Below are 53,876 nucleotides of genomic sequence, written 5' to 3' on the forward strand. Positions count from 1 at the left end.
GTCTGTTTTCACCATGGGCGACGAACTCTATCGCGTCGCACTCGTGTGGCTTGCGATCGAGCTTGTCGGCCGCCAAGCGGGCTATCTGGGCGCCGTGCAATCGGGCTGCATGCTGGCGGGCGCCATGTTCGGCGGGGCGGTCGCAAGCGCCATCGATCCGCGCCGTGCGATGTCGATCCTGCTCGCGGCAGGCGCCGTCGCAGCCCTCGTGCCGGCGCTTGCGTGGGATTTCGGCGCGCCGAGCATACTTGCGCTTGCGATCCCGGCCGTCGGCATCTCTTTGATGCGCGCGCAGCTCGAGCCCGCGATCCAAGGCCATCTGCCGCAGCTCGTCGCCGACCGCGACGTGCTTTTTGCGGCCAACAGCCTCATCGACGGCGTGCGGCGCATGGCGCGCCTGTCGGGCCCGGCTTTGGCGGCGGGGCTGGCACTGCTGATGCCGGTGCACGAACTTTTCTACGTCTATGCGCTCGCACTCGTACTTTCGGCCTATCTGCTGCTGCGCGTGGGCGACGCATTGCCGAGCCGCGAAAAAAGCGGTAGCAGCAGCTTTCTCGTCGGCTGGAAGATCGTGCGCGCCGCCCCGGTTTTGCGCCGCCTGCTGGCGCTCAAATTTTTCACCGACGGCAGCTGGGGCCTTGTGATCGGCTACGGGCTGCCTTTGATCGTCGAGCAGCGCAACGCGACTTGGGGCCCGCTTGTCGGCATCGGCGCCTACGGGGGCGGGCTTGCGACCTACGGCGTGTGCAACCTCGCCGCCTCGATCGTCGTCGGCTCGATGAAACCCTCGCTCGGCCTCAACCGCATGCTGGCGGGATTGACGCTGACCGGGCTTGGCTTGGCCGTAACCGGTGCTGCGGCCATCTACGCACCCGATGCGTGGCTGCTGCCCGGCCTCTATCTGGGACTTGGCCTCACCGCGTTGGGGCCGCCGTTCTTCGAAGTGCCGCTCACCTTGCGCGTCCAGCTCGCCGGTTCCGCACAGTCGCAAGCGGCGGCGGCGAGCGTGCATCGCGTGCGCATCGTTGCCGTGTTCGGCGGCATCATGATGGCGGGCCTCTTGTCGCCGACCTTGTTCGGCCTGTTCGGCACAGCCGTCGCCATGACTGCGGCCGGGGCTGCGAGTGCGCTTGCGACCCTCGCCGTGTGGTACTGGCTGCCGCCCGAAAAGCTTGCCGCCGACTGATTTGCCGTTAAAATCCAAGCCCTGCGACATCACCGGAAAGAAAAGAGAAAACAATGAAGCTCGCCAGCATTCGCGTCGGAAAAAAAGAAACCTACGGAGCCGTGGTGGCGGGCGGGATCGTCGATCTCGGCAAGAAATTCGGCAAAAAATGGCCCACGCTGCGCTTGGCTCTGCTGGGTGCGGGTCTGCCGACGCTGAAGGCCTACGCCAAGGGCCGCAAGCCCGACATCAAGGACGGCAAATTCGCTTGGGCGCCGGTCATTCCCGACGCCACGCGCATTTTTTGCGCGGGCGTGAACTACCGCGAGCACCGCGCCGAAACCGGCCGCCCCGACACGCAGCACCCGACGATCTTCACGCGCTTTGCCTACACGCAGATGGGCCACGAGCAGCCGATGCTGAAGCCCCTTGAGAGCGAGCGGCTCGACTGGGAAGGCGAGCTTGCGATCGTGATCGGCAAGAAGGGCCGGCGCATTGCGCGCGAGAAGGCGATGAGCCATGTGGCGGGCTACGCCTGCTACAACGACGGCTCTGTGCGCGACTACCAGCGCCACACCTCGCAATTCACGCCCGGCAAGAACTTCGTCGCCACCGGCGGCTTCGGCCCGTGGATGGTGACGTCGGACGAGATGAAAAACATCACGGCCCAGACGCTGACCACGCGCGTGAACGGCGTGGTGAAGCAGCAGGCCACGGTCGACATGCTGATCCACGACATCCCGCAGCTGATCGCCTACATCTCGACCTTCTGCCCGCTCGAACCCGGCGACGTGATCGTGACCGGCACGCCCGGCGGCGTGGGTGCGGCACGCACCCCGCCCGAATTCATGTTCCCGGGCGACACGGTCGAGATCGAAATCACCGGCGTGGGCCTGCTGCGCAACACGATCAAAGCGGGCTAAACCGCACTCGACACGCAAGGATGCGCGGCAATCTCACACATTGCCGCGCATTTCGCGCCACAGGCCGAGTTTTTCCTGGGCCGGGCGATCCGAAAAAGCGAACAGCACACAGTCGCTCGTCGCCTCGAAGCGGCGCCATTGCCACGACGGCACCACGAAGATATCGCGCGGGCCGAATTCGAAGCTTTCGAGCTTGCCGCCCGGTGCGAACACGTAGACGCGGCCCGCACCTTCGACGCAACTGAAAACGGTTGCGTCCGTCGCCCGGTAGGGTGCCCCCGAAAAATCCTTGGGCAGCAGATGTAGCCACGTGCCGATGGTCGGCATCGCCCAGCCGCCGTCGAGCGGGTTGGCGTAGCGCATCGCAAGCCCGTGGCACGCATCGAGCGGGCCGTTGCGATGCAGTTTTTCGAGCGCTTCGCGCGACCGCGCATAGGGATAGTTGAAGACCGGGCTTGCCGCGTTCGAGCGTGCGTAGCCCAGCGGCAGCAAACCTTCGCCGAAGCGCGCTTGCGAGTCTCCCACCGGTTTGGCTTGCGTCTGCAATTCGGACTCGAACCCTTCGGCGAATGAGGCTTCGAAGAACCCGACGATCGGGATGTCGAGCCCGTCGAGCCACACCATCGGCTCTTGGCTGTCGTTGCCGTGGTCGTGCCACGCCCAGGACGGCGTAATCACGAAATCGCCGGGGCGCATTATGGTGCGCTCGCCGTCGACGGCCGTGTAGGCCCCGCTGCCTTCGACCACGAAGCGCAAGGCCGATTGGGTGTGGCGGTGCGCGCGCGCGACTTCGCCCGGCAGGATCAGTTGCAGGCCCGCATAAAGCGAGTTCGTGATGCGCGACTGGCCGGGGAGGCCCGGATTTTCGAGGATCAGCACGCGCCGCTCGGCCTCCGCCGCGGAAATCACGGACCCGGCTTCGAGCACGAAGGGCCGCACATCCGCCCAGCGCCAGCAATGGGCGACAGCGGCCGATTTGGGCTCTTTGGCGACGAGACTTTTCATGACCTCCCACAGCGGCGTCAGCGACGACGTCGCGATGCGGTCGTAGAAAGCTTGGCGGGCCGGATCTGGGCTGGGATTGGGGCTGGGGTCGGACATGAACAAAGTCTAGCGCCGCGCTTGCAGTTACGCCATGCCGCGCGCGACGCAATTGGACTATGATCGGCATTATGCAGGCTGGTTCCGCAAGTCCCGGTTTCGTCGATCTGTTTACGCCCAAGCTGTTGACGGTGCTGCGCGAGGGCTACGGCTTCGCCCAGTTGCGTGCCGATGCGCTCGCCGGCCTCACGGTCGCCATCGTGGCGTTGCCGCTGTCGATGGCGATCGCGATCGCCTCGGGTGCCACACCCGCGCAAGGGCTCTACACGGCGATCGTCGGCGGCTTTCTTGTGTCGGCCCTTGGCGGCAGCCGCTTCCAGATCGGCGGACCTGCGGGGGCTTTCATCGTGCTCGTCGCCGCCACCGTCGCCGTCCACGGCATGGACGGGCTCATCCTGGCCACGATCCTGTCGGGGCTGATCCTCGCGGCGATGGGGTTCTTGCGCGTCGGTACCTACGTGAAATTCGTGCCCTATCCGGTCACGGTCGGGTTCACGGCCGGCATCGCGGTCATCATCTTCGCCAGCCAAATCAAAGAAATCTTCGGCCTCACGCTGGCAGTGCCCGAGCCCGGCGCTTTGGTCGCCAAGCTTGCGGTGCTGTGGCATGCGCTGCCGAGCGTCAATGCGGCGGCCGCGTGCGTTGCAGCCGCGACGATCGCGACGATCCTCGGGCTTCGGCGCTGGCGCCCGCATTGGCCGGGCTTGCTGATTGCGGTCGCAGGCTCCGCCGTCGCGACCTTTGCGTTCGGCTTGCCGGTCGAAACGATCGGCACGCGCTTTGGCGGCATCCCGGCGGGCTTCCCAATGCCGGCCCTGCCCGAATTGAGCTGGGCCAAGATCGTGGTGGTGCTGCCGAGTGCCGTCTCGTTTGCGATGTTGGGAGCCATCGAATCGCTGCTATCGGCCGTGGTGGCCGACGGCATGACCGGGCGGCGCCATCGCTCGAACTGCGAATTGGTCGCTCAAGGGATCGCCAATGTGGGCTCCGGCCTGTTCGGCGGCATGTGCGTGACGGGCACCATTGCGCGCACGGCAACGAATGTGCGCAGCGGCGCGCACGGCCCCGTGGCTGGCATGCTGCATGCGCTTTTCTTGCTGCTGTTCGTGCTGCTTGCTGCATCGGCCGCCGACCACATCCCGCTGGCAGCACTTGCGGGCGTGCTTGCCGTGGTCGCGTGGAACATGGTCGAGCGCCAGGCGGTCGCGACGTTGCTGCGCGTCTCGCGCGGCGACGCGGCCGTCTTGGCGACGACATTCTTCCTCACGATCTTCCGCGATCTTACCGAGGCGATCGTCGTCGGCTTCGCGATGGGGGCGATGCTGTTCATCCACCGCATGTCGACGAGCGTTGCGGTGAGCGGCGAGCGCGGCCTCGGGCTCGAAGACCGTGCCGACACGCATGGCGAAGACCGCATCCCCTATCGCGACGAATCCGCCGGTGACCGCGACATTGCGGTCTACCGCATCAGCGGTGCTTTCTTTTTCGGAGCTGCCGCTTCGATCGGCTCGGTGCTCGAGGATATCGGCGAGGCGCCCAAGGCGCTGGTCGTGGATTTTGCGGCTGTCCCGCTGCTCGATTCGACGGCCGCGCACATCATCGAGGGTCTCGCGCACAAATGCGCGCGCGATGGCGTGCGCCTATGCCTGACGGGGACAAACCACGACATGCGCCAGACGCTGTTCGCGCTCGGCGTCAAACCGCCGCTGGCGCGGTATGAAAAGTCGGTCGAAAAAGCGGTGGCCGACTTGCGCCGGCCATCCGAAGCAAGTTAGCGCGCGGCTGCGACCGACATCATGTCGGGGTTGGTCACAAGCAGCGAGTCGCTGGCGGAATCGTGGGCCAGAGCCAACGCCGTCACCACTGCAACCATCGCCGCCAAAGCCAAAAACGCAAACATTTGTATCTCCAAAGCCGACGGTCATGTCCGTCGTGCGAAGACACTATGCAGCGGTACCGTCGGAAGTTTCATTGCTAAGGCGACAGTCAAGCTATGCACTTTACTCATGTATCGATACATGATTTCGGCGTTTTTCACATATCTGAGCACCAAAATTCACTGTTTGGCCATAAAGCGGCCCGAATAAAGCCTTGGAAGCCTCGTTATATGGGTAGATCGACGGAAGCGTTTTTGCGATCGCGCACGCGAAGGATCCGTTGGACGGCCGCACGAGGGACACCCGGACTCCACCCTTGCTGCGGCAACTTGCGCGAAGGCGGGTGCGAGCCCGGATGTACGGTTCGCATCCGCCCTTTTTTTTTCGCTAAGCTCCTTTCCATGATGGGCGAATCGGCAGCAGGCCTCTCGGGGCGCGAATTGGCGTGCATGCGCGGCGGCAGAACCGTGTTCGCCAAGCTCGATTTCGGCTTCGCCCCCGGCGATCTCGTGGTGCTGCGCGGTCCCAACGGGGCCGGCAAATCGAGCCTGCTGCGCGTGCTGGCGGGGCTTGTGGCCCCAGCCGCCGGCACGCTTGCCTGGCACGGGGCCGACATCGCCGACGATCCGGCCGGCCATCGCGCGCGCCTGCAATATGTCGGGCACCTCGACGCGCTCAAAGCCAACCTCACCGCGCGCGAACATCTGCGCTTCCACGCCGCCTTGCGCGAAGTGGGCGGGCGCGACGTCGAAGGCCACCACATTGCGCATGCGCTCGATGTTTTCGGCCTTGCCAAACTCGCCGACCGCCCGGCGCGTTTTTTGAGCCAGGGCCAAAAGCGGCGCGTGGCGTTGGCGCGCCTGTGCGTGGCCCCCGCCGCTTTGTGGCTGCTCGACGAACCCACCAACGGGCTCGATGTCGAAGGCGTTGCGTGCCTCGCATCCGCCATCGCCGACAAGCGCGAGGGCGGCGGCATTGTGATCGCGGCCACGCATCTCGATTTTCCGGGCAGCCAAGCGCGCACGCTGACGCTGCGTGCGGCCCAATGAGCGCTGCTTTTGCCCTGCTGCGGCGCGATCTGTCGCTCGGCCTACGCAATGTCGGCGAAACGCTGACCGTGCTCGCATTCTTCGTGATCGCCGCCACGCTGTTTCCGTTTGGCATCGGGCCCGAGCCGCAGATCCTCGCACGCGTTGCGACCGGCATCGTGTGGGTCGTGGCGTTGCTCGCAAGCCTGTTGCCGCTCGAGCGACTGTTCCAGGCGGAGGCCGACGAAGGCGGGCTCGACCAGCTCTTGCTCGCCCCCGCCCCACTCGAAGCGCTTGTGCTGGCCAAATGTGCCGCGCTATGGCTCGGCAGTGCCGTGCCGTTGATCGCCGTGTCGCCGATCGTGGCCGCGATGCTGCAACTGCCGAGCGAGGCTTTCGGCACGTTGCTCGCCTCGCTGCTGCTCGGCACGCCGAGCCTTGCCCTGCTTGGCGGCATTGGGGCAGCCCTCGCCGTGGGGGCGCGCAAAGGCTCGGCCTTGCTCGCCTTGATCGTGCTGCCGCTCGCAATTCCGGTGCTGATTTTCGCGGTCGCGGCTGTAGAAGCGCAGATCGCCGGCCTCAGCGTGCGGCCGCATTTGTTCTTGCTGGCGGGGTTTGCGGTGTTCTGGCTCACGGTTGCCCCGTTCGCCATGGCAGCCGCCTTGCGCCAAGCGGCGTCTTAACGCCATATTCCCGCCGCGAATGGGTTGGAAATTGACGCCGATCCGACCATTATATCTGCCAGGGGAAACGACAACGCCGATGGGACCGCCGAGGGGACTGTCTTGAACTGGCAAGCTCTTGCAAATCCGGCGCGCTTCAAGCGTCTGTCGAACCTGCTGCTGCCGTGGTTTGCGGGCGGTGCTGCCGTCTGCCTCGCCGTCGGACTCTATCTCGGGCTCGTGGCCTCGCCGCCGGACTACCAGCAAGGCGACAGCGTGCGCATCATGTATGTGCATGTGCCCGCCGCGTGGATGGCGATGTTCGTCTACGCCAATCTCGCGATTGCGGCCGCCGCCTCGCTCGTGTGGCGCCATCCGTTGGCCGACGTTGCGGGCCGAGCCATGGCGCCCATCGGGGCGGCCTTCACCTTCCTGTGCCTTGCCACCGGCTCGCTGTGGGGCAAGCCGATGTGGGGCACATGGTGGGTGTGGGATGCGCGCCTCACCTCGGTGCTGATTCTGTTTTTCGTCTATATCGCCTACATGGCGCTCAACTCGGCCTTCGACGACGACACGCGCGGGGCGCGCAGCTCGGCGATCCTTGCCCTCGTGGGTGCGATCAATCTGCCGATCATCAAATTCTCGGTCGATTGGTGGAACACGCTGCACCAGCCCGCCTCCGTGTCGCGCCTCGACGGGCCCAGCATCCACGCTTCGATGCTCACACCGCTGCTGCTGATGGCGGTCGGGTTCACGCTGCTCTTCTTTGCACTCGCCCTAGTGCGCATGCGCGCAGGCCTCATCGAGCGGCGGCTTGCCGCCCTCTCCTATTCGCGCAGCGCCGAAGCGGGCGTGGCGAGTTTCCGCTGATGGCAGAATTTTTCGCGATGGGCGGCTACGCCGATTTTGTGTGGGCAGCCTACGGCCTCACAGCCGCCGTGCTGACCGTGCTGGTCGTGGCGAGCGTGCGGCGCCTCAAAACGCTCGAGCGCGATTTGGCCGCCGCCGACGGGGACGAGCAAAGCCCATGAAACTGCCCAAAGCCCGTACGGCGCGCCGCCGCCGTCTTGCCGTGTTGCTGCTGGCAGGCCTCGGCCTCGGCACGGCCGCCGCCCTCACGCTGACGGCATTCGACGACCATCTCGTGTTCTTCCACACGCCCACCGACGTCGCCGACAAAAAAGTGCCGCTCGACCGGCAAATGCGCATCGGCGGCCTCGTCGAAGTGGGCTCGCTCGAGCGCGTGCAGGGTACGGCCGAAGTGCGCTTCCGCGTGACCGACCTCGAACATGCCGTCCCTGTTGCCTATGTGGGCGTGCTGCCCGACCTGTTCCGCGAGGGCCAAGGCGTGGTCGCCAACGGCAAGCTTGCCGCCGACGGCACATTCCGCGCGCGCGAAGTGCTGGCCCGCCACGACGAAAACTACATGCCGCCGGAAGCGGCCGAAGCGCTGAAACGCTCGGGCCGATGGAACGAAACGATGGGTGCCGGTACGGCTCCCCCCCCTGCCCCCGCAGCACAGAGGTAGCCCCGACCATGACCGCCGAAATCGGCCATTACGCGCTTGTGCTGGCGCTGTGCGTCGCCCTCGTGCAGGCAAGCCTGCCGCTTGTGGGCGCCCAGAAAAACGACGCCGCCCTGATGGCGCTTGCCAAGCCCTCCGCGTTTGCGCAGTTCGGGCTCGTGACGCTTTCGTTCGGCTGCCTCGTCTACGCGTTCATCGTTTCGGATTTCACCGTCAGCAACGTCGTCGCCAACTCGCATTCCGACAAGCCGATGCTCTACAAAATCTCGGGCTCGTGGGGCAACCACGAAGGCTCGATGGTGCTGTGGGCCTTGATTCTGGCGCTTTTCGGCGCGCTGGTGGCGGGCTTCGGGCGTAACCTGCCCGACGGGCTGAAGGCGCGCACGCTTGCCGTGCAGGGCATGGTGTGCGTCGCGTTCCTCGCCTTCATCGTCTTCACCTCGAACCCGTTTTTGCGCGTGCTTCCCCCGCCGCTCGACGGCAACGGCCTCAACCCGCTGCTTCAGGACCCCGGCCTCGCCTTCCATCCGCCGCTGCTTTACGTTGGCTATGTCGGCTTCTCGATCGTGTTCGCGTTTGCGATGGCCGCCCTCATCGAAGGCCGCGTGGATGCCGCGTGGGCGCGCTGGGTGCGGCCCTGGACTCTGGCCGCGTGGTCGGCTCTCACGCTCGGCATCGCACTCGGCTCGTGGTGGGCCTATTACGAACTCGGCTGGGGCGGCTGGTGGTTTTGGGACCCGGTCGAAAATGCGAGCTTCATGCCGTGGCTTGTGGGTACGGCGTTGCTGCATTCGGCTATCGTCGCCGAAAAGCGCGACGCGCTGAAGACCTGGACCATTCTGCTCGCGATCCTTGCTTTTGCACTCTCGCTGCTCGGCACGTTCCTGGTGCGCTCGGGCGTGCTTACTTCCGTGCACGCCTTTGCGGTCGATCCGGCGCGCGGCGTGTTCATCTTGGCGATCCTCGTGATCGCGGTTGGCGGCTCGCTCGCGATGTATGCGTGGCGGGCGCCCATGCTGCGCGGCGGCGGCCTCTTCCAGCCGATCAGCCGCGAAGGCGGGCTCGTTCTCAACAACGTGCTGCTCGCAACCTCGGCCGCAACGGTGCTGATCGGCACACTCTATCCGCTGTTCCTTGAAGCGGTCGGCGGCGCCAAGGTTTCGGTGGGCCCGCCCTTCTTCAACGCGACCTTCGTGCCGCTGATGGTGCCGCTTCTGCTCGCGGTCAGCTTCGGCCCGTTGCTGGGCTGGAAGCGCGGCGATTTGGCCGCCGCCGCCCAGCGCCTGTCGTTCGCGATCGCGGCTTCGATCGCCGTGATCGTCGTCGTCTATTGGGCCGATGCAGGGCGCAAGATTTTCGCGGCCCTGGCGATGGGTTTGGCCGCGTGGCTCATCGCGGGGGCTGCCGTCGAATGGAGCGAACGCGTGGCGTTGTTCCGCGCACCGGCCGGCACCGTGTGGTCGCGCATGCGCAATCTGCCGCGCGCGAGCTGGGGCATGACGATCGCGCATGCGGGCGTGGGCCTCATGGTGATGGGCATTGCGGGTGTGACCGCCTGGCAGACCGAAGTGATCCGCCTCGTGCGCGCGGGCGATGCGTTCGACGTGGCGGGCTATCGCTTTGTGTTCAAGGGTGTCACGCAGCGCGAGGGGCCGAATTTCTTTGCCACGCAAGCCACGTTCGAGGTCTACGAAAACGACCGGCTCTATGCCGTGCTGATGCCCGCCCGCCGCTTCTTCCCCGTGGCCGGCACCTCGACGACCGAAACCGCGATCAAAACGAACCTGCTGGCCGATCTCTACGCCACGATCGGCGATCCGGAATTGGGCACGCCCGCACTCAACATGCCGGCCTTCCTTGCCCCCACCGACGCCAACACGCAATGGACCGCGCGCATCTACCACAATCCGCTCGTCCCCTGGATCTGGATCGGCGCATGCGTGATGGCGTTCGGCGGCATTGTGTCGCTGACCGACCGGCGCCATCGCGTGGGTGCCCCTCGGCGTGCGGCCGTCCCGCTCGGTGCTGCACAGGCGGCCGAATGAAGCGCCTGCTGTTTCTGGTTCCGCTCGCGGCGTTTCTGGTTCTGGCGGGCTATCTCGGTTTCGGGCTCACGCGCGATCCGCAGAAAGTTCCGAGTGCCCTTATCGACCGCCCGGCTCCTGCCTTCGATCTGCCGGCGGTACCGGGCCTCGCCCTTGCGGGCCTGTCGAACGAGACGCTCAAAGGCCAAGTCTCGATCGTCAACGTATTCGCCTCGTGGTGCCAGCCTTGCCGCGTCGAGCATCCGATTTTCATGCGCCTTGCGCGCGAAAGCGACGTGCCGATCCTCGGCCTCAACTACAAAGACAAAGCCGAAGACGCGCGCAAATGGCTGGGCGATCTCGGCAACCCCTATCGCGCCATCGGCTACGATATCGAGGGCCGTGTGGCGATCGATTGGGGCGTGTACGGCGTGCCCGAAACCTTCGTCGTCGATCGCAGCGGCACAATCCGCTTCAAACATGTGGGGCCGGTCACGCCTGCCGTGCTCGACGACATGCTGAAACTCATCGCGCAATTGAAGAGGGCGGCATGAGGGCGCGTCGTTTCGCATTCGCGTTCCTGTGCGCCTTTCTTCCTTCAGCGGCCGGTGCCGTGTTGCCGAGCGAGCGCTTGGCCGATCCCGCCCTCGAGGCGCGCGCGCGCGTGATCAGCCAGGATCTGCGCTGCCAGGTCTGCCAGAACCAGTCGATCGACGATTCGAACGCCTCGCTTGCGGCCGATCTGCGCCGCCTTGTGCGCGAGCGGTTGACGGCCGGCGACAGCAACGAAGCCGTGCTGTCGTATGTCACGCAGCGCTACGGCGACTATGTGCTGCTGCGCCCGCCGCTGCGCACCGACACGATTCTGCTGTGGTACGGGCCCTTCGGCCTGCTCGCGGCAGGGCTCCTCGGCGCGGCCATCTATATCCGGCGCCGCAATCCCAAAGCGGCACCGTCCGTCGCTTCCTTGAGTGCCGAAGAAGAGCAGCGCTTGGCCAAATTGCTGGCGCCAGAGGAACGCAAATGATTTTCGCCGTTCTGGCGCTGCTGACAGCACTCGTCGTGGCCATGATGGTGTGGCCGATGCTGCGCAAGGCCAAGGCCCCGCCCACGCGTGCGGCCTTCGACATGGAAGTGCATCGCGACCAGCTCGAAGAGATCGCGCGCGATTTGGCGCGCGGCACCATCGATGCGCGCGAAGCCCAGGCCGCCCGCGCCGAAATCGGCCGCCGCATGCTGACGCTTGCCGCCGAACCTGCGTTGGAACCTGCGCATACCGGCGGCTCGCGCCTGCTGGCGGTCGCGTTGGCGGTCGCACTTCCGGCGGCAGCGTTCGCACTTTACATCGACCGGGGTGCGCCGGGCGCACCCGGCGTGCCGTTTGCCGAACAGCGCGCGACGGGCACCAACCAGGATCCGCAGCTCGTGGAATTCGCACGCGCTTTGCGCGCGCGCGTGGCGAACAACCCGAACGATATCGAAGCCTGGGTGCGTCTTGCCCAAGTCTCGGCCGCATTCAACCTGGCCGAAGACGCGCTCGATGCCTGGCGCGCCGCCGACAAGCTTGCAGGCGAGCGGCCCGAACTTGCAGGCTCGCTCGGCGAAGCGGCCGTGCTTGCCGCCAACGGCCAAGTGACACCCGAGGCGCAGCGCGCCTTTGCGCGCGTGCTCGCCGCAGACCCCGGCGATCCGCGCGCGCGCTACTATATGGGCCAAGCGCTGGCGCAAGCAGGCGACCTCAACGCCGCCGTGCGCATGTGGTTCGATCTCGCTGCCGCCTCGCCGCCCGACGCGCCGTGGCTGGCGACCGTGCGCGAGGCGTTGGCGCAAGCCGCACGCGAAGCGCGCATCGATCTTTCGCGCCTGCGCCCCTCGCCCGACAATCGCCCGGCCATATCGAGTTTGGCGCCGCCGCAAAGCGTTTTTGCTTCGGCCGCTCCGCCGCAGGGCGCACCGCAAGGCGTGCCGCCGGGTGGCCAAGCCTTGCTCGCGTTGCCCGAAGCCGAGCGTGCAGAAGCCATTCGCGGCATGGTCGAAGGGCTTGCGGCCCGGCTCGAAGCGCAGCCCGACGATCTCGAAGGCTGGCAGCGCCTCGCCCGTTCGTGGCAAGCGCTCGACGAGCCCGAGAAGGCGCTTGCCGCCTATGCGCGCACGGCCGAAATCGCGCCCGACCAGATCCCCGTGCTCGACGCCTATGCCGATGCGCTGCTCGCACTCCACGATCCCGACACGCGCCTCGACGATTCCGCGCGCAAAGCAATGGCGAATCTGCTCGAGCGCTCGCCCAACAACGCATTGGCGCTTTGGCTCGTCGGGCTCGACGAAGTCGTCGCCGGCAACCAACTCGCCGCCACGGCCTTGTGGCAGCGTCTGTTGGCCTTGTTGCCCGAAGGAACGCCCGCGCGCGCCGAACTCGTCGAGCGCATCGAAAAGCTCAAAGCCGGAAACTAGCGCTTCAAGCGCCGATCAAAGCGCGGCCCACATCGGCGCGATAGGCGGCGGCGAGGATGAAGGCGACGTCGCCTTTTTGCCCGAGCAGCGGCAGCGACAGGCGCTCCCAGGTCTGCGGCTCTTCTTTGGGGCCAAACCAGCCGGCATAGACGCGCCAATAGGGGCGCTGCGTGCGCCGAACCATCCGATACTCGGCCGTCAGAATGCCGGATTGGGCAGCCGGCAAATCCTCGACGATCGCCCCCGTCATATCGACGCCGAAGGCTTTGCGAAACGTGGTGCCGTAGAAGCCGTAGCGGAAGCGCGCTTGCGGGCGCACCTCGATCACGATCAGGTTGCGCGCCCATTCGGCCAAGCCCTGCACGTCGAGATCGCGCGCACGCGGCGGGCCCCCGGCCGCCGGCGACTGGCGAATCCAGAACCGGTAAAGCTGCCGCAATTTGTCGCTTTGGATGCTGCGCAGAAATTCGTCGCTCATTCCGATACCGCTTGTTGCCCCAAGAATCATAAGCTGCGACGCGCCGCAGGCGCGAATTATATCGATATTGCCTCATTCGGCATGTAGATTCGCAAATTGTATGGACATGAAAACCAAGACAAAAAAGACCCAGATCGTCGTGATCGGCGGCGGTGCGGGCGGACTCGAGCTGATGGCGCGGCTCGGCGCCAAGTTCGCAGGCAAGCATTACGACCTCATTCTGGTCGATCGCAACCGCGCGCATATCTGGAAGCCGCTGCTGCACGAGGTGGCGGCAGGCTCGCTCGACGCCAATCTCGACGAGGTCGGGTATCGCAGCCACGCCTATCGCTGGGGCTACCGGTTTTTCGACGGCACGCTCGAGGCGATCGACCGCGACAGCCGCGAGGTCGTGATCGCCCCCATGTTCGACGAAAAGGGCCTCGAGATCGTGGCCCGCCATCGCATCCGCTACGACTATCTCGTCGTCGCGGTGGGTTCGGTCTCCAACGATTTCGGTACGCCCGGCGTGCGCGAGAACTGCATCTTCCTCGACGAACGGGCCCAAGCCGACCGCTTTCGCCAGCGTCTGCTCAATGCGTGTCTGCGCGTGTCGCGCGGCATGACGATCGATCCGTCGGCCAATCTCACCGTCAATGTCGCGATCGTCGGCGGCGGGGCGACTGGCGTGGAGCTTGCGGCCGAGCTCTACAGTGCTGCTGCCGCCTTGCGCGTCTACGGCCTCGAAGTGTTCGACGAAAGCCGCCTTAAGATCACGTTGATCGAAGCAGGCCCGCGCATCCTGCCGGCCTTGCCCGAGAAGCTTGCGGCCGCCGCGCACAAAGAGCTTGAAGCGCTTGGCGTGCGCGTGCTCACGGGCACGCAAGTTACGCAAGCGACGCCCGAGGGGATCGTCACCAAAAGCGGCGAGACCGTCGCGGCCGATCTGCGCGTATGGGCGGCCGGCGTCAAAGGCGGGGAATTTCTCAAAGAGATCGGCGGGCTCGAGACCAATCGCACGAACCAGCTCGTGGTGCTGCCGACCCTGCAGACCACGCGCGACGAACGCATCTTTGCGATCGGCGATTGCTGTGCGTGTCCCGTCGAAGGCAGTCCGCGCCCGGTTCCGCCGCGCGCGCAAGCCGCCCATCAGATGGCCGCGACCGCGTTCAAGAATCTCTGCCGCCTCGTCGAGGGCAAAGCGCCCGTGCCCTTCGTCTACAAAGACCACGGCTCGCTCGTGAGCCTCGCGCGCTACACGACCGTGGGCAGCCTCATGGGCAATCTCATCGGCGGGCGCATGGCGGTCGAAGGCAGGCTTGCGCGCTTCGTCTATGTGTCGCTCTACCGCATGCACATTCTGGCCGTGCATGGCTGGCTCAAGGGCCTGATCATGATCGGCATCGGGCACGTGAATCAGGTGATTCGTCCGAAACTCAAACTGCACTGAATTAGGGACCTATCGATTGCCGGAGCGGGGATGGTGGAGCCGATCGGGATCGAACCGACGACCTCCTCATTGCGAACGAGGCGCTCTCCCAGCTGAGCTACGGCCCCCTGCTCCGGCATCGAAAGGTGCGGGATAATGCTGGCCCGCCCCGCCCCTGTCAAGGGAGCGATTTTCCAAGACCTTGCAAGCGTTTGACGGCTTCGAGTACGATCCGCCCGCACGCTTTTTCCGGGGAAATGGGGCCACCATGCAGTCGTTGGGCGTTTTGCTGTCGTCGGTCATCCAGATCTATATTTGGGTTCTGATCGGCTCTGCCGTGCTGTCGTGGCTCCTGGCCTTCAACGTGCTCAATGCGCGCAACCAGGTCGTCTACACGATCGCCGATTTTCTCTACCGCATCACCGAGCCCGCCTTGCGCCCGATCCGCCGCTTCATGCCCAATATCGGCGGCATCGACATTTCGCCGGTGGTGCTGATCCTGCTGCTGATCTTCGCGCAGAACCTGATCTACGAATATTGGCTCTGACAAGATGGGCGGCTATTTGGAGCTCGCGGCGGACGGCGTGTATCTCGCCGTGCGCGTGACGCCCAAATCGCGCCGCCCCGGTATCGGCGGCATTGGCGACGGCACCAACCTCGCGGTCGCGGTCAACGCCGCCCCCGAAGACGGCAAAGCCAACGACGCGACCATCGCCGCCCTCGCCGAATTTTTCGGCGTTCCGAAGCGCCAGTTCGCGTTGGTCAAAGGGGCCACGTCGCGCCTCAAACGCTTCAAGATCGCCGGCATGCCCGAAGCGTTGCGCAAAACCATCGAAGGAAAACTCGCATGACCGCCCGCATCATCGACGGCAAAACCATCGCCGCGGATTTGCGTGCCGATGTCGGCCGCGAGGTTGCAAGCCTGCCCTTCCAGCCGGGCCTTGCAGTCGTGCTCGTGGGCGAGGACCCGGCCAGTGCCGTCTATGTGCGCAACAAACACAAGGCCACGCTCGAAGCTGGCATGGCGAGCTTCGAACATCGCTTGGCGGCCACGACAAGCGAAGCCGATCTGCTGGCCCTCGTCGCCAAACTCAACGAAGACGAAAAAGTCGACGGCATCCTCGTGCAATTGCCGCTGCCCAAACATATCGACGCCACGAAGGTGCTGGACGCAATCGCGCCGGCCAAAGACGTCGACGGCTTCCACGCGGTCAATGCGGGCCTGCTCGCGAGTGGCCGGCCGGGCTTGGTGCCGTGCACGCCCGCCGGTTCGATGCGCTTGATCGCGAGCCTCGGCACGAACATCGCCGGCAAACACGCCGTGATCGTCGGCCGCTCGAACATCGTCGGCAAGCCGATGGCGCATCTGCTGCTGGCCGCCGACTGCACGGTCACGGTCGCGCACTCGAAGACGGCGAACCTTTCCGCCGTTTGCCGCAGTGCGGACATTCTCGTCGCCGCCGTCGGCCGACCCGAAATGGTCAAAGGCGATTGGATCAAGCCGGGGGCGATCGTGATCGACGTCGGTATCAACCGCGTGGCAACGCCGGACGGCAAAGGCCGCCTCGTCGGCGACGTGGACTACGCGGCCGCGCTGCCGATCGCAGGCGCCATCACGCCCGTCCCCGGCGGTGTCGGCCCCATGACGATCGCCTGCCTGCTCGCCAACACGCTCATGGCGGCAAAGGCACGCCGCGCAGCCTGACCACACCGCGCATGTCGGCGGCATCGGCAATCGGCTTGCCCTTGCGCAATATCTCGATCTTGCCCTCGCCCATCAGCACCAGGGCGCGCGCCCGGATCTTCGGCAACAACCCCTGCCAAGCCTTCCCAGGCCCGGCGAGAACCACGGCCACATCCGAAGGACTGACCGACCGCCCCGCCGTGACGGCCGCGAGGATCGCCGCGTCGAGAGCTTCGTTGTCGGGCGGTGCTTGCGTCACCCTTTGCGCTTCGCCGCCGCCAGGCGCAGGCGCAGCGCGTTCAGCTTGATGAAGCCTTCCGCGTCGCGCTGGTTGTAGGCACCGGCGTCTTCTTCAAAGGTCACGTGCGCCAAGCTGTAGAGGCTGTTGGGGCTCTTGCGGCCCGCGACGGTGGCCTGACCCTTGTAGCACTTGATGCGCACGGTGCCCGAGACGTTGGCTTGGCTCTTGTCGATCGCAGCCTGCAGCATTTCGCGCTCGGGCGCGAACCAGAAGCCGTAATAGACCAGCTCGGCATAGCGCGGCATCAACTCGTCCTTGAGGTGGGCGGCACCGCGGTCGAGCGTGATCGATTCGATCCCGCGATGGGCCACATGCCAGATCGTCCCACCGGGCGTTTCGTACACGCCACGGCTCTTCATGCCGACGAAGCGGTTCTCGACGAGATCGAGGCGGCCAATGCCGTGGCGGCCGCCGATCGCGTTGAGCTCGGTGAGCAAAGCGGCCGGCGACAGACGCTTGCCGTTGACCGCGACCGGGTCGCCCTTTTCGAATTCGATCTCGAGATATTCGGGCTTGTCGGGGGCGGCTTCGGGCGAGACGGTGCGCGAATAGACGAATTCTTCGGGCTCCTGCCACGGATCTTCCAGCACTTTGCCTTCGGCCGAAATGTGCAAGAGGTTCGCGTCGACCGAGAAGGGCGCTTCGCCGCGCTTGTCCTTGGCGATCGGGATCTGGTTCTTTTCGGCGTAGTCGAGCAGCTTCGTGCGGCTGTCGAGCTTCCATTCGCGCCAGGGCGCGATCACGCGGATGTTGGGTTCGAGCGCGTAGTAGGTGAGCTCGAAGCGCACCTGATCGTTGCCCTTGCCGGTGGCACCGTGGCACACGGCATCCGCCCCGACCTGGCGCGCGATTTCGATCTGGCGCTTGGCAATGAGCGGGCGCGCGATCGACGTGCCCAGCAGATACTGGCCCTCGTAGAGCGCGTTGGCGCGGAACATCGGCATCACGAAGTCGCGCACGAATTCCTCGCGCAGATCTTCGATGAAGATTTCCTTGATGCCGAGCATCTGCGCCTTTTTGCGCGCGGGCTCGAGCTCTTCGCCCTGGCCGAGATCGGCCGTGAAGGTCACGACCTCGCAGCCGTAGGTGTCCTGCAGCCATTTGAGAATGATCGAGGTGTCGAGGCCGCCCGAATAGGCGAGGACGACTTTTTTGACTTTCTTTTCCATGGGACGGACCGTTTCGAGCTTGGACTGGGGATGCGGCAAAATCGGCGCGGAGTATAGGTATTGCACGGGCCGGGGCAAGGGCGGTCTCGTGCTTTTTGGCAAAGTGCGGGGTAGAATCGAGACACCCGATTCGACGCGTTCTGTACAAAAAGGGACGAAAAATGCTGTTCGTCAAACTCGTCGAGCTTTATGGCCGCTACGGCTTCACGATCCGCTCGAGCATTTCGCCGTTCCTGCTGACCAAATTGTCGCTGAACAGTGCCGAAGACGGCACCTTCACCTACGCGTTCCGCAAGGGCACGAACATCGGCAATCTCGGCGGCGGCATCAACATGTCGGAGGTGGCGCTGATCGAGGATATCGGCCAGGTGCTCGCCCCCAAACGTATCTTCGCGATCGGCTGTTCGTTCGGCTGGAGCACACTCGCTTTGGCGCTGGCGATGCCCAAGGCCAAGATCGTGGCGATCGATATCGGCATGGGCAACGGCAAAGAGGGCTTGGCGCTGACGAACCAAATCGCCAAGGAAAACGGCTTCGACGTGACCGGCGTGCTGGGTGCGTCACCCGACGATTTGGCCGCCACGGTCGCCGCCCATTTCGACGCCCCCATCGACATGGTGTTCATCGACGCCGACCACACGAACGAAGCGCAGAGCAAAGACTATTTCGGCATCCGCCCGCATTGCACGACCGACGCCGTCTACATGTTCCACGACGTGATGGTCTGCCAGATGCTGCCGTCGTTCAAAGAAATCGCGGCCGCCACGCCCTCGCACAAAGCGCGCGTGCTCACGCGCACGGCGTCGGGTATTGGCATCTTGGCGCCCAAAGACAGCCACGCGGAATTGCACCGCGTGCTCGACGCTTATTGCGATCCTTACGGTGCCGTCCCGGTCTAGGACGCGTCGCCGCTGCTCGCTGCGGCTGCGGCATCGAGCAGGCTGCGGCGGATTTTCTGGCTTTCGCTTTTAAGCTGGCCGCAGGCGGCCGAAATGTCGCGCCCGCGCGGCGTGCGCACCGGGCTCGAATAGCCGGCGTCGAACACGATCTGCGAAAACTTCTCGATGGCTTCGTTTGTCGAGCACTCGAACGGAGCACCCGGCCAGGCGTTGAACGGGATCAGATTGACCTTGGCCGGAATGCCCGAAATGAGCTTCACCAACGCGCGCGCATCGGCCGGGCTGTCGTTGACGCCCTTCAGCATCACGTATTCGAACGTGATACGCCGCGCGTTCGACAGGCTCGGGTAGTTGCGGCACGCCTCCATGAGTTCGGCGATCGGATACTTCTTGTTGAGCGGGACGAGCACGTCGCGAAGCTCGTCCGTGACCGCATGCAAGGAGATCGCCAGCATCACGCGCAATTCTTCGCCGCAGCGCTTGATCATGGGGGCAACGCCCGAGGTCGACAGCGTGATCTTGCGCTTGGAGATCGCAAGGCCTTCTTCGTCCATCGCGATCTTCATCGCCTTGGCGACGTTGGCGTAGTTGAACAAAGGCTCGCCCATGCCCATCAAAACGATGTTCGTGAGTTTGCGGTTGCCTTCGGGGCCGGGCCATTCGTCGAACGTGTCTTTGGCCAGCATGATCTGGCCGACGATTTCGGCGGGCGTGAGGTCGCGCACAAGGCGCTGCGTGCCCGTGTGGCAGAATTTGCAGGTGAGCGTGCAGCCGACCTGGCTCGAGATGCAAAGCGTGCCGCGGTCTTCTTCGGGGATATGGACGGTTTCGATTTCTTGCCCGTCGGGGAAGCGCAGCAGCCATTTTTTGGTGCCGTCGATCGAATCCTGCAGGCGGCTGATCTCGGGCCGGTGCACGGCGTAGCGTTCGGCCAATTTGGCGCGCAGCTTCTTCGACATGTCGGTCATGTCGTCGAAATCGCGGGCACCCTTGGCGTAGATCCAGCCCCACAATTGGCGCGCGCGGAATGCCGGCTCGCCGAGCTCTTTGAAAAGCTCGGCCAGCTCCTGGCGCGTGAGCCCCACAAGGTTGCTGCGCCCGTCCGGACTTTGCGGGGCGGGCAGGCTTTCCTTGAAGGGCGCCAAGGCGGGGGCTGGGACGATGGGCTCGAGCATGCCCGCTATATAAGGGTGCCCGGCAGTTCTGGCTAGCGGCGCACGTTGCAGGCGCGGTCGATATCGGCCAAAGCGCGGGCAAAGCCCGTGAGATTGTAGGTGTCGGTCGTCTCGGTGCCGCGTGCGGACACGCCGCGTACGATTGCCGTTGCGCGCGGGGCGGCGGCGCGCATCGCGTCGATGGCCGTGCGGTTGGCGGCGTCTTCGCGCGTCCAGGCACGGTCGGAGCCTGGCTGGTCGAGATTGGAAAGCGGCACTTTGACGCGCCCGATTTCGATTTCCATGGCCCCGCCGTCGCGCAGCGGATATCCGGCAAACCACGTGATCTCGTTGGATTTGTTGACGCCCGGATAATGCGCCACGCTCAAGGTCGGATCGGCGCGGCGCGCCCCCGCAGGCTTGCTCTCGACCTTGACCGGGCGGCCGATCACGTAGCACACGCGCGTGGCCCCGCTGCCTGCTTCGGCCGCGAGCCAGCCGTCGTAATTGCCGAGCTGGCGCGGGCCCGCATTTGCGGGTGCGGCCGGGGCGGGGGCAGCCGGGCGCGGCTGCGTTTGGGCCCCCGCCTCGACGGCGAGGAACAAACCAAATACAGAGAGCCAGAGAGCGGTTTTCATGGGCGAATCGTGATCCGATGGGCCATAGCTTGCGTATCGCACTGGACATGATGCTCGTCAACCGCGCAGAAACCCTCGCCCCACGCCCCGGCCGCCCCAGCGCGGTCGCGACGGCGTTTGCGGGCGCGCTTGCGCCGTTCTTGAACCGCTCTATACAAGGCGCCATGGCCAACGACAGCGACCCGCTTTTGCCGGCAACCCCGACGCTCGAAGCGCTGGTGCGCGATCTGGGGGCGGTGGCCAATCGCCAGGACCGGGCGGCTTTCGCCCGTCTGTTCGCGCATTTCGCCCCGCGCGTGAAGGGCTATCTGATGCGCCTGGGGGCCGAGCGCGCGCAGGCGGACGACCTGATGCAAGACGTGATGCTGACCGTCTGGCGCAAGGCGCCCGGCTACGATCCGCAGATGGCGAGCCCCGGCACCTGGATATTCGCGATCGCGCGCAATCGGCGCATCGACGCACTCCGCCGCGACAAGCGCGCCGATCTCGACCCCGACGATCCGGGCCTAATGCCCGATACCGCCGCCCTGCCCGACCGCGTGCTCGATGCCCGCATGTGGGAGACGCGGCTGGCGGGGGCGATCGCCGATCTGCCGCCCGAACAGGCGCAGATGCTGCGCCTTGCCTATTACGAAGACCGCTCGCACGGCGACATCGCTTCGAGCCTGCGGCTGCCGCTCGGCACGGTCAAGTCGCGCCTGCGGCTTGCCGTGGCGCGGCTTCGCACTATGTTTGAGAGCGACACATGAAAGCGCACAGCATGACAAACTTGGCCCATATTCCGGACGAATGGCTGCTCGACCACGCCGCCGGCGCCACGCCCGAGCCGGTGGCGGTGCTCGTCGAAGCGCATCTTGCACTGTCCGCACCTGCGCGCGCGACCTATGCGCGCCTCGCTTCCGTGGGCGGCGTTCTGCTCGAACAGCAGGCACCGGCCGAACTCGCCGCCGACGCGCTCACCTGCATGATGGCGCGCATCGATGCGAGCCCCGCAACCTTGCGCCACACCGCACCGGCCGCCGCTTCCGCCCTGCTGCCCGCCGCCGTCAGCGCCTATACGGGCCCGTCGATCGACGCCCTTGACTGGCGGCGCGTGGTGCGCGGCGTGGAACAGGCCACGCTGAAGCTCGGCACGACAAGCCCCTACGAATTGAGCCTGCTGCGCATTGCGGCCGGCAAGTCGATCCCGCAGCACACGCACGAGGGCGACGAACTGCTGCTCGTGCTCGCCGGTTCGTTCGAAGACGGGCGTGCCGGCTATGCGCGCGGCGACGTGTGTGCGGCCGACGCAAGCGTGGACCACGCCCCCGTGGCCGACCGCGCGACGGACTGCCTGTGCCTACATGTGGCCAATGCGCCCATCAAGCTCACGGGTCCGTTCGGGCGCCTTCTCAATCCGCTGCTGAAACTCGCGCGCCGCTAGACGTCGCCGTCAAGGTGTTCCGCCCGGCAGGATCGGGCGCGCGTCGTGCGTGCGCATCGACAGCACGCGGTCGTACATCACAAGTGCGCCCGCGAGCGACACGTTGATGCAGAATTTCGTCGGGATCTTGATCACGAATTTGCACAAGGCCTGCATGGCGGGCGACAGCGAGCCGCGCTCGGGCCCCAGCACGTAGGCGGCCGCGCGCGGGTGGCGGAAGCGCGGCAGATCGATCGCGTCGTCGGTAAGCTCGATGCCCACAAGCGTGCAGCCGAGCGGCAATTGCATCGCGTCGATCGTCGGCCAATCGTAGATCGGCACGCTCTGCGAGGCGTCGGACGTATCGGCCAAATTGGCTTGGTGCCGGTCGAACGCGGCCGCGACCGTGAACACAAACGCCGCGTCGAACGCGTGCGCGGTGCGCGCGAGAGCGCCCAGATTCATGGGTTTCGAAATACCCTCGACGCCGATGCCGAAATAACCCTTCATGATCGGCGGACCTTGCCCTTTGGCGCGCGGCAAGGCAAGTTTCCCCGCATCATGAATGCTCCCTTGATCGTCGAAGTCACGCGCGGCAATGCGGTCGAAAGCCGCCACCGCACGCATGTCGCAATCGCCACGCCCGACGGCACAATCCTCGAAGCGTACGGCGATATCGATCTGCCCGTATTCCCGCGCTCGGCGATCAAGCCGATCCAGTCGCTGGGCTTGCTCGAAAGCGGGGCGGCGGACGCGTTCGGCTGCTCGAATGCCGAGATCGCGATTTCGGCCGCCAGCCACGGCGGCGAGCCCATGCACACGCAGACGGTCGCCGCATGGCTCAATCGCATGGGTCTCGATGCGAGCGATCTCGAATGCGGGGCGCATCTGCCCACGCACGCCCCCAGCGCCGAGGGCCTGATCCGCGCCTTCGAAGCGCCCACCGCACTCCACAATAATTGTTCGGGCAAACACACCGGCATGCTCGCCGTGTGCCGCCATCTTGGTTGGCCCACCAAGGGCTATATCGACCCGTCGCACCCGCTCCAAAAAGAGATCGTGGCGCGCTTCGAGGCGATGCTGGGGCTCGATCTTGCGGCGGCCGCCACCGGCTTCGACGGCTGCTCGCTGCCGCAGATCGCCATCCCGGTGCGCAATCTCGCGATCGGCATCGCGCGCCTCGGGAGCCCCGATGGGCTCGAACCCATGCGCGCCGCCGCGTGCAAGCGCATGGCGGCTGCCATCGTCGAAAACCCATTCATGCTGGCGGGCTCGGGCCGCTTCTGCACGCGCACCTTGCAGGCGGCCCGCGGCCGCGTGGTGCTGAAGACCGGGGCCGAGGGCGTTTACATGGCCGCGATTCCGGAACGGCGCATCGGCATTGCGCTTAAAGTGGAAGACGGGGCGGGCCGTGCGGCCGAAGTCGCGATGGCGCGCCTGCTCGACCGGCTCGGCGGTTTTGCCGACACGCCAAGCACCGAGGTCGAGGCTCTCGTCAATCCGAAACTCGTCAATGCCAACGGTTGGACGGTCGGCGAGATTCGCCCCGCGCCGAATTGGTGATGCGCGCGATCGGCTGCAGCGCTTTTGCCGATCCGCCCGTGCTGCGGCTGGGCGATTTGCCGATCCCGTCGCCCGGCCCCGGCGAAGTGCGGCTGCGCGTGCGCGCGGCGGGCGTGAATTTCGCCGACACGCTGATGGTGCGCGGCAAGTACCAGGCCAAGCCCGAATTCCCGTTTGTGCCCGGCATGGAAATGGCCGGCGAAATCGACGGGCTGGGTGCGGGCGTGACCGGCTTTGCCATCGGCACACGCGTGCTCGCCACCGCCGAACACGGGGCTTTCGCCGAGTTCGCGATCGCGCGCGCGGCCGACACGGTCGCAATTCCGGACGCGATGGATTACGCGACCGCCGCCGCCTTTCCCATCGTCTACGGCACGGCGCATGGCGGCTTGCTTTGGCGCGCAAACCTGCAGGCGGGCGAAACGCTGCTCGTCCTCGGGGCGGCAGGCGGCGTGGGGCTCGCGGCCGTCGAAGTCGGCAAGGCGATGGGCGCCATCGTCTATGCCGGAACCAGCGACGATGCGCGCGGGCGCCTGGCGATGGCGCACGGGGCGGACACGGCCATCAACTACGCGACCGAAGATCTGCGCGCCGTGGTGCGCACCCTCACGCGCGACAAGGGCATCGACGTCGTATTCGATCCAGTGGGCGGCCCCGCCTTCGATGCGGCCTTGCGCGCGGTCGCGTGGGAAGGGCGCATCGTCGTGGTGGGGTTCGCGGCCGGTGCCGTGCCGCAGATCCCGGCCAATCTGCTGCTCGTCAAGAATGCGGCAGCGCTCGGCTTTTTCTGGGGCAGCTATCGGCGCCACGATCCGGCGCGCCTGCAGGCCTCGCTTTCCACGCTGATCGGCTGGTGGCAGCAAGGGCTCTTGAAGCCGCATGTCGATGCGCGTTTCAAACTCGCCGATGCCGTCACGGCCTTGGCTCATCTCACCGAGCGCAAGGGGACAGGCAAAGCTGTGATCGAAATCGCATGACCGACCCCGACGACATCCGCATCGCCAAGCTCCTGCATGCGCGCGCCGATCTCGCCCCCGGCGACCCCATTGCCCCGCCCATCGTGCTCGCAAGTTCATTTCACATTCCGGGGCTGCCGGCCGATGCGCCGTTCCAATACGGCCGCTTCCACAATCCGAGCTGGGATGCGGTCGAGCATGCGCTGGCGCTGCTCGAAGACGCGCCGGTCGTTGGCTTCCCCTCGGGCATGGCCGCGATTGCTGCCGTGCTCTATTCCACGTTGCGCAGCGGCGACCGCATCCTGCTGCCGTCCGACGGCTACTACACCACGCGCGCCTTGAGCGAACGTTTCCTTGCACCGCTCGGCGTTGCGTTCGACACGCGCGCCACGGCGAAATTCCTCGAAGGGGGTTTTGCGGGCTACCGGCTCGTCTGGATCGAAACCCCGTCCAATCCGGGCCTCGACGTGTGCGACATTGCCGAGGTCTGTGCTGCAGCGCACGCCGCCGGTGCGATCGTATGCGTCGACAACACCACGCTCACCCCGCTTGGCCAGCGCCCGCTCGATCTGGGTGCCGATCTCGTGGTCGCGGCCGACACCAAAGCGCCCGCGGGCCATTCGGACGTGCTGTTCGGCCACGTCGCCTCGCGCGACGAAAAGCAGCTGGCGGCCGTGCGCGACTGGCGCAAACTCGGCGGGGCGATCCCCGGCCCGTTCGAAGCGTGGCTCGTGCATCGCGGCCTCGAGACGCTCGAGCTGCGCTATGCCCGCCAATGCGAAAACGCGCTCGCAATCGCCCAGCGCCTGGCCGTGCACAAGGCGACGGTCTCGGTGCGCTATCCCGGCCTTGGCAACGATCCCTCGCACACGATCGCGCGCAAACAGATGCGCCGCTTCGGCGGGCTCGTGGGCGTTACCTTCGCCGACGAAGCTGCCGCCGAAACCTTCATCGCATGCCCCTTCATCCGCCCGAGTACGAGCTTCGGCAGCGTGCACACAAGTGCCGAGCGACGCGCCCGCTGGGGCGACGCGGTGGCACCCGGCTATGTGCGCCTGTCGGTCGGCTGCGAACCGCTCGAAGCTTTGTGGGGCGCGATGGACGAAAGCCTTTCCCAACTCTAGCGCCAGTATTCGGGGCGCTGCAGCGTGCGTTCGACGTCGCCGCGCGTGAGGCCCATATCCTTGAGCTCATCCGGCCCCAACTCGGCGAGGCGCGCGCGCTGCTGGGCGCGCTCTTGGGCTGCCATCAAAAAGCGCGCGCTGGCGCCGAGTGCTCCGCCAAGGGCCACAAATACCGCGATCCAAGCGCGGCGAACATCCACGCTGTCGTGCTGGACCAAGCTTGCCATGCCACAATCTCCTTCATGTGTGTTTTCTGGCTTGGCAAACAATTTGACCCTATAATTGGCATTCGACAAACGACCTCTTCTCGCCCTTCTCATTAGGAAATCTAGGGTATGGCCGTTCCGCGCCACACGCCCCGCCTGCCGCCGCTCAATGCGCTGCGCGCCTTCGAGGCGGCCGCCCGCCATCTGTCGCTGACGAAGGCGGCGGAGGAACTGGGCGTCACGCAAGCGGCGGTGAGCCACCAGGTCAAAGCGCTCGAAGAAGATCTCGGCACGCCTTTGTTCCGGCGCCTGACGCGTGCGCTTGCCTTGACCGACACGGGCGCTCTGCTCGCACCCGAACTTGGCGTCGCCTTTGCGCGCATTGCGGCAGCCGCCCAGCGTGCGCGCGAGCGCGAAGCCAAAGGCACGCTCACGATCAGCCTGCTCTATACGTTTGCGCTGCGGCTCGTCCCCCGGCTCGGCGTGTTCGCAGCCCGCCATCCCGAGATCGTGCTGCGGCTCGACAATTCGAAGCACAAGATCGATTTCGACCGCGAGCCGCACGACGCCGCGATTCGCTACACGGCAGACGCGAACGCGCCGGGCCTCTACGCCGTCAAACTTTTCGACGATGCGTTGACCCCGCTTTGCGCGCCCGAGATCGCCAAAAAGATCCGCAAGCCTGCCGACCTGTTCCAGTTCGAAATGCCGGACGACCACAATTTTTGGGACGATTGGAAAACTTGGCTCGAAGCGGCGGGCTTGGATGCTGCCCCGCGACGGCGGGCGACCGTCTACGATTCGACGCGCCTTGCGGTCGAAGCGGCGATGGAAGGGCTTGGCCTCGCCTTGGGCGCGCCCTATCTGTTCGAAAGCCAGATCGCGTCGGGCCGCCTCGTGCAGCCGCTCGACCTCATCGTGCCGGCGGGCAAAGCCTATTGGTTCGTGTGCCGCAAAGCGGACGCGGACCGCCCGACGCTCAAAGCTTTTCGGGATTGGCTGTTGGAAGAAACCGCGCCGCAGCGTGCCGCCTTCGCGCGCATCGGCAAAGCCAAGCGGCGGCGATAGGTGGGCGCTTTTGCGGAAGCCGGAGCATAGGATTGGTTGAGGTCGTCCAAATCCATTGAAAGGAAAATATATTTTTATAGAGGTAATTATCTTTGTTCTTGAAATAAACCTTCGTTTATGCTCCAATCAATCATCGTCGCCGGGGTCGCCGCCGGCCGCGTGCGCTATTTGAAATGTGAAGAAAGACGAGCGGGATTCCGCCCAAAAGTGGGTCTTGCAACATGTAACCTCGAATCGTCGTCGCGGTTACATTTCTGAAATATCAATAGCTTAAACCGGCGACCGTCGCGATTTGTCGCGCTTGGTAACCTATTCTTTGGGGTAGTCGACGCGGGCCAGATACAGCCCCTCGGGCGGGGCGGTGGGGCCGGCCGCACGGCGGTCGCGCGCGTCAAGCGCTTTGGCGACGTGGTTCGCGGTCCAGGACCCGTTGCCGACCAGTTTGAGCGTGCCCATCATGTTGCGCACCTGGTGGTGCAGGAACGAGCGCGCTTCGACCCAGGTGACGATCTCGTCGCCCTCGCGGCGTATGTCGAGCCGGTCGAGCGTTTTGAGCGGGCTTTTGGCCTGGCAATCGCCCGCGCGGAAGCTCGAAAAATCGTGGTGGCCGACGAGAAGCTGCGCGGCATCGTGCATCGCAGCAGCGTCGAGGCGATGGTTGATGTGCCACACGCGGCCCCAATCGAGCACGGGGCGTGCGCGCCGGTCGCAGATGCGGAACAGATAGACGCGCCGGATCGCCGAAAAACGCGCGTGGAAATCGGCCGGTGCGGGCGTCACCTCGAGCGCTTGAACCTTCTGTGGTTTGAGGTGCCAGTTCAGCGCATCGCGGATTTTGAGCGGGTCCCAGTCACGCTCGAGATCGACATGCGCCACCTGCCCCAGCGCATGCACACCCGAATCCGTGCGCCCCGCCCCTGCGACCGCCACCGCATGGCCGCAGAATTTGGCGAAGGCGGTTTCGAGCGCTTCCTGCACGCTCGGCCCGCCGGCCTGGCGCTGCCAGCCCAGAAAATCGCTGCCGTCGTATTCGAGCGTCAGCCGGTAGCGGGTCATGAGGACGGCGGATCGATCTGGGGCAGATCGAGCCGCGTGCCGGGCGGCAAGGCAAGGCCGCGCAGCAGCTCTTCGGCCGACATCGGGCTGCGGCCCGCACGCTGCACGCGCTCGATCGCAAGCGCGCCCTCACCGCACGCCACCGTCAACGGTGCAGCCACGATGGTGCCGGGTTCGGCTTTTGCGGATGCCGCCACGACGCGGGCGGCCAGCACTTTGAAGCGTTCGCCCGACCACGCGAACCACGTGCCCGGAACCGGATCGAACGCGCGAATGCGGCGTTCGAGTTCGACGGCCGGGCGGCGCCAATCGAGGCGCGCTTCCTCCTTGGTGAGTTTACGCGCGTAGGTGGCATCGTCGGGCTGCTTGATCGCCACCAGCGTTTCGAGACTCTCGAGCGCTTCGACGATGGCTTTGGCACCCGCGCCCATCAGCGCATCGTGCAGAAGGCCGCCGGTAGTGTGCGATTCGATGGCGATTTTATGCACAAGGAGCGTGGGGCCGGTGTCGAGCCCGGCTTCCATCTGCATGATGGCAATGCCGGTCTCGGCGTCGCCCGCTTCGATCGCGCGCTGGATGGGGGCGGCCCCGCGCCAGCGCGGCAGCAACGAGGCGTGGATGTTGAGGCAGCCGCGCTTGGGCGCATCGAGGATCGCCTGCGGCAGCAAAAGCCCGTAGGCCGCCACGACCGCCACTTCGAGATCGAGGGCCGCGAATTCAGCGCGGCTCGCCTCGTCCTTGAAGTTCGCGGGATGGCGCACGGGCAGGCCCAATTCGAGGGCGCGCAGATGCACGGGGCTTTGTTGGATGCCGTGGCCGCGGCCCTTCGGGCGCGGCGGCTGGGTGTAGACGCAAGCGATCTCGTGGCCCGCTGCGGCGATCGCATCGAGGGCAGCAGCGGCAAATGCCGGCGTGCCCATGAAGCAGACGCGCCGCCGTTTGGCGCTCACGCATCCGCCTTGATGCGTTTGGCCTTCTGCAGCTTGCGCAAGATCATCGAGCGCTTGAGGGAGGAGATGTGGTCGACGAACAAGGTGCCTTCGAGATGGTCGATCTCGTGCTGGATGCATACCGACAGCAGCCCCTCGCACTCGATCTCCTGCACGGCGTCGTTTTCGTCGCGGTAGCGCACGCGCACCTTGGCCGCGCGCTCGACGTCGGCATAGTGCTCAGGCACGGACAGGCAGCCCTCTTCGCCGGGCACGCGCTCGTCGGACATCCAGACGATCTCGGGATCGACGAAGCGCATCGGGCGCGGCGGGGCACCCTCTTTTTCGCGCGCGAGATCCATCACGATTACGCGTTTGGAAACGCCGATCTGCGGGGCCGCAAGGCCAATACCATTGGCCGCGTACATGGTCTCGAACATGTCGTCCATGAGGTCGCGGATCTGCTGGTCGACCCGGCCGACCGGCTGGGCCTTGATTTTGAGGCGTGGATCGGGGGCCACGAGAATTTCGCGCAGTGCCATAAAACGTTAGTTATGATGACTTGCGGGCTTGGTCAAGCCTTGGCCCGCATACCCGTTTGCCCGAAGGAATACGCCCATGAACGCCGCCCAACGCCTGCGCCGCCGCCTCGAAGAAAAACGCCTGTGCGTGATGCCCGGCGTGTTCGACGCGCTCTCGGCCAAACTGGCGGCTGAAGCCGGGCACGAGGTGCTGTTCATGACCGGCTTCGGCGTCTCGGCCGTGCGCCTTGCTTCCCCCGATGCGGGCCTCATCTCGATGGGCGAGATGCTCGACCAGTTGCGCTCCTGCATCGCCGCCGCAGGCGATATTCCCGTGGTCGGGGACGGCGATACGGGCTGGGGCAACGCGCTCAATGTGCAGCGCACGGTGCGCGAATATGCGCGTGCAGGTGCCGCCGCCATCATGCTCGAAGACCAAGTCACGCCCAAAAAATGCGGCCACACGAAGGGCAAGCAAGTGATCTCGCGCCAGGAAGCGCGCCTCAAGATCCGCGCTGCGTGCGAGGCGCGCGATGCGCTGCGCGCCACGGGGGCGGGCGATATCCTGGTGCTGGCGCGCACCGATGCGCGCGCCGTGAACGGCTTCGACGATGCTTTGGCGCGCTGCCAGGATTTCGCCGACGAAGGGGCCGATATTCTGTTTCTCGAAGCGCCTGAGAATATCGACGAGATGCGCCGTTTTTGCGCATCGGTGAAGCGCCCGTGCCTCGCCAACATGGTGTTCCAGGGCAAAACGCCGGTCCTGCCGCCGGCCGAATTGCAGGAAGTGGGCTATCGCCTCGCGGTCTATCCGATCGCCGCACTCGCGGGCCTCATCGCATCGCTGCGCCAGACCTACGCGGCCCTCGTACCGGGCGCCGGCGTCGCCCATCCGCCGCAGCTCGATTTTGCGGCCCTGCAAGAGGCCGTCGGCTTCCCCGCCTATTGGGACGCGGAGAAAAAATACGCGGCCGAATAGCGGCGATCAGAGCAGTTCGCCCTTCGTGAAGGGCTTGGTCGCCACTTCGACGGGGGGCAGCAGAATGTCGGGCGCGTTGGGCCCGGCCGCTTCGAAGTCGCGCAGCTTGCGCGCACTCGGCAGCAGCCGCGTCTCGAGCGAAGACACCGATTTGTTGTAGGCGTTCGTCGCGTCGTCGAGCGCCTTGCCAATGCCAGCCACGTGTTTGGCCACCACGCCGATACGCTCGTAGAGATCGGTGCCAAGCTTCTGGATCTCGCGCGCATTCGCGGCCAAACCTTCCTGGCGCCAGGCATAGGCGATGACCCACAGCATCGTCTGCAGCGTGAGCGGCGTGGCCAAAGCCACGCGCTGTTTGGCCGCGAATTCGAGCAGTTCGAAATCGGCTTCGACGGCGGCACTCAAGAGCGCTTCGTTCGGCAGGAACATCAGCACGAATTCGGGCGAGCCTTCGACCTTGGCCCCGTAGTCTTTGCCCGCAAGCGTGCGCACATGGCCTTTGAGCTGGGCCGCATGCTCTTTGAGGAAACGCGCGCGCTCGGCCGGGTCGGTGGCGTCGTGCGCCTTGAAATAAGCATCGGCCGGGGCCTTCGCGTCGATCACGATCGCGCGCCCGCCAGGCAGCCGCACGACCGCATCGGGACGCGCCGACGCGGTTTCGTGCGCCACGCTGAACTGCTCGTCGAAATCGATGTGGCTGTTGAGACCCGCAAGTTCGAACGAGCGGCGCAGCGTGTTTTCGCCCCATTTGCCGCGCACGGCCGGGTTCTTGAGGGCGGCGGCAAGATTGGTCGTGGCCATCGACAAGCGGTCGCTGCGCTCGCCCAGGCTTTCGACCTGCTTGGTCAAAGCGCCGTAGCTTTGGGCGCGCGCCTGTTCGATCTCGGCGAGCCGCACGCCCATTTTTTCGAGCGCTTCGCGCACCGGGGCCACCATCTCGCCCACGGCTTGCTGGCGCTTCTCGAGATCGCCCTTGGCGATCTCCTGTTCGCCCGCGAAGCTCGCTTTGGCAAGTTCGAGGAACTGCGCGGTCGTGGCCTGCAGCGTTTTGGCAGAGAGCGCATCGAACGTATCGACGAGGCGTTTTTCAGCCGCCAGCAGCAGCGTTTGTTTCTCGGCCGCTTGCGCGCGTTCGGCCTTGAGTTCGGCCTCGAGGCTTGCGGCCTTCGCGCGCATTTCGGAGAAGCCGCCTTGCACGCGCGCGAGATCGTCTTCGAGGCCCGCAATGCGCTGGACCTGCGCTTCGGCCGCACTCTGGGCACGCGTCGCGGCATCCAGGCGCGTGCGCAGATCGAGCTCAAGATCGGCCGCCTGGATCAGCTTTTCCTTGTAGATTGCCTCACGCCCGCGGCCGCGCAGGGCGAAGTAGGTGCCGGCAGCACCGACCAGCAATCCCACAAGGATGAAGCCGACAATTTCCATGCGCTAGATTTTGGCACCCACGGGCGAAGGCCCGACATTGCGGCGCAGAAGATCATCGAAATAGGAGATGGTCTTCTTGAGGCCTTCGTCGAGCTGGATCTTCGGCTCCCAGCCGAGCAGGTTTTTGGCCTTGGCGATGTCGGGCTTGCGCTGCAGCGGATCGTCGGCGGGCAGCGGGCGCTGCACGAGCTTCGATTTCGCACCCGTGAGCGCAATGACGCGCTCGGCCAATTGGCGAATCGTGAATTCGTGCGGATTGCCGAGATTGATCGGCCCCGTGATCGCATCGGGGCTGTCCATCAGGCGCACAAAACCTTCGATGAGGTCGTCGACGTAGCAGAAGCTGCGCGTCTGGGTGCCTTCGCCGTAGATCGTGATGTCCTGGCCCTTCAGCGCCTGCACCACGAAGTTCGACACCACGCGCCCGTCGTTCGGGTGCATGCGCGGCCCGTAGGTGTTGAAGATGCGCGCCACTTTGATCTTGGTGCCGTGCTGGCGGTGATAGTCGAAGAACAGCGTCTCGGCGCAGCGCTTACCTTCGTCGTAGCAGGCGCGCGGGCCGATCGGGTTCACGTTGCCGCGATATTCTTCGGGCTGCGGATGCACTTCCGGATCGCCGTACACTTCCGAGGTCGAAGACTGGAAGATCTTGGCCTTCACGCGCTTGGCGAGGCCCAGCATGTTGATGGCCCCGTGCACGGACGTTTTGGTCGTCTGCACGGGATCGAATTGGTAGTGGATGGGAGATGCCGGGCACGCGAGATTGTAGATCTCGTCGACCTCCACGTAGAGCGGCATCGTCACGTCGTGGCGCAGCACTTCGAAATGCGGATTGCCGAACAGCGGCACGATATTGTCTTTGGAGCCAGTGAAGTAATTGTCGACGCACAGCACGTCGTGCCCGGCACCCACGAGCCGCTCGCACAGATGCGAGCCCAAAAACCCCGCCCCGCCCGTCACCAGAATGCGTTTGCGCAACGACATGAACCGTCCAACCTTTCGAGGAAAAACCCAAGCGCCGGAATAGCAGGGCGCTCGCCAAGACACAACGCCCGCAATGCGCCCGGAATTCCGCCCGCTCTTCAGGCCGCTTCGCGCACCAACGCCACCAGCGGCTCGAGGCGTTTTTCGACCGGGCTGCCGTCGCGGATGGCCTTCACGATCGCGGGCACCGGGCCTTCGAGATGGGCCGTCTCCATGAGCACGCTCGAGAAGGCGCGCTCAGGTTTCGGCTGCAGGCTCGCGGGCAGAACGCCGGGCCCGAGTTTGAGCAGCATGCCGGCCAAGGCCGCACGCTCGACGTCTTCGCCGCCGATACCGCGGCTCGCAGCGAGTGTGGTAATGCGCGCTGCCGCCCGGCGCGCCTGGGCCGCACCCACGGGGTCGCGTTTGTCGGCCAAGGCCAGCAGCGTGCGCGCCATGCGGCGCACGGCATCTTCGGGATCGGGGCCGGCGGCGTTGGCCGCAAACGGGACGGCCACGGCCGGGGAGATCCCGGCGGGTGCCGAAGGCGTGCGCACGCGCTGCCGCACGCGCACCACAACGTCTTCGAACGGGCGCTTCTCTTCGCGGGTGCGGTCGAATGCCACGCGCACGCGCGCGAAGACCGCCACAGCCGCCACGAGCAGCAGGCCCCAGGTCAGAATGTTGGGATCGAGATCCATCGCGTCCATAAATGAAATGCTACACCCTCCTGCCCCGTTTTGTCCCGAGATGGACTTTGCGTCGAACCTCGGGGTGGCCTATGCTCGCACATCTTGAAAGACCCCGAGTTTTCGGGCAAACAGCTGAAATGAAACGAAAAACAAGCGTCGTCGCGGCCGATCTTCAGACCTTGGTGCTGGGCGGTCTGCGCGTGGCGGACGCAAGCGTGGTCGCTGCCGCCGGTTTTGCCGCCTATTGGGCGCGCCACGACAGCCTTGCCGTCCCCGATCTCTATCTGATCGCTATCCTGGCCGCGATGGGGCTTGCGGCCAATTATCTGCAGGTCGCGCGCGTCTATGTGTTCGAGAATCTGTCGCGGCTCGCAAGCCAGTTCGGCAAGGTCGCGATGGCGTGGATGGGCGTGATGGCGAGCCTGATCGCCCTTGCCTATTTCACGCAGACCTCGGTCGCGTTCAGCCGCGCCTTTGCGCTGGGCTGGCTCGCCCTCGGCTTTGGCGGACTCATCTTGGTAAGGCTGCTGCTGCTCGTGCAAATCGACCGCTGGCGGCGCCAAGGGCGCCTCGCCATGAATGTCGCGGTCATTGGCGCTGGCGAAATGGGCCGCGCGTTCCTGAAACACCTCACCGACGTCGCGACGCAGGAATACCGCATCGTCGGCGTGTTCGACGACCGCAAGGACCGCCTGCCCGAAACCATCGAAGGCCACCGCGTGGTCGGCACGGTCGACGATCTGATCGCCTATTGCCGCACCCATGCGCTCGACGAAATCGTGGTGGCGCTGCCGTGGCAGGCCTCGGCCGATCTGCAGGAACTCATCAAAAAGCTCAAGGTCGTGCCGGTCGACGTGAAACTGTGCCCGGACTATATCGGCACGTATCTGCCCGCCCGCGGCTTCCACGCGATCGCGGGCATCCCAATGCTGTCGGTCTTGGAGCGTCCGCTGTCGGGCTGGAGCCTCGTGCTCAAAGCGCTCGAAGACCGCATCCTTGCCGCAATCCTCTTGCTGCTACTAGGCCCTCTGCTGTTGGCGATCGCGGCAATCGTTAAGTTCGACAGCCCAGGCCCGGCCCTGTTCCGGCAGCGCCGCTACGGCTTCGCCAACAACGAGATCGTCGTCTACAAGTTCCGCACGATGTTCCATGCGCGCGTCGAAGATGCTTCCGTGCCGCAGGCCAAGCGCGACGATCCGCGCATCACGCGCATCGGCAAATTCCTGCGCCGCTCCTCGCTCGACGAATTTCCGCAGCTCCTGAACGTGCTGCGCGGCGACATGTCGCTCGTGGGGCCGCGCCCGCACGCGGTCGCGCACAACGAACAATACGCCACGATCATCGACGACTATCTCGCCCGCCATCGCGTGAAGCCCGGCATGACGGGGTGGGCGCAGGTGAACGGCCTGCGCGGCGAAACCGACACGCCCGAAAAGATGCGCCGGCGCGTGCAGTTCGATCTTTATTATATCGACAATTGGTCGCTGCTGTTCGACCTCAAGATCCTCGCCCTCACGCCGATCGCGATCCTGGGCAAAGAGAACGCCTACTGATCAGCGGCCCACGCGGCGATAGAGGTAGAAATCGCCGTTCTCGGCCACGAGTTGCCAGCCGACGGCGGCGGGATCGAGGCCAAGATTGATTTCGACGTACCAGTCGGAATCGACGAACCAGCGAATGCCGCGCACATCGAGATATTCGGGAATGCGCCCGCGCCATTTGAGCGCTTCGGGATTGACCTTGCCGTCGACATTTACCACGCGATCGCGCAGGAAACCGAGCGTGCCCGATTGCCCTGCCGCGACGACGTCTTCGGGCGGCACGTGTTCGGCGACGAGGGCTGCTTGGCGGTGATGGGCGGACGCGCCGAATAGCCTCATACTCTGCCACGCGCCTGCCAGCAGCATGGCGGCAACGAGTGAAGCGGCGATCCCCATTGCCGCACCGGCGCGCGGCAGGCGGGCGGCGAGCAGTGCGGGCAAATAGACGAACGCGATCAAAGAGAGCGGGGCGAAATAGCGGATATAGAACCAGTCGGCGAAAAACGTGCGCGTGTAGTAGACGACGAGGCCCGCATAGCAGAGCAGCAGCAGGCCAGCGAAACGCAGCAGCGCCGAAGCGCGCACAAGATCGCGCGTGCGCCACACGAGCACGCAAACGCCGAGAAGGGCCGCAATGCGGGCAAGGTCGATCCACAAAGCTTCATGGGCCCCTGCAAACAGCCACGGCATTGCGACGATGCGCAAGGCCCACAAGGCGGTCCAGATGCGCTCGATCTCGAAAACGGCGTCCTGCTGGGCAAAGCCGGAGCTTGGCATTGGATGGCCGAACAGCAGCGTGTTGTAGAGCCACCACGGGCTCGAGACGAGGACTGCCACGGCACCGGCAATAAAGCAGGTGCGAAAACGCACGGCCCAGCTTGCCCTGCCACGCAAGAATTCGACCGCGCAGAACACGGCCACGAACACGGCCGCGTCGATGCGCGCAAGCACGAGGGCACCCAGCGCCAAACCCATCAGGGTCGGATGCCGGCGCCAATCGTTTGCATAGAGCCGCCACACGAGCGCATAGAGCGCAAGCTGCAACCCGGTTTCGAGGCCCGTATAGAAATCGTTGAAATTTTTGATGGCGGCCAGATAGAGCAAGGCGGCAAGCGGAGCCGCGAGTGCGCCGGAGCCTTCGCGCACCGCGTCGCGCGCAAGGCTCGCGACGAGCATGGCGCCCGCGCAATGCACAAGCCACGCAAGCCCATAAAACAGCCGCAATTCGCCTTCCGGTGTGGGCACGAACCAGAAGCACAGCACTTGCAATGCCGTGAACAGCGGTTGGAAGCCGTTCGTCCACACCGTGCCGTCGATCGTGATGCCGTGGCCGTTCGCGACGTTGCGCGCGACGGTCAGCGCATACCAGCCGTCCTCGGCGATCGGCATCGCGAGCAGTGCGTCGAAAGGACGCAGCGCAAGGCCCAAATAGAAAAAGGCCAGGGCGAGCGCCGCACTGGCAATGCGCAGCGGATGGGCCACTACTGTACTTCGCGCGGCGCGTATTTGGACAGGATGCGCTGCAAGGTGCGCCGGTGCATGTTGAGGCGGCGCGCCGTCTCCGACACGTTGCGGTCGCACTGCTCGAACACGCGCTGGATATGCTCCCAGCGTACGCGGTCGGCCGACATCGGATGGGCAGGCGGGGCCGGCAAGGCGCGGCTCGTCGCCTGCAAGGCCGCATCGATCGCGTCGGCGTCGGCGGGCTTGGGCAGATAGTCGACCGCACCGGCTTTGATGGCGGCAACCGACGTTGCGATGTTGCCGTAGCCGGTGAGGATCACGATGCGGGCATCGGGCGCTTGGGCACGGATGAGCGGCACGAGATCGAGGCCGGACCCGTCGCCGAGCTTCAGATCCACGACGGCGAAATCGGGCGCTTGGCTGCGGATCTGCGCTTCGGCGGCCGCAAAGGATTCGGCGAGCGCGACGGCGTAACCGCGTCGTTCCATGGCTTGCGCCAAACGCAGGCGAAATGCTTCGTCGTCTTCGACGATGAGCAGGCGGCGGACGGGCGGCGCTGTTGGGATCATGCGAGCCTCTTCTCGGACAAGGCGGCAAAAGCGGATCGGTGCCATGTTACGACGATTCGCGCCCCGCTGTGCGGCGCATTGTCCCAGGCGACCGACGCCGACATGCGCGCGAGCAGCGTCGAAGCGATGAAAACGCCGAGCCCCATATGGTCGCTCTCGCCCACCCGGCTCGAAACATAGGGCTCGCCGAGGCGCGCGAGAATCTCGGGCGCAAAACCCGGCCCATCGTCGACAATGTCGATGCCGACGGTCAGCAAATCCGACCAGGCGCGAATGTCGATGCGCGTGTGCGCGAAACTCGCGGCATTCTCGATCAAGGTGCCCAGGGCCTGCACAAGATCGGGGCGGCGCGGCGTGGGCGGATCGACATTGTCCGCATAGTCGATCGTGACCGCGACCTCGATTGGCCCGGCCGCATATCGCGCGCCGATCTCGCGCAGCAGCACAGACAGCGGCGGCTGCGGAAACGGATCACCATGCGCGTCGCCGCTCTCGGGTTTGGCCGCCAAGCGCGCCAGGATGTCGCGGCAGCGCATCGTCTCGCGCAGCAGCAATTCGGCGTCCATCTTGAGGGCACCGGGCGGGGCGTCGCGCGCCACCTCTTTGGCGACGAGCGCGATCGTGGCAAGCGGCGTGCCGAGCTCGTGCGCGGCGGCGGCGGCAAGCCCGCCCACCGCACTCACCCGCTGCTCGCGCTCGAGCGACGTTTGTGCGGCCGCCAGCGCATCGGACATCTGGCGCGCATCTTCGGCAAGCTTGGAGACGTTGGCGGCGACGACCACGATCGTCATCGCGACCGCAAGCCAAACGCCGAACGAGAACAGCGGCGGCAACTCAAGGCCCGGCGCTGCCCAGGGCAAGGGCTCGTGCCAGAACGGCAGCACGCTCGCCGTCGCCATGGCGAGCACGCCCAGCGCAACGGTGGAACTGCGCGTGAGCGACGTCGCCGCGACCGCGACGGGTGCGACGAGCAGAACCGCAAACGGATTTTGCAGACCGCCCGTGAAATGCAGCAACGTGCCGAGCTGCAGAATGTCGTAGGCGAGGACGGCACCGGCCGCACGGTCGTCGAGCCGCCCGGCGCGCGGGCGGTCGAGCATCAGCACCGCATTCAAGATGGCCGACACAGCCACCGCGCCCAGTGCGGCCCAGATCGGCAGCGCGTAGCCGAGACCGTAATGCACGCCGAGCACGGCGCAGGCTTGGCCGAGCACAGCGATCCAGCGCACCACCACGAGCGTGCGCAGCCGCACGCGACCGACCGGTGGCGGCGGCAGAAGACCTGGCGATGGGATCGCGGGCGGGATCATCGGTGCGCGCATGTCCGTTCCTTGAAACGCTCGGCGGCAAACACAAGGCTGGTCACGAACTTGTGAAAGCGCCATATAACAGCCTATGCTGCCTCTTGCGATCAATGTCGAAAGCCTAACCAAGATTTTCGTCGCCGGTGCCGCCCCGGCGGTCGACAGAATTGCGTTTGCCGTCCCGCCCGGGCGCATCTGCGGCCTGCTGGGCGGCAACGGGGCCGGCAAAACGACGACGATATCGATGCTGCTGGGCATTCTCGTGCCGACCTCGGGGCGAATCGAACTTCTCGGCCACGATATGCGCCGGCACCGCTTTCGCGCCTTGCCGCAGATCAATTTCTCCTCGCCCTATGTCGATCTGCCGGGGCGCCTTACGGTGCGTGAAAATCTGACCGTGTTCGGCCGACTTTACGGCGTGCGCGATCTTTCATCCCGCATCGCGGAGCTTGCGCGCGATCTTGAGCTCGGCGCCCTGCTCGACCGCAAGACCGGCTCGCTCTCCTCGGGCCAGAAGACGCGCGCAGCTTTGGCCAAAGCGCTCGTGAACCGGCCAGCCCTGCTGCTGCTCGACGAGCCGACCGCAAGCCTCGATCCCGACACGGCCGACCAGGTGCGCGGCCTGCTCGAAACCTACGCGCGCCGCGAAGGCGCTGCGATCCTGCTCGCCTCGCACAATATGGGCGAGGTCGAGCGACTGTGCGCCGAGGTGCTGATGATGAAATCCGGGCGCATCGTCGATCGCGGCACGCCCGCCGAGCTCATCGCGCGCTACGGCCGAAACGACATGGAACAGGTGTTTCTCGACATCGCGCGCAGAGAAGAAGCATGACCGACAGTCTCCAGCGCATATCGGCCATGCTGCTGCGGCACTATTACCTGTTCCGCGGCTCGTGGACGCGCATCTTCGATCTCATGTATTGGCCCGTGCTGCAGATGGTGATCTGGGGCTTCATAACGGTGTTCTTGAACCAGCATTCGAACTGGTTTGCGCAGGCCGCCGGCGTTTTGATCGGGGCCGTGCTGCTGTGGGACGTTCTCGTGCGCGCGCAATTCGGCTTCACGCTGTCGCTGCTCGAAGAGATGTGGTCGCGCAATTTGGCCAATCTGTTCGTGGCCCCGCTGCGGCCCTACGAGTTCGGCCTGTCTTTGATGGCGATGGGCATCATCCGTTCGGCGATCGGCGTCGTCCCCGCAGCGCTGCTCGCGATCCCGCTCTTCCACTATTCGATCTTCGAAATGGGGCTGCCGCTGATCGCATTCTGGTCGATGCTGATCATGCTCGGCTGGTCGATCGGGCTCGGTATCGCGGCCCTCTTGTTCCGCTTCGGGTTGGCGGCCGAATCCTATGCCTGGGCCTCGATCTTCCTGATCCAGCCCGTGTCGGGCGTGTGGTATCCGGTCGACGTTCTGCCGGGCTGGCTGCAGCCGGTCGCGTGGGCCTTGCCGACCACGCATGTGTTCGAAGGCATGCGCGCGGTGCTGATTACGGGCACTTTCCGCTGGGACCTGTTCGCCTCGGCGTTTGCACTGAATATCCTCTATCTGGGCTTGGGCTTCGGCGCATTCCTCTTTGCGTTCGCGCGCGCGCGCCAGCGCGGCCAGCTGCTGCAATCGAGCGAGTGAGCGCTCAAGCAGCGCGGCGCGGCAGATTCTGCTCGATCAACATGGCCCAAAACGAAGCGCCGACCGGCAGAATGTCGTCGTTGAAATCGTAGCGCGGATTGTGCAGCGACGGACCGGTCCCGTTACCGAGGAACACGTAAGCGCCGGGCTTGGCTTCGAGCATGAAGGCGAAATCTTCAGAGCCCATCGTGGCAATGCCGTCGGTCGTGACGCGGTCCGGCCCCACGACCGCGCGCATCGCGGCCGCCGCGATTTCGACTTCGGCCGAACTGTTCACGAGCGGGGGATAGCCGCGCCGATAGTCGAGCGTGATCTCGCATCCCATGGCGGCCGCAATGCCGCCTGCAATGCGCTTCATCGCCGCTTCGAGACCGTCGCGCACTTTGGGCTCGAACGCGCGCAAGGTACCGCGCATGACACATTCGTTCGGGATCACGTTGTAGGCGTCGCCCGCATGGATCTGCGTGACGCTGACCACGACCGCGTCGAGCGGGCTTGTCTCGCGCGAGGAGATCGTCTGGAGTGCGGTAACAATCTGAGCGGCGCAGACAACGGGATCAGTGCCTCGCTGCGGCATGGCGGCATGCGTGCCGAGGCCGCGCACGACGAGGTCGAACTGGTCGGCCGAGGCCATCATCGGGCCGGGGCGCACCGAAAAGCGGCCCGCCTCGGTGCCCGGCCAATTATGCATGCCGTACACACTCTCGACCGGGAATTTCTCGAACAGCCCTTCTTTGACCATAAGATCGCCGCCACCGCCGCCCTCTTCGGCGGGCTGGAAGATGAACTGCACCGTGCCGTCGAAATTCTTGGTCTCGGCAAGATATTTGGCGGCCCCCAGCAGCATCGCCGTGTGGCCGTCGTGCCCGCACGCATGCATGCGGCCGGCATTCAGCGAGCGATGCGTGAAATCGTTGTTCTCGGCCATCGGCAGCGCGTCCATGTCGGCGCGCAAGCCGATGGCGCGGTTGGAGGTGCCGGCGCGCAGCGTGCCGACCACGCCCGTTTTCGCAAGGCCGCGATGCACGTCGATGCCGAATTCGGCGAGCTTGGCGGCCACCAAATCGGCCGTGCGCGTTTCCTCGTAAGCGAGCTCGGGCCGGCTGTGGATGTCGCGGCGCCAGGCTTTCATGTCTTCGTGGAAAGCGGCGATTCGGTTGATGACGGGCATCGCTTGATCTCCTTGGCGGCGGTCTCAATCAGTTTTGGACCGCACTTGCACGCGAGTCAATTCTTGGCCGAAACGCCCGCAGCTGCAAACGTCGCCATGCCGGTGTGGCACGCAACCGCTGCGCGCACGAGGCCGATCGCGAGTGCCGCCCCCGAAGCCTCGCCCAGGCGCATGCCGAGATCGAACAAGGCGGTACGCTCGATCGCGGCCAGCAAGCGGCGATGGCCGGGCTCGGCCGATACGTGGGCCACTTGGCAATGGTCGAGCAGATGCGGATCGAGGGCGCGCAGCACGCAAGCCGCAACGGTCGACGCAAATCCATCGAGCAGCACGGGCACGCGTGCAAGCCTTGCGGCAAGGATAGCACCCGCGATCGCCGCAAGCTCGAACCCGCCCACGCGGGCCAGCACATCCAAAGGGGCACGGGGGCTCGAGAAATGCAGTGAAGTTGCCGCTTCGACGGCCGCGATCTTGCGCGCGAGTGCGGACCCGACGACACCCGTACCGGGGCCGACCCAGTCGGCTGCCGTCCCGCCGAACAGGCCCACGCACAACGCCGCCGCCGACGTCGTATTGGCAATGCCCATCTCGCCCACGCACAGAAGATCGATGCCGGGCTCGACCGCCATCATGCCGTAGGCGATCGCGCGCGCGCATTCTTCTTCGCTCATCGCGGGGCTTTGCGTGAAGTCGGCCGTCGGCGTTTCGAGCGCCATTTCGTAGACGCGCAGATCGGCGTCGAAGGTTTTGCAGAGCTGGTTGACCGCCGCCCCGCCCGCAATGAAATTTTGCACCATCTGCGCCGTCACTTCCGAAGGGAACGCCGACACGCCTTGTGCGGCCACGCCGTGATTGGCCGCGAACACCGCCACGCGCGGATGCGAAACCGTCGGCGGATGTTTGGCCTGCCAGCGTGCCAGCCACGCCGAAATGTCTTCGAGCCGCCCCAAAGCGCCCGGCGGCTTGGTGAGATGCGATTCGCGCGAAGCGGCCTTGGTCGCTGCTTCAAGATCGGGGCCCGGCAATTCGGGCAGCAAAGCCAGGATTTCGGCGAAACTTGCGACGGGCTGGCGGGTAGCGGACGGCATCGGCGGTTCTCGATTCATCTGGGGTGCGGGCGGCTGGCAATGCGAAGCGTGGCGTCCTATCTTGCGCCTCCCGCAATTGCAAGAACACCGTCTTTGCCGATGACCGAACCCTCGCCGCCGCCGCACGCTTCGCCCACCCCCGGTGCGTTTGCCGAACTGTGCTTGGCGTTGGGCTTCCTCACGCGATTGCCGGTTCCGCTGGCGCCGACGACCGCCGCCTTGCCGCTCGCGACGTCCGTGCGCGCCTTTGCACCTGCCGGAGCCGTCGTGGGTGCGCTGGGGGCCGGTCTTTATGCGCTCGTCTGGTACGCAGGCCTGCCGCCGATGCTGGCGGCGCTGATGGGGTTGGCCGCGACCATCTGGGCGACCGGCGCTTTGCACGAAGACGGGCTTGCGGACTTCGCCGACGCCTCGGGTGCGCGCGATGTCGAACGACGGCTGGCGATCATGCGCGACAGTCGCATCGGCACCTTCGGCGTGCTGGCCCTGCTGCTGTCGCTGGGCTTGCGCGCGATCACACTCGCGGCGCTGGACGATCCCGCGACGGTCGCAATCGCTTGGATCGGGGCGGCCGCCGCCTCGCGTGCGGCCATCGCCTTTCCGATGCATCGCCTGCCGTTCGCGCGCAGCGACGGAGCGGCCGTGCGCGCCGGCAGGCCAAGTGCGGCACACGCCGCTGCGGCACTCGGCATCGGGGCCGCGTTCCTGCTGCCGCTCGGAATTTTCGGCTTTGCGATCGCGCTGTTGTTTGCGGGTGGCGTTACCCTCTATACAAGCGCGCTTGCCCGCCGCCAGCTCGGCGGGCAGACGGGCGATGCGCTCGGCATGGTACAGCAGTCGGTCGAGATCGCGATCTTGATCGCGGCCCTTATCGCAACGGTCCTTTTCGAGGCTCACGCATGGATGGATTGATCGAAACGCGCTTCTGGCTGGTGCGCCATGCGCCCGTCGTGGGCCAGCACGGGCGCTGCTACGGCACGACGGACGTCGATTGCGACACCGGCAACGAAACGGCCTTTGCGGGGCTTGCACGCCTGCTGCCCGACAGCGGCGTGTGGCACACCACGCGCCTGTCGCGCACAAAGCGAACGGCCGCCGCGATCTGGGCCGCCAAGGGCAAGCCTGCGCCGACCTTAGGCCTTGCCGAAGACATGATCGAGCAATGTTTCGGCGAATGGCAGGGCCGCACCTATGCCGAGATCGGCGCCTATGGCCACGGCGACCCGGCCACCACGCATCGCCATTGGCTGTCGATGGCCGACATCAAACCCGCCGGCGGCGAAAGCTTCACGGAAGTGTGCGCGCGCGTGGCCCGCGCCCTCGATGGATTGGCCAATACGCACCAGGGCAACGACGTGACGGTCGTGTGCCATGGCGGCACGATCCGTGCGGCCGTCGCTTATGCGCTGGCGCTGCCGCCTGAAACCGCCCTGTCGCTGGTTGTCGATACGCTGTCGGTCACACGGCTCGATCTTTTGGCGGGCAGCGGCATCGGCCATTCCTGGCGCGTGGGCTTCGTGAACCGCCCGCCGGCCTAAATCGACTAGCGCGGAAGGCTCAGATATTTGTCGAGGGCGGCGTCGATGAGGCGCTGCTCCTGCAAAAGCGTGGCGCGCGAGCCGCGCGCTTCTTCGAGGAAGAGTTCGTTCTTGCCGCCGAATTTGCGCACCGCATTGGCGGCTCCGCGCATTGCAGGGCAACCCGCGCGCTCGGGCTCGGCATCGCGCCCGCCGCAATAGAAGATCCAGCGCGTGTCGTCGAACGGCCCCAAGCCGAACTGGCCTTCCGCCACGCGCCGGTTGGCCGCGATATCCTCGGCCATCGCACCTGAATTGACCAACGTGGCGCCGAAAAACTTGCCGCCTGCATGGCGATCGTAGGCCTGGATCGCGTAGGCCATTTCGGCGCCGCGCCCCATGCCGTAGAGCATGGCGGTACCGGGCTTCATGCCCATCTGGCGCAAGGCCTGCTCGAGTTCGCGATAGACAAGCTCGGCATTGGCGTAGTTCGCCGGCCCGTCGCCGGTGGCGTACCACCATTGCATCGCGACGATGCCGACCGATTTGCGCACGAGCGTGGGATGCCAGACCGCGAGCTCCTGCTGCGCCCATGTTTTGGCGTCGGGCAACACCACGATCCAGCCGCGCGGATTGGGATTGGGCGACCAGGTGGCCGCGAACAGGCGGCCGTCGCGCGTGACGCGCAGATTGACGCCGATGCGGCTGGCAAAGCGCACTTGCTCGGGGATCGCCTCTTGGGCGCGCTGCAGAATCGTGGCTTGCGGCGCACCTTGCGCATGCACAGGTGCGGCGTGCGTCGCCAACGCCAGCCCCGCAATCGCCAAAATTCCCAGCAAACCGCGCATGTCCCCTCGCCCAAACGCCGTCTAGCAAGCCGCACCCGGACTGTGATAGTAACGGCATTGCATCTGGACAGGGAAGACCGGTGAAGCCAAGCAAAAAGCGCCCGACAACGCGCATTTTGCCGTCAGCCACCCCGGCGCTGCCCCCGCAACTGTAAGGGCGAGATCGGCCGCCCAAAACGCCACTGGCCCCCGTCGAACGGGGCTGGGAAGGCAGGACGGCCCTCGAAGACCCCGAGCCAGGAGACCTCCCGGACGCCAAGGGCATTCCCCTTGCCAACTACCATCCTCGGCGGGAGGAACTGGTGCGCCATGGTTGCCGAAAAAGCTTCGCGTAACGCGGAGCCGAAACATCCCCTTATTCTGGTCCTGGGCGGTGCGCGCTCGGGCAAAAGCCGCTATGCCGAAGCGCGCACGCGAAGCTTTTGTGCTTCGGCCAAGCACGCGATCTACGTGGCGACGGCACAAGCCCACGACCGCGAGATGGCCACCCGCATTGCCCTCCACAAAAAGCAGCGCGGCAAAAAACTGTGGCGCACGCTCGAGGCACCGCTGGAACTTTCCGAGATGCTCGCAGCGCAAACGCAGCCGACCTTGGTCGATTGCCTCACTTTGTGGCTCACCAATCTGATGCTGGCCGAGCGACCGATTGCCGCCGCCACAAAAGAACTCTGCCGCACGCTCGCCAAGCGCCAAGCCCCGATCGTGCTCGTCGCGAACGAGGTGGGCTTGGGCATCGTGCCCGACAACAAAATGGCGCGCGATTTCCGCGACCATGCCGGGCGCCTGCACCAGGCGATCGGCGCTATCGCGACCGACGTTGTTTTTGTAGCGGCTGGCTTGCCGCTCGCCTTGAAGGGAAAAACCGCATGAAACGCATTCCGGCAACGATCGTGACCGGCTTTCTGGGGGCTGGCAAAACCACGCTGCTGCGCCACATGGCGGCCAACGCCAAGGGCAGGCGCATCGCGTTTGTGATCAACGAATTCGGGGCGCTGGGCATGGACCGCGAATTGCTGCTCGGCTGTGCGGAAGATTCGTGTGCCCCCGGCGACGTGGTGGAACTGGCCAACGGCTGCATCTGCTGCACGGTCGCGGACGACTTCCTGCCCACGCTCGAAGCTCTGCTCGCGCGCGAGCCGGCCCCCGACCATATCGTCATCGAAACGTCGGGCCTTGCCTTGCCGAAACCGCTTGTGCAGGCCTTCAACTGGCCGGCCGTGAAAGCGCGTGCCACGGTCGACGGCGTGATCGCACTCGTCGATGGGCCTGCCCTTGCGCAAGGCCGATTTGCCGACGACGAGGAAGCGCTGGCCGCCCAGCGTGCTGCCGATCCTGCCCTCGACCACGACAATCCTTTAGCCGAAGTGTTCGACGACCAGATGGCGTGCGCCGACCTCGTCGTCGTCACCAAGGGCGACAGCATCGACGCGCAGACGGCCGCCCGCGTGCGCCTCGAACTTGGCGGCAAGCTGCGCGAAGGAGCGAAGCTTGTGTCGGCCGCCTACGGCGCAGTTCCGCTCGATGTGCTGCTCGGGCTTTCGGCCGCCGCCGAAGACGATCTCGCCACGCGCCCGAGCCATGCCGATGCGTTGGGCGAGCACGATCACGACGATTTCGACAGTTTCGTGGTCGAGCCCGGCGAAGTCGCCGACCCGGCCGCGTTCGAAGCACGCCTTGCAGCGGCGATCGCTAGCCACGACGTGCTGCGCGCCAAAGGCTTTCTCGACGTGCCCGGCAAGCCGATGCGCCTTGCGCTGCAGGCCGTGGGCCCGCGCATCGAGCGCTATTTCGACCGGCCTTGGCGCAGCGACGAGCCGCGCGGTTCGCGCGTGGTCGTGATCGGGCGCAAGGGCATCGACGCCAACGCCATCCGTGCGGCCCTGGCCTGATGCATCTGCTGGCCGCCACGCCGGGGACAATCCTCGACGCCGACGCTGCGATCGATCTTGCCCAGACCCCGGGCAAGGTTGTCGTGCTGTCGATGGCGGACAGCGACCTAGCAGGGCTTGCGCGCGCGCGCAAAGGCCAGTCGCTGCGGCTTGCCAATGTGGCGGCCCTCAAACATCCCTATTCGGTCGATCTCTATGTCGAGCGCACGGCCGCACATGCGCGAATCGTCGTCGTGCGGCTCTTGGGCGGACGCAGCTATTGGCCCTACGGCATCGACCGGCTCGTCGAAACCGTGCAGCGCAGCGGCGCGAAGCTTGCCTTGCTGCCGGGCGACGCAAACGACGACACAGAGTTGCAGCAGCTTTCCAACATCGACGCCGATCTCTATCGCCGTTTGCATCTGGCGTTTGTGCATGGCGGTCCCGCCAATTTCGCGCGCATTCTCGAAGCGCTCGACGATCTCTCGGAAAGCCGCACGCGCGATTGGGCGCCCATTGCGATCCCGCGCGCCGGGCGCTATGCGCATGCCCTTGCGCGGCCCGGAGCGTCGGTCGCGGCGTTGCTGTTCTATCGCGCACACTATCAGGCGGGCGATCTTGCCCCCGTCGATGCGCTGATCGAAAAGCTCGCCGAACGCGATCTCGACGTGCACGCCTTCTATGCGACGAGCCTAAAAGACGCCGATGTCGGCGCGTATCTCGCGGCCGAACTTGCCGCGACCCCGCCCGACATTGCGATCAACCTCACCGGTTTTTCGGCAGGTGCGCTTGATCCGTTGGCAGCATTCGACGTGCCGGTGCTGCAAGCCGTACTCGCAGGCCAAACGCGCGAAGCGTGGGCCGCCGATACGCGCGGCCTTGCGAGCCGCGACGTTGCCATGAACGTGGCTTTGCCCGAACTCGACGGCCGCATCATGACGCGCGCGATCGGCTTCAAAGATTCGCTCGGCCGCGATGCGTCGTGCGAGATCGATCTGATGGGTTTTGCCGCAGATACGGAGCGCTGTGGCTTTGTGGCCGAACTTGCCGCCAACTGGGTCAAGCTGCGCCGTGCTGCACCCGCCGAACGCCGCATCGCGCTTGTGCTCGCCAACTATCCGGGCAAAGACGGCAGACTTGCCAACGGCGTCGGGCTCGACACGCCCGCCGCAACCGTCGCCATCCTTGGCGCCCTTGCGAATGCCGGCTACGCGGTCGAAGACGCACCCACCGACAGTGCGGAATTGATGCGCCGTTTGCTCGACGGCCCTACCAATCGCACCAAGATTGCAGCGGGCGGTTTGCGCTTTGCGTACGCCGACTATCTCGCGTTTTACGCGACATTGCCCGCCACGGTGCGCGCTGCCGTCGAAGCGCGCTGGGGCGCACCCGATTCCGACCGGCGGCGCGACGGCGATGCGTTCGTGCTGCCGGTGCATTGCTTTGGCCATGTCGCGGTTGCGATCCAGCCTGCGCGCGGCTACGAGATCGATCCGGCCACGACCTACCACGATCCCGATCTCGTGCCACCACACGGCTACCTCGCTTTCCATGCGTGGCTGCGCTCGCAGAACGCGGTTGTGCATGTCGGCAAACACGGCAATCTCGAATGGTTGCCGGGCAAAGGGCTTGCCCTTTCGGCCGCGTGTTTCCCCGAAGCCGCATTGGGTGCCTTGCCCAATCTCTATCCCTTCATCGTCAACGATCCGGGCGAAGGGACCCAAGCCAAGCGCCGGACTTCGGCCGTCGTTATCGACCATCTGACACCGCCTTTGACGCGTGCGGGCGCCTACGGTCCGCAAGCCGCCCTCGAACGTTTGATCGACGAATACGGCGAGGCAAGTCGACTCGATCCGCGCCGTCTTCCTGCGTTGGGCGCTTCGATTCTCGACCTTGCGCGCAAAGCCGGGCTCGACCGCGAATGCGGCATTGCCCAAGACGACGATGCGAAGGCAGCCCTGCCCAAGCTCGACGGGCTCTTGTGCGAACTCAAAGAGCACCAGATCCGCGACGGCTTGCATGTGTTCGGCACGTCGCCAGGCGGAACGCAACGCCGCGACACGCTGGTCGCGATCGCGCGTGTGCCGCGGCCCGGCACGGCACCTTCAAGCGCATCGCTGCTGCGCGCCCTTGCCGCCGATCGCGGCTGCAAATTCGATCCGCTCGATTGCGACATGGCCGTGCACGGCGATGCGCTGGCCGAGCTCGAGGCCGCCGCCGAGCAACTTCTCGACGGTGCCACACCCAGCGGGCCCGCAAGTGCCGCCGTGCAGGGATGGATTCAATCGCATTTGGCACCGGCATTCGATGCGAGCGGCGCTGCCGAAATGGCGGCGTTGCTGGCTGGGCTCGACGGGCGGCGCGTGGCCCCCGGCCCTTCGGGGGCGCCGTCGCGCGGCCGTGCCGACGTGCTGCCGACCGGCCGCAATTTCTATTCGGTCGATCTGCGAGCCGTGCCGACGCCGTCAGCCTGGATGCTCGGCTGGAAATCGGCAACGCTGCTGCTTGAGCGCCATGTGCAAACACATGGCGACTGGCCGCGCGCCGTCGCTTTGTCCGCGTGGGGGACCGCCAATATGCGCACGGGTGGCGACGATGTGGCACAGGGGCTCGCACTTATGGGCGTGCGCCCGACCTGGGAGCCGTCGTCGCTTCGCGTGACGGGGTTCGAGATACTGCCGCTCGATTTGCTCGACCGCCCGCGTATCGACGTGACCTTGCGCGTGTCGGGCTTTTTCCGCGACGCGTTTGCGAACCTCATCGACCTGTTCGACTCGGCCGTGCGCGCGGTCGCCAAGCTCGACGAGCCTGCACACCTCAATCCGCTCGCCGCACGCGTGGCGGCCGAAGGCGGCGGCGTGGATGCCGCAACGCGCGTGTTCGGCTCGAAGCCAGGTGCTTACGGTGCGGGCCTTCAGGCATTGATCGATGAGGGCGGTTGGCAGAACGCGGGCGACCTTGCCGATGCCTACGTGGCGTGGGGCGGCTATGCCTATCGCGCGGGGGCGGCCGGCGATGCTGCGCACAGGCTGTTTGAAAAGCGCCTCGCGCGCGTCGAAGCCGTGCTGCACAACCAGGACAATCGCGAACACGATTTGCTCGACAGCGACGACTACTACCAATTCGAGGGCGGGCTTGCCGCCGCGGTCAAGAAACTGTCGGGCGCTTCGCCGACCATGTACCACAACGACCATTCGCGCCCCGAAAGCCCGAAGATCCGCACGCTCAAAGAAGAAATCGCGCGCATCGTGCGTGCGCGTGCGGCCAATCCCAAATGGATCGCGGGCGTAATGCGCCACGGCTACAAGGGCGCTTTCGAAATGGCCGCGACGGTCGACTATCTGTTTGCGTTCGCAGCATCCACCGATGCGGTCGAAGACCGGCATTTCGATGCGCTGTTCGATGCGTATTTGCGCGACGAAGCCGTACGCGATTTTGTGGTCGAGGCCAACGCGCCCGCTTTGCGCGAGATGGCAGCACGCTTTGCCGAAGCGCGCGAGCGCGGCCTGTGGCGCCCGGGTGCCAACGACGTGCCGGCACTTCTCGCGAGCCTTTTGGAGACGCCATGACCCTCGATACCGAGCACAACGAAAAAATGCGCCGCATCAAAGCCGCGCGCGACAGAATGATGGCGGGCAAGGTCGGCGAGAAGGGTTTGCTGATCGTGCATACCGGCAAGGGCAAGGGCAAATCCTCGTCGGCCTTCGGCATGGTCATGCGCTGCCTGGGCCACGGCATGAAAGTCGGCATCGTGCAGTTCGTGAAGGGTGCTTGGGACACGGGCGAAGCGCGGCTGCTCGCGAAGTTCCCCGAGCTTTGCGAAATCAAAACGATGGGCGAAGGCTTCACCTGGGAAACGCAGGACCGTGCGCGCGACGTCGCCGCCGCCGAACGCGCTTGGGCAGAGTCGAAGCGCATGCTCGCCGACGAAAGCTACCGGATGGTGGTGCTCGACGAGCTCAATATCGTGCTGCGCTACGAATATCTCGCCCTCGAACCCGTGCTCGAAACGTTGGCCGCACGGCCGCCTTTGCAGCATTGCGTGGTTACGGGCCGCAACGCGCCGCAATCGCTCATCGACGCGTGCGATCTTGCGACCGAAATGACGCTGCTCAAACATCCGTTTCGCGACGGCATAAAGGCGCAGCCGGGCGTGGAGTTCTAGCTACAGCCATGGCCGCGCGCGCACTCATGTTCCAGGGGACGGGATCGAACGTCGGCAAGTCGCTGCTGGTAGCGGGGCTTGCCCGCGCCTATGCGCGCCGGGGCTTGGCCGTGCGTCCGTTCAAGCCGCAGAACATGTCGAACAACGCCGCCGTCACCGCCGACGGCGGCGAAATCGGGCGTGCACAGGCCCTGCAGGCGCGCGCGTGTTTTGTGAGCCCGCACAGCGACATGAATCCGGTGCTGCTGAAGCCGCAGAGCGAGACGGGTGCGCAAGTCGTCGTGCGCGGCCAGGTACGCACCACGGCGCGCGCGCGCGACTACCATGCGCTGAAGCCGCAATTGCTGGCCGAGGTGCGCGCGAGTTTCCAGCGCCTGTGCGGCCAATGCGATCTCGTGCTCGTCGAGGGTGCGGGCTCGCCTGCCGAGATCAATCTGCGCGCGGGCGACATCGCGAATATGGGTTTTGCCGAATCCGAAAACTTGCCCGTGGTGCTGATCGGCGACATCGAACGCGGCGGCGTGATCGCAAGCTTCGCGGGCACGTTTGCTGTGCTGGAGCCAGACGAACGCGCGCGCATCGTCAGCACGATCGTCAACAAATTCCGCGGCGATATTTCTTTGTTCGACGACGGCCGCAAGGCGATCGAGCGCTGGACGGGAGCGCCCTGCCTCGGCGTGGTGCCGTGGTTTGCCGCAGCGGCACAGCTGCCCGCCGAGGACAGTGCGGGTCTTGGGGAGCGCTATGCGCGCAAGCACGGCGCCAAGATCAAGATCCGCGTGCCGCATCTCCCGCACATCGCGAATTTCGACGATCTCGATCCTTTGGCCGCTATGCCCGAGATCGATTTGGCTTTGCTCGAGCCGGGCGAGGCCTTGCAAGGCGATTGCGACATCGTGCTGCTGCCCGGCTCCAAAGCCACGATCGCCGATCTCGCCTTCTTGCGCGCGCAAGGTTGGGACATCGACATTGCCGCCCATCGCCGTCGCGGCGGCATCGTCGTGGGCCTCTGCGGCGGCTATCAGATGATGGGCCGCACGATCGCCGATCCCGACGGGCTCGAAGGCCCGCCTGCGGCCGTGCCGGGACTTGCGCTGCTCGACATCGACAGCGTGCTCGCCCCTGCAAAGACGTTACGCGAAATCGATGCGATCGATGCGCATTCGGGCTGCCGCATTCGCGGCTACGAAATTCATCTTGGGCTGACAACCGGTTCCGCGCGCGCGCTCCTCGATCTTGGCGGCGTGCCCGAAGGGGCCGTCTCGGCCGATGGCCGCGCGATGGGCTGCTATATCCACGGGCTGTTCGGCAACGCCGAATTCAGCAAAGCTTGGTTCGCACGGTTGGACGCGGCCATCGCCATGCCCGAAGATACGGACGCATCCGTCGACCGCACGCTCGACGCGCTCGCAGCCCATCTCGAAGCATCGCTCGATCTCGACCGGCTCTTGGAGTTTGCGCGATGCGGCTAAGCCAGCAGCGCCAAACGGCCGACGGCGAGTGCGGCAATCAGGCCCGCATGCACGAGGCACGCGGCCACGAACAGCCAGAGCGCGCGGCGCATATCTTCGAGCGTGGCGCGCGCCCGGCCCTTGCCGATCCACGGATCTTCGACCAGTTCGCTGCCGTAGCGGCGGGGACCTGCGAGCGCAAGACCGAGTGCGCCCGCAAAAGCACCCTCGGGCCAGCCCGCATTGACCGAGCGATGTTTGCGCGCATCGCTTACTGCTGTCGCTACGGCTTTGAAGGGTTTGGCACCAGGTGCGACAAACGCCGCCGCCGCGACGATCAAGGCACTCAAGCGTGCGGGGAGAAAATTCATCGCCGTATCGAGACGTGCCGCATAGCGGCCGAAATCGAGATAGCGTTCGTTGCGGTGGGCGATCATCGAATCGAGCGTGTTGGCGGCCTTGTAGGCCATCAGGCCCGGCAAGCCGAACAGCACGTACCAGAAGCAAGGGGCCACGACCGCGTCGGAGAAATTCTCGGCGAGCGATTCAATACCCGCACGCGCGACACCGTGCGCGTCGAGGCTTTCGGGATCTCGCCCGACGATGCGCGACACGGCCAAGCGCCCGCCGGCAAGCCCGCCTTTGTCGAGACCGTTCGCGACGTCTGCGACATGGTCGTAGAGCGAGCGCTGGGCGACGAGCACCGTCACGATCAGAATTTCGACGGCGGCACCCCACGGGTAGCGCCGCGCGTAGAGCAACACGAGCCAGCCGAGCGTTGCGGCAAGCCCCACCACCAGCACGACTGTAAGCCCGCCGCGCACGCGGCGCGCGCGCGGGCTGCGCTGCGGACGGTTGAGGCGCGCTTCAAGTGCTGCGATCAGAGCACCCAACCATTGCACCGGATGGCCGATCCGCGCGAAAACAGGGCGCATTTCGCCCACCACGGCATCGGCGGCAAGGGCCGCCAACAGGATCAGCAGCGGATCGACAAAACCAGGGCCCGGCAGAATCGGCATGCCGGGCACCTTGGCCGCTGCGGACGCGAAAATCAATCGACCAGGAGCATCAAATGAACGACAGCGCCATCATGATCTGCGGCCACGGCAGCCGCGACCTCGACGCGGTGCGCGAATTCGACACGCTCGTGTCCGAATTGCGCAAGCAGCTGCCGGGCCGCGCCGTGGGCTCGGGCTTTCTCGAATTCGCCCGCCCGATGATCCGCGAAGGGCTCGACAGCCTCAAAGCGCAGGGCGCCACGCACATCAAGGCCGTCCCCGCCATGCTGTTTGCGGCCGGCCACGTGAAAAACGACTTGCCGTGGGAGCTCAACACCTGGGCCTCCGAAAATCCCGGCATCAAGGTCGAGTTCGGCCGCGATCTTGCGATTGATCTGAAGCTCATCGAAGCGGCCAAGCAACGCATCGAAGAGGCCGAGGCGAAGGCCACGCGCCCCGCCACGCGCGCCGAAACTCTGCTCGTGGTCGTCGGGCGCGGCACCAACGATCCCGACGCCAACTCGAACGTCGCCAAAGTGGCGCGCATGCTGTGGGAGGGCATGGGCTTCGGCTGGTCGACCGTGGCCTATTCGGGTGTGGCCCATCCGCGCACGAACGAGTGCTTGGCGCGCGCCGTGCGTCTCGGTTTCCGGCGCATCGTCGTGTTCCCGTATTTCCTGTTCAACGGCATTCTCATCAAGCGCATCTATGAACAGACGGCCGAAGTGGCGCGCCTCAACGGCGACGTCGAGTTTCTGACGGCCGATTATCTCAGCACGCATCCCAACGTCGTCGCCGCCTTCCTCGAGCGGCTCGGCGAAATCGGCAGCGGCCAGAACGCGATGAACTGCATGGTGTGCAAATATCGGACGCAGATTATCGGCTACGAGGCCGATGT

57 protein-coding genes, 1 tRNA gene and 1 riboswitch (2 of these 59 cut by a window edge) are annotated in these 53,876 nt (G+C 65.6%); of the genes, 35 read left to right on the forward strand and 23 right to left on the reverse strand.

Annotation, left to right across the window (positions count from 1 at the left end; all coding sequences use genetic code 11):
- Window positions 1–1,186, forward strand: partial view of a hypothetical protein gene (locus O9320_04375; protein ID MCZ8310065.1) — the 3' portion only. The gene continues 56 nt to the left of window position 1, outside the view; 1,186 of the gene's 1,242 nt are visible here — the last part of the coding sequence; its start codon lies off the left edge, out of view; its stop codon occupies window positions 1,184–1,186.
- Between the two features lie 53 nt (window positions 1,187–1,239).
- A complete protein-coding gene (locus O9320_04380; GenBank protein ID MCZ8310066.1) occupies window positions 1,240–2,088 on the forward strand; it encodes a fumarylacetoacetate hydrolase family protein in 849 nt (282 codons plus the stop codon).
- A gap of 33 nt (window positions 2,089–2,121) precedes the next feature.
- On the opposite strand, the gene gtdA is transcribed toward O9320_04380, so the two are convergent.
- Window positions 2,122–3,189 carry a gentisate 1,2-dioxygenase gene (gene gtdA / locus O9320_04385; protein ID MCZ8310067.1) on the reverse strand — a complete coding sequence of 356 codons (1,068 nt, stop codon included), beginning with the start codon at window positions 3,187–3,189 and terminating at the stop codon, window positions 2,122–2,124.
- Window positions 3,190–3,260: 71 nt separating this feature from the next.
- On the opposite strand from gtdA, the gene O9320_04390 reads away from it, so the two are divergent.
- Window positions 3,261–4,964 carry a SulP family inorganic anion transporter gene (locus O9320_04390; GenBank protein ID MCZ8310068.1) on the forward strand — a complete coding sequence of 568 codons (1,704 nt, stop codon included), beginning with the start codon at window positions 3,261–3,263 and terminating at the stop codon, window positions 4,962–4,964.
- On the opposite strand, the gene O9320_04395 is transcribed toward O9320_04390, so the two are convergent.
- Window positions 4,961–5,089: a hypothetical protein gene (locus O9320_04395; GenBank protein MCZ8310069.1), complete on the reverse strand. Its 129-nt coding sequence runs from the start codon at window positions 5,087–5,089 to the stop codon at window positions 4,961–4,963. The two genes, O9320_04390 and O9320_04395, sit on opposite strands and share 4 nt — an antisense overlap.
- A gap of 378 nt (window positions 5,090–5,467) precedes the next feature.
- Between O9320_04395 and ccmA the strand changes: the two genes are divergently transcribed.
- The 9 genes from ccmA to ccmI all read left to right on the forward strand — a co-directional run bounded on the left by ccmA (window position 5,468) and on the right by ccmI (window position 12,756).
- Window positions 5,468–6,115, forward strand: coding sequence for a cytochrome c biogenesis heme-transporting ATPase CcmA (gene ccmA, locus O9320_04400; protein ID MCZ8310070.1), 648 nt, complete (start codon window positions 5,468–5,470; stop codon window positions 6,113–6,115).
- Window positions 6,112–6,777 (forward strand): heme exporter protein CcmB, encoded by a 666-nt coding sequence (gene ccmB, locus O9320_04405; protein MCZ8310071.1) that lies wholly within the window; start codon window positions 6,112–6,114, stop codon window positions 6,775–6,777. The genes ccmA and ccmB overlap by 4 nt, the downstream gene beginning before the upstream one ends.
- A 144-nt stretch (window positions 6,778–6,921) precedes the next feature.
- The gene (locus tag O9320_04410) at window positions 6,922–7,626 is read left to right on the forward strand and encodes a heme ABC transporter permease (protein ID MCZ8310072.1); all 705 of its coding nucleotides are present in this window, start codon (window positions 6,922–6,924) and stop codon (window positions 7,624–7,626) included.
- On the forward strand, window positions 7,626–7,787 hold the full coding sequence (ccmD, locus tag O9320_04415) for a heme exporter protein CcmD (GenBank protein MCZ8310073.1): 162 nt from the start codon (window positions 7,626–7,628) through the stop codon (window positions 7,785–7,787). The genes O9320_04410 and ccmD overlap by 1 nt, the downstream gene beginning before the upstream one ends.
- Window positions 7,784–8,284: a cytochrome c maturation protein CcmE gene (gene ccmE / locus O9320_04420; GenBank protein MCZ8310074.1), complete on the forward strand. Its 501-nt coding sequence runs from the start codon at window positions 7,784–7,786 to the stop codon at window positions 8,282–8,284. The genes ccmD and ccmE overlap by 4 nt, the downstream gene beginning before the upstream one ends.
- 8 nt (window positions 8,285–8,292) lie before the next feature.
- Window positions 8,293–10,326: a heme lyase CcmF/NrfE family subunit gene (locus O9320_04425; GenBank protein MCZ8310075.1), complete on the forward strand. Its 2,034-nt coding sequence runs from the start codon at window positions 8,293–8,295 to the stop codon at window positions 10,324–10,326.
- Complete coding sequence (locus O9320_04430; GenBank protein ID MCZ8310076.1) at window positions 10,323–10,859, forward strand: DsbE family thiol:disulfide interchange protein; 537 nt, start codon at window positions 10,323–10,325, stop codon at window positions 10,857–10,859. Before O9320_04425 ends, O9320_04430 begins: the two co-directional genes overlap by 4 nt.
- A complete protein-coding gene (locus O9320_04435) occupies window positions 10,856–11,332 on the forward strand; it encodes a cytochrome c-type biogenesis protein CcmH (protein MCZ8310077.1) in 477 nt (158 codons plus the stop codon). Before O9320_04430 ends, O9320_04435 begins: the two co-directional genes overlap by 4 nt.
- Window positions 11,329–12,756 carry a c-type cytochrome biogenesis protein CcmI gene (gene ccmI / locus O9320_04440; protein MCZ8310078.1) on the forward strand — a complete coding sequence of 476 codons (1,428 nt, stop codon included), beginning with the start codon at window positions 11,329–11,331 and terminating at the stop codon, window positions 12,754–12,756. The genes O9320_04435 and ccmI overlap by 4 nt, the downstream gene beginning before the upstream one ends.
- A 4-nt stretch (window positions 12,757–12,760) precedes the next feature.
- On the opposite strand, the gene O9320_04445 is transcribed toward ccmI, so the two are convergent.
- Window positions 12,761–13,234: a hypothetical protein gene (locus tag O9320_04445; protein MCZ8310079.1), complete on the reverse strand. Its 474-nt coding sequence runs from the start codon at window positions 13,232–13,234 to the stop codon at window positions 12,761–12,763.
- A gap of 106 nt (window positions 13,235–13,340) precedes the next feature.
- Between O9320_04445 and O9320_04450 the strand changes: the two genes are divergently transcribed.
- A complete protein-coding gene (locus O9320_04450) occupies window positions 13,341–14,663 on the forward strand; it encodes an NAD(P)/FAD-dependent oxidoreductase (GenBank protein MCZ8310080.1) in 1,323 nt (440 codons plus the stop codon).
- Between the two features lie 31 nt (window positions 14,664–14,694).
- Here the strand turns inward: O9320_04450 and O9320_04455 are convergent.
- Window positions 14,695–14,770: transfer RNA gene (locus tag O9320_04455), tRNA-Ala, on the reverse strand.
- A 140-nt stretch (window positions 14,771–14,910) separates the two neighbouring features.
- On the opposite strand from O9320_04455, the gene O9320_04460 reads away from it, so the two are divergent.
- Genes O9320_04460 through folD form a run of 3 tightly spaced genes read left to right on the forward strand, consistent with a single transcriptional unit; the run spans window position 14,911 to window position 16,347 of the window.
- Entirely contained in the window at window positions 14,911–15,189 is a 279-nt protein-coding gene (locus O9320_04460) for a YggT family protein (GenBank protein MCZ8310081.1), read from the forward strand.
- 4 nt (window positions 15,190–15,193) lie between these two features.
- A complete protein-coding gene (locus O9320_04465) occupies window positions 15,194–15,493 on the forward strand; it encodes a DUF167 domain-containing protein (protein ID MCZ8310082.1) in 300 nt (99 codons plus the stop codon).
- Window positions 15,490–16,347, forward strand: a complete 858-nt coding sequence (gene folD / locus O9320_04470; GenBank protein MCZ8310083.1) for a bifunctional methylenetetrahydrofolate dehydrogenase/methenyltetrahydrofolate cyclohydrolase FolD — start codon at window positions 15,490–15,492, stop codon at window positions 16,345–16,347. The genes O9320_04465 and folD overlap by 4 nt, the downstream gene beginning before the upstream one ends.
- On the opposite strand, the gene O9320_04475 is transcribed toward folD, so the two are convergent.
- Together O9320_04475 and O9320_04480 are read right to left on the reverse strand one after the other, a co-directional pair.
- Window positions 16,316–16,585, reverse strand: coding sequence for a DUF3253 domain-containing protein (locus O9320_04475; GenBank protein ID MCZ8310084.1), 270 nt, complete (start codon window positions 16,583–16,585; stop codon window positions 16,316–16,318). The two genes, folD and O9320_04475, sit on opposite strands and share 32 nt — an antisense overlap.
- Window positions 16,582–17,796: an argininosuccinate synthase gene (locus tag O9320_04480; GenBank protein ID MCZ8310085.1), complete on the reverse strand. Its 1,215-nt coding sequence runs from the start codon at window positions 17,794–17,796 to the stop codon at window positions 16,582–16,584. The genes O9320_04475 and O9320_04480 overlap by 4 nt, the downstream gene beginning before the upstream one ends.
- Before the next feature lie 161 nt (window positions 17,797–17,957).
- Between O9320_04480 and O9320_04485 the strand changes: the two genes are divergently transcribed.
- Window positions 17,958–18,695 carry a class I SAM-dependent methyltransferase gene (locus O9320_04485; GenBank protein MCZ8310086.1) on the forward strand — a complete coding sequence of 246 codons (738 nt, stop codon included), beginning with the start codon at window positions 17,958–17,960 and terminating at the stop codon, window positions 18,693–18,695.
- Here O9320_04485 and rlmN read toward each other — a convergent pair.
- Both rlmN and O9320_04495 read right to left on the reverse strand, forming a co-directional pair.
- Entirely contained in the window at window positions 18,692–19,870 is a 1,179-nt protein-coding gene (gene rlmN, locus O9320_04490) for a 23S rRNA (adenine(2503)-C(2))-methyltransferase RlmN (protein MCZ8310087.1), read from the reverse strand. The genes O9320_04485 and rlmN overlap by 4 nt on opposite strands.
- A 32-nt stretch (window positions 19,871–19,902) precedes the next feature.
- Complete coding sequence (locus O9320_04495; protein MCZ8310088.1) at window positions 19,903–20,487, reverse strand: hypothetical protein; 585 nt, start codon at window positions 20,485–20,487, stop codon at window positions 19,903–19,905.
- A gap of 29 nt (window positions 20,488–20,516) precedes the next feature.
- On the opposite strand from O9320_04495, the gene O9320_04500 reads away from it, so the two are divergent.
- The gene (locus O9320_04500; GenBank protein ID MCZ8310089.1) at window positions 20,517–21,236 is read left to right on the forward strand and encodes a sigma-70 family RNA polymerase sigma factor; all 720 of its coding nucleotides are present in this window, start codon (window positions 20,517–20,519) and stop codon (window positions 21,234–21,236) included.
- An 11-nt stretch (window positions 21,237–21,247) separates the two neighbouring features.
- Window positions 21,248–21,910: a ChrR family anti-sigma-E factor gene (locus tag O9320_04505; protein ID MCZ8310090.1), complete on the forward strand. Its 663-nt coding sequence runs from the start codon at window positions 21,248–21,250 to the stop codon at window positions 21,908–21,910.
- Between the two features lie 9 nt (window positions 21,911–21,919).
- On the opposite strand, the gene O9320_04510 is transcribed toward O9320_04505, so the two are convergent.
- The gene (locus O9320_04510) at window positions 21,920–22,432 is read right to left on the reverse strand and encodes a TrmH family RNA methyltransferase (protein MCZ8310091.1); all 513 of its coding nucleotides are present in this window, start codon (window positions 22,430–22,432) and stop codon (window positions 21,920–21,922) included.
- An 18-nt stretch (window positions 22,433–22,450) separates the two neighbouring features.
- Here O9320_04510 and O9320_04515 point away from each other — a divergent pair, with 18 nt between their 5' ends.
- From O9320_04515 to O9320_04525, 3 genes are read left to right on the forward strand one after another with little or no spacing between them, the layout of a single operon-like run.
- A complete protein-coding gene (locus O9320_04515; protein ID MCZ8310092.1) occupies window positions 22,451–23,452 on the forward strand; it encodes an asparaginase in 1,002 nt (333 codons plus the stop codon).
- Window positions 23,452–24,429 (forward strand): NADPH:quinone oxidoreductase family protein, encoded by a 978-nt coding sequence (locus O9320_04520; GenBank protein ID MCZ8310093.1) that lies wholly within the window; start codon window positions 23,452–23,454, stop codon window positions 24,427–24,429. Before O9320_04515 ends, O9320_04520 begins: the two co-directional genes overlap by 1 nt.
- Window positions 24,426–25,532 (forward strand): cystathionine gamma-lyase, encoded by a 1,107-nt coding sequence (locus O9320_04525; GenBank protein ID MCZ8310094.1) that lies wholly within the window; start codon window positions 24,426–24,428, stop codon window positions 25,530–25,532. Before O9320_04520 ends, O9320_04525 begins: the two co-directional genes overlap by 4 nt.
- On the opposite strand, the gene O9320_04530 is transcribed toward O9320_04525, so the two are convergent.
- Window positions 25,529–25,759, reverse strand: coding sequence for a DUF1127 domain-containing protein (locus O9320_04530; protein MCZ8310095.1), 231 nt, complete (start codon window positions 25,757–25,759; stop codon window positions 25,529–25,531). The genes O9320_04525 and O9320_04530 overlap by 4 nt on opposite strands.
- A 108-nt stretch (window positions 25,760–25,867) precedes the next feature.
- Here O9320_04530 and gcvA point away from each other — a divergent pair, with 108 nt between their 5' ends.
- Window positions 25,868–26,806: a transcriptional regulator GcvA gene (gene gcvA, locus O9320_04535; protein MCZ8310096.1), complete on the forward strand. Its 939-nt coding sequence runs from the start codon at window positions 25,868–25,870 to the stop codon at window positions 26,804–26,806.
- Between the two features lie 309 nt (window positions 26,807–27,115).
- Here gcvA and truA read toward each other — a convergent pair whose 3' ends face one another.
- From truA to def, 3 genes are read right to left on the reverse strand one after another with little or no spacing between them, the layout of a single operon-like run.
- Window positions 27,116–27,862, reverse strand: coding sequence for a tRNA pseudouridine(38-40) synthase TruA (truA, locus tag O9320_04540; GenBank protein ID MCZ8310097.1), 747 nt, complete (start codon window positions 27,860–27,862; stop codon window positions 27,116–27,118).
- A complete protein-coding gene (gene fmt, locus O9320_04545; GenBank protein ID MCZ8310098.1) occupies window positions 27,859–28,782 on the reverse strand; it encodes a methionyl-tRNA formyltransferase in 924 nt (307 codons plus the stop codon). The genes truA and fmt overlap by 4 nt, the downstream gene beginning before the upstream one ends.
- Window positions 28,783–28,808: 26 nt before the next feature.
- Entirely contained in the window at window positions 28,809–29,333 is a 525-nt protein-coding gene (gene def / locus O9320_04550; protein ID MCZ8310099.1) for a peptide deformylase, read from the reverse strand.
- A 76-nt stretch (window positions 29,334–29,409) separates the two neighbouring features.
- Between def and O9320_04555 the strand changes: the two genes are divergently transcribed.
- Window positions 29,410–30,291: an isocitrate lyase/PEP mutase family protein gene (locus O9320_04555; protein ID MCZ8310100.1), complete on the forward strand. Its 882-nt coding sequence runs from the start codon at window positions 29,410–29,412 to the stop codon at window positions 30,289–30,291.
- Window positions 30,292–30,297: 6 nt separating this feature from the next.
- Here O9320_04555 and rmuC read toward each other — a convergent pair whose 3' ends face one another.
- The 3 genes from rmuC to O9320_04570 form a co-directional block, all read right to left on the reverse strand.
- Window positions 30,298–31,713 carry a DNA recombination protein RmuC gene (gene rmuC / locus O9320_04560; protein ID MCZ8310101.1) on the reverse strand — a complete coding sequence of 472 codons (1,416 nt, stop codon included), beginning with the start codon at window positions 31,711–31,713 and terminating at the stop codon, window positions 30,298–30,300.
- A 3-nt stretch (window positions 31,714–31,716) separates the two neighbouring features.
- On the reverse strand, window positions 31,717–32,697 hold the full coding sequence (locus O9320_04565) for an SDR family oxidoreductase (GenBank protein ID MCZ8310102.1): 981 nt from the start codon (window positions 32,695–32,697) through the stop codon (window positions 31,717–31,719).
- A 98-nt stretch (window positions 32,698–32,795) separates the two neighbouring features.
- Window positions 32,796–33,386 (reverse strand): hypothetical protein, encoded by a 591-nt coding sequence (locus O9320_04570; GenBank protein ID MCZ8310103.1) that lies wholly within the window; start codon window positions 33,384–33,386, stop codon window positions 32,796–32,798.
- A 119-nt stretch (window positions 33,387–33,505) separates the two neighbouring features.
- Between O9320_04570 and O9320_04575 the strand changes: the two genes are divergently transcribed.
- Window positions 33,506–34,921: an undecaprenyl-phosphate glucose phosphotransferase gene (locus O9320_04575; protein ID MCZ8310104.1), complete on the forward strand. Its 1,416-nt coding sequence runs from the start codon at window positions 33,506–33,508 to the stop codon at window positions 34,919–34,921.
- Here O9320_04575 and O9320_04580 read toward each other — a convergent pair whose 3' ends face one another.
- The 3 genes from O9320_04580 to O9320_04590 are packed head-to-tail and all read right to left on the reverse strand — an operon-like array spanning window position 34,922 to window position 38,264.
- On the reverse strand, window positions 34,922–36,391 hold the full coding sequence (locus O9320_04580) for a hypothetical protein (GenBank protein ID MCZ8310105.1): 1,470 nt from the start codon (window positions 36,389–36,391) through the stop codon (window positions 34,922–34,924).
- Entirely contained in the window at window positions 36,391–36,942 is a 552-nt protein-coding gene (locus O9320_04585) for an ActR/PrrA/RegA family redox response regulator transcription factor (protein ID MCZ8310106.1), read from the reverse strand. Before O9320_04585 ends, O9320_04580 begins: the two co-directional genes overlap by 1 nt.
- Window positions 36,939–38,264 carry an ActS/PrrB/RegB family redox-sensitive histidine kinase gene (locus O9320_04590; GenBank protein ID MCZ8310107.1) on the reverse strand — a complete coding sequence of 442 codons (1,326 nt, stop codon included), beginning with the start codon at window positions 38,262–38,264 and terminating at the stop codon, window positions 36,939–36,941. The genes O9320_04585 and O9320_04590 overlap by 4 nt, the downstream gene beginning before the upstream one ends.
- Window positions 38,265–38,337: 73 nt before the next feature.
- On the opposite strand from O9320_04590, the gene O9320_04595 reads away from it, so the two are divergent.
- Together O9320_04595 and O9320_04600 are read left to right on the forward strand one after the other, a co-directional pair.
- Window positions 38,338–39,078, forward strand: a complete 741-nt coding sequence (locus O9320_04595; protein ID MCZ8310108.1) for an ABC transporter ATP-binding protein — start codon at window positions 38,338–38,340, stop codon at window positions 39,076–39,078.
- Window positions 39,075–39,872, forward strand: coding sequence for an ABC transporter permease (locus O9320_04600; GenBank protein ID MCZ8310109.1), 798 nt, complete (start codon window positions 39,075–39,077; stop codon window positions 39,870–39,872). The genes O9320_04595 and O9320_04600 overlap by 4 nt, the downstream gene beginning before the upstream one ends.
- A 4-nt stretch (window positions 39,873–39,876) precedes the next feature.
- Here the strand turns inward: O9320_04600 and O9320_04605 are convergent, their stop codons facing one another.
- Both O9320_04605 and cobT read right to left on the reverse strand, forming a co-directional pair.
- Entirely contained in the window at window positions 39,877–41,043 is a 1,167-nt protein-coding gene (locus tag O9320_04605; protein ID MCZ8310110.1) for a M20 family metallopeptidase, read from the reverse strand.
- 56 nt (window positions 41,044–41,099) lie between these two features.
- Entirely contained in the window at window positions 41,100–42,131 is a 1,032-nt protein-coding gene (gene cobT / locus O9320_04610; protein ID MCZ8310111.1) for a nicotinate-nucleotide--dimethylbenzimidazole phosphoribosyltransferase, read from the reverse strand.
- 99 nt (window positions 42,132–42,230) lie between these two features.
- Between cobT and O9320_04615 the strand changes: the two genes are divergently transcribed.
- Window positions 42,231–43,043 (forward strand): adenosylcobinamide-GDP ribazoletransferase, encoded by an 813-nt coding sequence (locus tag O9320_04615; protein ID MCZ8310112.1) that lies wholly within the window; start codon window positions 42,231–42,233, stop codon window positions 43,041–43,043.
- Window positions 43,031–43,669 (forward strand): histidine phosphatase family protein, encoded by a 639-nt coding sequence (locus O9320_04620; protein ID MCZ8310113.1) that lies wholly within the window; start codon window positions 43,031–43,033, stop codon window positions 43,667–43,669. The genes O9320_04615 and O9320_04620 overlap by 13 nt, the downstream gene beginning before the upstream one ends.
- Window positions 43,670–43,674: 5 nt before the next feature.
- On the opposite strand, the gene O9320_04625 is transcribed toward O9320_04620, so the two are convergent.
- Window positions 43,675–44,496, reverse strand: a complete 822-nt coding sequence (locus tag O9320_04625) for a hypothetical protein (protein ID MCZ8310114.1) — start codon at window positions 44,494–44,496, stop codon at window positions 43,675–43,677.
- Between the two features lie 19 nt (window positions 44,497–44,515).
- Window positions 44,516–44,764, forward strand: a riboswitch (cobalamin riboswitch).
- Window positions 44,765–44,805: 41 nt separating this feature from the next.
- Here O9320_04625 and cobU point away from each other — a divergent pair.
- Genes cobU through O9320_04650 form a run of 5 tightly spaced genes read left to right on the forward strand, consistent with a single transcriptional unit; the run spans window position 44,806 to window position 52,001 of the window.
- Window positions 44,806–45,366: a bifunctional adenosylcobinamide kinase/adenosylcobinamide-phosphate guanylyltransferase gene (cobU, locus tag O9320_04630; protein ID MCZ8310115.1), complete on the forward strand. Its 561-nt coding sequence runs from the start codon at window positions 44,806–44,808 to the stop codon at window positions 45,364–45,366.
- Complete coding sequence (cobW, locus tag O9320_04635; protein ID MCZ8310116.1) at window positions 45,363–46,385, forward strand: cobalamin biosynthesis protein CobW; 1,023 nt, start codon at window positions 45,363–45,365, stop codon at window positions 46,383–46,385. Before cobU ends, cobW begins: the two co-directional genes overlap by 4 nt.
- Window positions 46,385–49,933 (forward strand): cobaltochelatase subunit CobN, encoded by a 3,549-nt coding sequence (cobN, locus tag O9320_04640; protein MCZ8310117.1) that lies wholly within the window; start codon window positions 46,385–46,387, stop codon window positions 49,931–49,933. The genes cobW and cobN overlap by 1 nt, the downstream gene beginning before the upstream one ends.
- A complete protein-coding gene (gene cobO, locus O9320_04645; protein ID MCZ8310118.1) occupies window positions 49,930–50,529 on the forward strand; it encodes a cob(I)yrinic acid a,c-diamide adenosyltransferase in 600 nt (199 codons plus the stop codon). Before cobN ends, cobO begins: the two co-directional genes overlap by 4 nt.
- 8 nt (window positions 50,530–50,537) lie before the next feature.
- Window positions 50,538–52,001: a cobyric acid synthase gene (locus tag O9320_04650; GenBank protein MCZ8310119.1), complete on the forward strand. Its 1,464-nt coding sequence runs from the start codon at window positions 50,538–50,540 to the stop codon at window positions 51,999–52,001.
- On the opposite strand, the gene cbiB is transcribed toward O9320_04650, so the two are convergent.
- Window positions 51,998–52,999, reverse strand: a complete 1,002-nt coding sequence (gene cbiB, locus O9320_04655) for an adenosylcobinamide-phosphate synthase CbiB (protein MCZ8310120.1) — start codon at window positions 52,997–52,999, stop codon at window positions 51,998–52,000. The genes O9320_04650 and cbiB overlap by 4 nt on opposite strands.
- A 53-nt stretch (window positions 53,000–53,052) precedes the next feature.
- On the opposite strand from cbiB, the gene O9320_04660 reads away from it, so the two are divergent.
- A protein-coding gene (locus O9320_04660; GenBank protein ID MCZ8310121.1) for a sirohydrochlorin chelatase crosses the window boundary here: on the forward strand, window positions 53,053–53,876 show its 5' portion. 217 nt of this gene lie beyond the right edge of the window; the window shows 824 of its 1,041 coding nt (coding positions 1–824); it begins with the start codon at window positions 53,053–53,055; its stop codon lies off the right edge, out of view.

It is taken from the genome of Magnetospirillum sp. (genome assembly GCA_027532905.1).
Classification (GTDB): Bacteria; Pseudomonadota; Alphaproteobacteria; order CACIAM-22H2; family CACIAM-22H2; genus Tagaea.

What these genes read in the sequence shown, in the direction of transcription:
- O9320_04425 (MCZ8310075.1), top strand. Translation starts at nt 8,293, where the DNA reads ATGACCGCCGAAATCGGCCATTACGCGCTTGTGCTGGCGCTGTGCGTC.
- O9320_04575 (MCZ8310104.1), top strand. Translation starts at nt 33,506, where the DNA reads ATGAAACGAAAAACAAGCGTCGTCGCGGCCGATCTTCAGACCTTGGTG.
- gtdA (MCZ8310067.1), bottom strand. Translation starts at nt 3,189, where the DNA reads ATGTCCGACCCCAGCCCCAATCCCAGCCCAGATCCGGCCCGCCAAGCT.
- O9320_04615 (MCZ8310112.1), top strand. Translation starts at nt 42,231, where the DNA reads ATGACCGAACCCTCGCCGCCGCCGCACGCTTCGCCCACCCCCGGTGCG.
- ccmA (MCZ8310070.1), top strand. Translation starts at nt 5,468, where the DNA reads ATGATGGGCGAATCGGCAGCAGGCCTCTCGGGGCGCGAATTGGCGTGC.
- O9320_04600 (MCZ8310109.1), top strand. Translation starts at nt 39,075, where the DNA reads ATGACCGACAGTCTCCAGCGCATATCGGCCATGCTGCTGCGGCACTAT.
- cobO (MCZ8310118.1), top strand. Translation starts at nt 49,930, where the DNA reads ATGACCCTCGATACCGAGCACAACGAAAAAATGCGCCGCATCAAAGCC.
- ccmB (MCZ8310071.1), top strand. Translation starts at nt 6,112, where the DNA reads ATGAGCGCTGCTTTTGCCCTGCTGCGGCGCGATCTGTCGCTCGGCCTA.
- O9320_04390 (MCZ8310068.1), top strand. Translation starts at nt 3,261, where the DNA reads ATGCAGGCTGGTTCCGCAAGTCCCGGTTTCGTCGATCTGTTTACGCCC.
- O9320_04650 (MCZ8310119.1), top strand. Translation starts at nt 50,538, where the DNA reads ATGGCCGCGCGCGCACTCATGTTCCAGGGGACGGGATCGAACGTCGGC.
- O9320_04480 (MCZ8310085.1), bottom strand. Translation starts at nt 17,796, where the DNA reads ATGGAAAAGAAAGTCAAAAAAGTCGTCCTCGCCTATTCGGGCGGCCTC.
- O9320_04595 (MCZ8310108.1), top strand. Translation starts at nt 38,338, where the DNA reads ATGCTGCCTCTTGCGATCAATGTCGAAAGCCTAACCAAGATTTTCGTC.
- cbiB (MCZ8310120.1), bottom strand. Translation starts at nt 52,999, where the DNA reads ATGCCGATTCTGCCGGGCCCTGGTTTTGTCGATCCGCTGCTGATCCTG.
- O9320_04620 (MCZ8310113.1), top strand. Translation starts at nt 43,031, where the DNA reads ATGGATGGATTGATCGAAACGCGCTTCTGGCTGGTGCGCCATGCGCCC.
- truA (MCZ8310097.1), bottom strand. Translation starts at nt 27,862, where the DNA reads ATGACCCGCTACCGGCTGACGCTCGAATACGACGGCAGCGATTTTCTG.
- O9320_04590 (MCZ8310107.1), bottom strand. Translation starts at nt 38,264, where the DNA reads ATGCGCGCACCGATGATCCCGCCCGCGATCCCATCGCCAGGTCTTCTG.
- O9320_04485 (MCZ8310086.1), top strand. Translation starts at nt 17,958, where the DNA reads ATGCTGTTCGTCAAACTCGTCGAGCTTTATGGCCGCTACGGCTTCACG.
- O9320_04585 (MCZ8310106.1), bottom strand. Translation starts at nt 36,942, where the DNA reads ATGATCCCAACAGCGCCGCCCGTCCGCCGCCTGCTCATCGTCGAAGAC.
- O9320_04495 (MCZ8310088.1), bottom strand. Translation starts at nt 20,487, where the DNA reads ATGAAAACCGCTCTCTGGCTCTCTGTATTTGGTTTGTTCCTCGCCGTC.
- cobT (MCZ8310111.1), bottom strand. Translation starts at nt 42,131, where the DNA reads ATGCCGTCCGCTACCCGCCAGCCCGTCGCAAGTTTCGCCGAAATCCTG.
- O9320_04555 (MCZ8310100.1), top strand. Translation starts at nt 29,410, where the DNA reads ATGAACGCCGCCCAACGCCTGCGCCGCCGCCTCGAAGAAAAACGCCTG.
- O9320_04435 (MCZ8310077.1), top strand. Translation starts at nt 10,856, where the DNA reads ATGAGGGCGCGTCGTTTCGCATTCGCGTTCCTGTGCGCCTTTCTTCCT.
- rmuC (MCZ8310101.1), bottom strand. Translation starts at nt 31,713, where the DNA reads ATGGAAATTGTCGGCTTCATCCTTGTGGGATTGCTGGTCGGTGCTGCC.
- O9320_04505 (MCZ8310090.1), top strand. Translation starts at nt 21,248, where the DNA reads ATGACAAACTTGGCCCATATTCCGGACGAATGGCTGCTCGACCACGCC.
- O9320_04430 (MCZ8310076.1), top strand. Translation starts at nt 10,323, where the DNA reads ATGAAGCGCCTGCTGTTTCTGGTTCCGCTCGCGGCGTTTCTGGTTCTG.
- O9320_04565 (MCZ8310102.1), bottom strand. Translation starts at nt 32,697, where the DNA reads ATGTCGTTGCGCAAACGCATTCTGGTGACGGGCGGGGCGGGGTTTTTG.
- O9320_04465 (MCZ8310082.1), top strand. Translation starts at nt 15,194, where the DNA reads ATGGGCGGCTATTTGGAGCTCGCGGCGGACGGCGTGTATCTCGCCGTG.
- O9320_04445 (MCZ8310079.1), bottom strand. Translation starts at nt 13,234, where the DNA reads ATGAGCGACGAATTTCTGCGCAGCATCCAAAGCGACAAATTGCGGCAG.
- O9320_04525 (MCZ8310094.1), top strand. Translation starts at nt 24,426, where the DNA reads ATGACCGACCCCGACGACATCCGCATCGCCAAGCTCCTGCATGCGCGC.
- ccmI (MCZ8310078.1), top strand. Translation starts at nt 11,329, where the DNA reads ATGATTTTCGCCGTTCTGGCGCTGCTGACAGCACTCGTCGTGGCCATG.
- def (MCZ8310099.1), bottom strand. Translation starts at nt 29,333, where the DNA reads ATGGCACTGCGCGAAATTCTCGTGGCCCCCGATCCACGCCTCAAAATC.
- O9320_04530 (MCZ8310095.1), bottom strand. Translation starts at nt 25,759, where the DNA reads ATGGCAAGCTTGGTCCAGCACGACAGCGTGGATGTTCGCCGCGCTTGG.
- cobW (MCZ8310116.1), top strand. Translation starts at nt 45,363, where the DNA reads ATGAAACGCATTCCGGCAACGATCGTGACCGGCTTTCTGGGGGCTGGC.
- cobN (MCZ8310117.1), top strand. Translation starts at nt 46,385, where the DNA reads ATGCATCTGCTGGCCGCCACGCCGGGGACAATCCTCGACGCCGACGCT.
- ccmE (MCZ8310074.1), top strand. Translation starts at nt 7,784, where the DNA reads ATGAAACTGCCCAAAGCCCGTACGGCGCGCCGCCGCCGTCTTGCCGTG.
- gcvA (MCZ8310096.1), top strand. Translation starts at nt 25,868, where the DNA reads ATGGCCGTTCCGCGCCACACGCCCCGCCTGCCGCCGCTCAATGCGCTG.
- cobU (MCZ8310115.1), top strand. Translation starts at nt 44,806, where the DNA reads ATGGTTGCCGAAAAAGCTTCGCGTAACGCGGAGCCGAAACATCCCCTT.
- O9320_04460 (MCZ8310081.1), top strand. Translation starts at nt 14,911, where the DNA reads ATGCAGTCGTTGGGCGTTTTGCTGTCGTCGGTCATCCAGATCTATATT.
- fmt (MCZ8310098.1), bottom strand. Translation starts at nt 28,782, where the DNA reads ATGGGCACGCCGGCATTTGCCGCTGCTGCCCTCGATGCGATCGCCGCA.
- O9320_04515 (MCZ8310092.1), top strand. Translation starts at nt 22,451, where the DNA reads ATGAATGCTCCCTTGATCGTCGAAGTCACGCGCGGCAATGCGGTCGAA.
- O9320_04450 (MCZ8310080.1), top strand. Translation starts at nt 13,341, where the DNA reads ATGAAAACCAAGACAAAAAAGACCCAGATCGTCGTGATCGGCGGCGGT.
- O9320_04520 (MCZ8310093.1), top strand. Translation starts at nt 23,452, where the DNA reads ATGCGCGCGATCGGCTGCAGCGCTTTTGCCGATCCGCCCGTGCTGCGG.
- rlmN (MCZ8310087.1), bottom strand. Translation starts at nt 19,870, where the DNA reads ATGCTCGAGCCCATCGTCCCAGCCCCCGCCTTGGCGCCCTTCAAGGAA.
- O9320_04570 (MCZ8310103.1), bottom strand. Translation starts at nt 33,386, where the DNA reads ATGGACGCGATGGATCTCGATCCCAACATTCTGACCTGGGGCCTGCTG.
- O9320_04395 (MCZ8310069.1), bottom strand. Translation starts at nt 5,089, where the DNA reads ATGTTTGCGTTTTTGGCTTTGGCGGCGATGGTTGCAGTGGTGACGGCG.
- folD (MCZ8310083.1), top strand. Translation starts at nt 15,490, where the DNA reads ATGACCGCCCGCATCATCGACGGCAAAACCATCGCCGCGGATTTGCGT.
- O9320_04625 (MCZ8310114.1), bottom strand. Translation starts at nt 44,496, where the DNA reads ATGCGCGGTTTGCTGGGAATTTTGGCGATTGCGGGGCTGGCGTTGGCG.
- O9320_04380 (MCZ8310066.1), top strand. Translation starts at nt 1,240, where the DNA reads ATGAAGCTCGCCAGCATTCGCGTCGGAAAAAAAGAAACCTACGGAGCC.
- O9320_04605 (MCZ8310110.1), bottom strand. Translation starts at nt 41,043, where the DNA reads ATGCCCGTCATCAACCGAATCGCCGCTTTCCACGAAGACATGAAAGCC.
- ccmD (MCZ8310073.1), top strand. Translation starts at nt 7,626, where the DNA reads ATGGCAGAATTTTTCGCGATGGGCGGCTACGCCGATTTTGTGTGGGCA.